Annotated in this window: 53 protein-coding genes (1 of these 53 running past the window's edge); 9 read left to right on the forward strand and 44 right to left on the reverse strand. The window is 66.3% G+C overall.

Translation table 11 applies throughout. The features are described from left to right. Window positions 1-1,977 precede the first annotated feature (1,977 nt). Entirely contained in the window at window positions 1,978-2,919 is a 942-nt protein-coding gene (locus tag ACFPPA_RS17055; RefSeq protein ID WP_377322087.1) for a hypothetical protein, read from the forward strand. Between the two features lie 165 nt (window positions 2,920-3,084). On the opposite strand, the gene ACFPPA_RS17060 is transcribed toward ACFPPA_RS17055, so the two are convergent. Together ACFPPA_RS17060 and ACFPPA_RS17065 are read right to left on the reverse strand one after the other, a co-directional pair. Next, on the reverse strand, window positions 3,085-4,053 hold the full coding sequence (locus ACFPPA_RS17060; RefSeq protein WP_377322089.1) for an SOS response-associated peptidase family protein: 969 nt from the start codon (window positions 4,051-4,053) through the stop codon (window positions 3,085-3,087). A gap of 695 nt (window positions 4,054-4,748) precedes the next feature. Then, window positions 4,749-5,138: a hypothetical protein gene (locus tag ACFPPA_RS17065; protein ID WP_377322091.1), complete on the reverse strand. Its 390-nt coding sequence runs from the start codon at window positions 5,136-5,138 to the stop codon at window positions 4,749-4,751. A gap of 230 nt (window positions 5,139-5,368) precedes the next feature. Between ACFPPA_RS17065 and ACFPPA_RS17070 the strand changes: the two genes are divergently transcribed. Both ACFPPA_RS17070 and ACFPPA_RS17075 read left to right on the forward strand, forming a co-directional pair. Continuing rightward, window positions 5,369-6,673, forward strand: coding sequence for an amidohydrolase (locus tag ACFPPA_RS17070; RefSeq protein WP_377322092.1), 1,305 nt, complete (start codon window positions 5,369-5,371; stop codon window positions 6,671-6,673). 7 nt (window positions 6,674-6,680) lie between these two features. Next, window positions 6,681-7,613, forward strand: a complete 933-nt coding sequence (locus tag ACFPPA_RS17075) for a type 1 glutamine amidotransferase domain-containing protein (RefSeq protein ID WP_377322094.1) — start codon at window positions 6,681-6,683, stop codon at window positions 7,611-7,613. Here ACFPPA_RS17075 and ACFPPA_RS17080 read toward each other — a convergent pair. From ACFPPA_RS17080 to gpmA, 3 genes are all read right to left on the reverse strand, one after another. Beyond that, on the reverse strand, window positions 7,549-8,109 hold the full coding sequence (locus tag ACFPPA_RS17080) for a CcdC protein domain-containing protein (RefSeq protein ID WP_377322095.1): 561 nt from the start codon (window positions 8,107-8,109) through the stop codon (window positions 7,549-7,551). The two genes, ACFPPA_RS17075 and ACFPPA_RS17080, sit on opposite strands and share 65 nt — an antisense overlap. Window positions 8,110-8,202: 93 nt before the next feature. Continuing rightward, complete coding sequence (locus tag ACFPPA_RS17085) at window positions 8,203-8,574, reverse strand: cupin domain-containing protein (RefSeq protein ID WP_377322097.1); 372 nt, start codon at window positions 8,572-8,574, stop codon at window positions 8,203-8,205. A gap of 12 nt (window positions 8,575-8,586) precedes the next feature. Further along, window positions 8,587-9,330: a 2,3-diphosphoglycerate-dependent phosphoglycerate mutase gene (gpmA, locus tag ACFPPA_RS17090; protein WP_377322098.1), complete on the reverse strand. Its 744-nt coding sequence runs from the start codon at window positions 9,328-9,330 to the stop codon at window positions 8,587-8,589. 144 nt (window positions 9,331-9,474) lie between these two features. On the opposite strand from gpmA, the gene ACFPPA_RS17095 reads away from it, so the two are divergent. After that, on the forward strand, window positions 9,475-10,134 hold the full coding sequence (locus ACFPPA_RS17095; RefSeq protein ID WP_377322100.1) for a DUF4097 family beta strand repeat-containing protein: 660 nt from the start codon (window positions 9,475-9,477) through the stop codon (window positions 10,132-10,134). 104 nt (window positions 10,135-10,238) lie between these two features. Here the strand turns inward: ACFPPA_RS17095 and hemF are convergent, their stop codons facing one another. The 3 genes from hemF to ACFPPA_RS17110 form a co-directional block, all read right to left on the reverse strand. After that, window positions 10,239-11,141, reverse strand: coding sequence for an oxygen-dependent coproporphyrinogen oxidase (gene hemF, locus ACFPPA_RS17100; protein WP_377322102.1), 903 nt, complete (start codon window positions 11,139-11,141; stop codon window positions 10,239-10,241). A gap of 123 nt (window positions 11,142-11,264) precedes the next feature. Continuing rightward, window positions 11,265-11,702: a hypothetical protein gene (locus tag ACFPPA_RS17105; protein WP_377322104.1), complete on the reverse strand. Its 438-nt coding sequence runs from the start codon at window positions 11,700-11,702 to the stop codon at window positions 11,265-11,267. An 83-nt stretch (window positions 11,703-11,785) separates the two neighbouring features. After that, a complete protein-coding gene (locus ACFPPA_RS17110) occupies window positions 11,786-12,490 on the reverse strand; it encodes a YdcF family protein (protein WP_377322106.1) in 705 nt (234 codons plus the stop codon). Between the two features lie 164 nt (window positions 12,491-12,654). Between ACFPPA_RS17110 and ACFPPA_RS17115 the strand changes: the two genes are divergently transcribed. Genes ACFPPA_RS17115 through ACFPPA_RS17130 form a run of 4 tightly spaced genes read left to right on the forward strand, consistent with a single transcriptional unit; the run spans window position 12,655 to window position 17,010 of the window. Continuing rightward, window positions 12,655-13,848, forward strand: a complete 1,194-nt coding sequence (locus tag ACFPPA_RS17115; RefSeq protein WP_377322246.1) for a beta-ketoacyl-[acyl-carrier-protein] synthase family protein — start codon at window positions 12,655-12,657, stop codon at window positions 13,846-13,848. Continuing rightward, entirely contained in the window at window positions 13,845-14,651 is an 807-nt protein-coding gene (locus ACFPPA_RS17120) for a beta-ketoacyl synthase chain length factor (protein ID WP_377322108.1), read from the forward strand. The genes ACFPPA_RS17115 and ACFPPA_RS17120 overlap by 4 nt, the downstream gene beginning before the upstream one ends. Then, complete coding sequence (locus ACFPPA_RS17125; protein ID WP_377322110.1) at window positions 14,648-15,436, forward strand: glycosyltransferase family 2 protein; 789 nt, start codon at window positions 14,648-14,650, stop codon at window positions 15,434-15,436. The genes ACFPPA_RS17120 and ACFPPA_RS17125 overlap by 4 nt, the downstream gene beginning before the upstream one ends. Next, the gene (locus tag ACFPPA_RS17130) at window positions 15,433-17,010 is read left to right on the forward strand and encodes an NAD(P)/FAD-dependent oxidoreductase (RefSeq protein WP_377322112.1); all 1,578 of its coding nucleotides are present in this window, start codon (window positions 15,433-15,435) and stop codon (window positions 17,008-17,010) included. Before ACFPPA_RS17125 ends, ACFPPA_RS17130 begins: the two co-directional genes overlap by 4 nt. A gap of 33 nt (window positions 17,011-17,043) precedes the next feature. Here ACFPPA_RS17130 and fabG read toward each other — a convergent pair whose 3' ends face one another. The 8 genes from fabG to ACFPPA_RS17170 form a co-directional block, all read right to left on the reverse strand. Further along, entirely contained in the window at window positions 17,044-17,781 is a 738-nt protein-coding gene (fabG, locus tag ACFPPA_RS17135) for a 3-oxoacyl-ACP reductase FabG (protein WP_377322114.1), read from the reverse strand. A gap of 15 nt (window positions 17,782-17,796) precedes the next feature. Continuing rightward, complete coding sequence (locus tag ACFPPA_RS17140; protein WP_377322247.1) at window positions 17,797-18,231, reverse strand: hotdog family protein; 435 nt, start codon at window positions 18,229-18,231, stop codon at window positions 17,797-17,799. Beyond that, complete coding sequence (locus ACFPPA_RS17145) at window positions 18,215-20,539, reverse strand: MMPL family transporter (RefSeq protein ID WP_377322249.1); 2,325 nt, start codon at window positions 20,537-20,539, stop codon at window positions 18,215-18,217. The genes ACFPPA_RS17140 and ACFPPA_RS17145 overlap by 17 nt, the downstream gene beginning before the upstream one ends. Window positions 20,540-20,541: 2 nt before the next feature. Then, window positions 20,542-21,216 carry a LolA-related protein gene (locus tag ACFPPA_RS17150; RefSeq protein WP_377322116.1) on the reverse strand — a complete coding sequence of 225 codons (675 nt, stop codon included), beginning with the start codon at window positions 21,214-21,216 and terminating at the stop codon, window positions 20,542-20,544. After that, window positions 21,140-22,099: an LpxL/LpxP family acyltransferase gene (locus ACFPPA_RS17155; RefSeq protein ID WP_377322117.1), complete on the reverse strand. Its 960-nt coding sequence runs from the start codon at window positions 22,097-22,099 to the stop codon at window positions 21,140-21,142. Before ACFPPA_RS17155 ends, ACFPPA_RS17150 begins: the two co-directional genes overlap by 77 nt. Next, on the reverse strand, window positions 22,096-22,392 hold the full coding sequence (locus tag ACFPPA_RS17160) for an ApeI family dehydratase (RefSeq protein WP_377322119.1): 297 nt from the start codon (window positions 22,390-22,392) through the stop codon (window positions 22,096-22,098). Before ACFPPA_RS17160 ends, ACFPPA_RS17155 begins: the two co-directional genes overlap by 4 nt. After that, window positions 22,389-23,108 (reverse strand): COG4648 family protein, encoded by a 720-nt coding sequence (locus ACFPPA_RS17165; protein ID WP_377322121.1) that lies wholly within the window; start codon window positions 23,106-23,108, stop codon window positions 22,389-22,391. Before ACFPPA_RS17165 ends, ACFPPA_RS17160 begins: the two co-directional genes overlap by 4 nt. A 100-nt stretch (window positions 23,109-23,208) precedes the next feature. Beyond that, the gene (locus ACFPPA_RS17170) at window positions 23,209-23,478 is read right to left on the reverse strand and encodes a phosphopantetheine-binding protein (RefSeq protein WP_377322123.1); all 270 of its coding nucleotides are present in this window, start codon (window positions 23,476-23,478) and stop codon (window positions 23,209-23,211) included. Window positions 23,479-23,570: 92 nt separating this feature from the next. Here ACFPPA_RS17170 and ACFPPA_RS17175 point away from each other — a divergent pair, with 92 nt between their 5' ends. Next, window positions 23,571-24,563, forward strand: coding sequence for a chorismate transformation FkbO/Hyg5 family protein (locus ACFPPA_RS17175; RefSeq protein WP_377322125.1), 993 nt, complete (start codon window positions 23,571-23,573; stop codon window positions 24,561-24,563). 83 nt (window positions 24,564-24,646) lie between these two features. On the opposite strand, the gene glmU is transcribed toward ACFPPA_RS17175, so the two are convergent. The 28 genes from glmU to ACFPPA_RS17315 all read right to left on the reverse strand — a co-directional run. After that, a complete protein-coding gene (gene glmU, locus ACFPPA_RS17180) occupies window positions 24,647-26,017 on the reverse strand; it encodes a bifunctional UDP-N-acetylglucosamine diphosphorylase/glucosamine-1-phosphate N-acetyltransferase GlmU (protein WP_377322127.1) in 1,371 nt (456 codons plus the stop codon). A 73-nt stretch (window positions 26,018-26,090) separates the two neighbouring features. Beyond that, window positions 26,091-26,627, reverse strand: a complete 537-nt coding sequence (locus ACFPPA_RS17185) for a hypothetical protein (protein ID WP_377322128.1) — start codon at window positions 26,625-26,627, stop codon at window positions 26,091-26,093. A gap of 107 nt (window positions 26,628-26,734) precedes the next feature. Further along, the gene (locus tag ACFPPA_RS17190) at window positions 26,735-27,160 is read right to left on the reverse strand and encodes a F0F1 ATP synthase subunit epsilon (protein ID WP_377322130.1); all 426 of its coding nucleotides are present in this window, start codon (window positions 27,158-27,160) and stop codon (window positions 26,735-26,737) included. A gap of 55 nt (window positions 27,161-27,215) precedes the next feature. Continuing rightward, window positions 27,216-28,628, reverse strand: coding sequence for a F0F1 ATP synthase subunit beta (gene atpD / locus ACFPPA_RS17195; RefSeq protein WP_377322132.1), 1,413 nt, complete (start codon window positions 28,626-28,628; stop codon window positions 27,216-27,218). A gap of 80 nt (window positions 28,629-28,708) precedes the next feature. Further along, complete coding sequence (atpG, locus tag ACFPPA_RS17200; RefSeq protein WP_377322133.1) at window positions 28,709-29,626, reverse strand: F0F1 ATP synthase subunit gamma; 918 nt, start codon at window positions 29,624-29,626, stop codon at window positions 28,709-28,711. A 100-nt stretch (window positions 29,627-29,726) separates the two neighbouring features. Next, a complete protein-coding gene (gene atpA / locus ACFPPA_RS17205) occupies window positions 29,727-31,277 on the reverse strand; it encodes a F0F1 ATP synthase subunit alpha (RefSeq protein WP_377322135.1) in 1,551 nt (516 codons plus the stop codon). 90 nt (window positions 31,278-31,367) lie between these two features. After that, window positions 31,368-31,901: a F0F1 ATP synthase subunit delta gene (locus ACFPPA_RS17210; RefSeq protein WP_377322137.1), complete on the reverse strand. Its 534-nt coding sequence runs from the start codon at window positions 31,899-31,901 to the stop codon at window positions 31,368-31,370. Window positions 31,902-31,904: 3 nt separating this feature from the next. Further along, entirely contained in the window at window positions 31,905-32,375 is a 471-nt protein-coding gene (locus ACFPPA_RS17215; RefSeq protein ID WP_377322139.1) for a F0F1 ATP synthase subunit B, read from the reverse strand. A 93-nt stretch (window positions 32,376-32,468) separates the two neighbouring features. Beyond that, a complete protein-coding gene (atpE, locus tag ACFPPA_RS17220; RefSeq protein WP_077440243.1) occupies window positions 32,469-32,747 on the reverse strand; it encodes a F0F1 ATP synthase subunit C in 279 nt (92 codons plus the stop codon). Window positions 32,748-32,813: 66 nt separating this feature from the next. Further along, window positions 32,814-33,632: a F0F1 ATP synthase subunit A gene (gene atpB, locus ACFPPA_RS17225; protein WP_377322142.1), complete on the reverse strand. Its 819-nt coding sequence runs from the start codon at window positions 33,630-33,632 to the stop codon at window positions 32,814-32,816. Between the two features lie 3 nt (window positions 33,633-33,635). Beyond that, window positions 33,636-34,001 carry a hypothetical protein gene (locus tag ACFPPA_RS17230; protein ID WP_377322144.1) on the reverse strand — a complete coding sequence of 122 codons (366 nt, stop codon included), beginning with the start codon at window positions 33,999-34,001 and terminating at the stop codon, window positions 33,636-33,638. Window positions 34,002-34,266: 265 nt separating this feature from the next. Further along, on the reverse strand, window positions 34,267-34,656 hold the full coding sequence (locus ACFPPA_RS17235; protein WP_377322146.1) for a phasin family protein: 390 nt from the start codon (window positions 34,654-34,656) through the stop codon (window positions 34,267-34,269). A gap of 365 nt (window positions 34,657-35,021) precedes the next feature. Further along, window positions 35,022-35,378 (reverse strand): 6-carboxytetrahydropterin synthase QueD, encoded by a 357-nt coding sequence (gene queD / locus ACFPPA_RS17240; protein WP_377322148.1) that lies wholly within the window; start codon window positions 35,376-35,378, stop codon window positions 35,022-35,024. 193 nt (window positions 35,379-35,571) lie between these two features. Next, window positions 35,572-35,934 (reverse strand): glycosyl hydrolase family 95 catalytic domain-containing protein, encoded by a 363-nt coding sequence (locus ACFPPA_RS17245; protein WP_377322250.1) that lies wholly within the window; start codon window positions 35,932-35,934, stop codon window positions 35,572-35,574. Further along, complete coding sequence (locus ACFPPA_RS17250) at window positions 35,880-38,348, reverse strand: glycoside hydrolase family 31 protein (RefSeq protein WP_377322150.1); 2,469 nt, start codon at window positions 38,346-38,348, stop codon at window positions 35,880-35,882. Before ACFPPA_RS17250 ends, ACFPPA_RS17245 begins: the two co-directional genes overlap by 55 nt. Before the next feature lie 265 nt (window positions 38,349-38,613). After that, the gene (locus tag ACFPPA_RS17255) at window positions 38,614-39,987 is read right to left on the reverse strand and encodes a glycoside hydrolase family 27 protein (protein WP_377322151.1); all 1,374 of its coding nucleotides are present in this window, start codon (window positions 39,985-39,987) and stop codon (window positions 38,614-38,616) included. Between the two features lie 549 nt (window positions 39,988-40,536). Beyond that, window positions 40,537-41,502, reverse strand: coding sequence for an alpha/beta hydrolase (locus tag ACFPPA_RS17260; RefSeq protein ID WP_377322153.1), 966 nt, complete (start codon window positions 41,500-41,502; stop codon window positions 40,537-40,539). A gap of 210 nt (window positions 41,503-41,712) precedes the next feature. Next, window positions 41,713-43,356, reverse strand: coding sequence for an alpha-L-fucosidase (locus ACFPPA_RS17265; RefSeq protein ID WP_377322155.1), 1,644 nt, complete (start codon window positions 43,354-43,356; stop codon window positions 41,713-41,715). Between the two features lie 137 nt (window positions 43,357-43,493). Then, window positions 43,494-44,885 carry a sugar porter family MFS transporter gene (locus ACFPPA_RS17270; protein ID WP_377322157.1) on the reverse strand — a complete coding sequence of 464 codons (1,392 nt, stop codon included), beginning with the start codon at window positions 44,883-44,885 and terminating at the stop codon, window positions 43,494-43,496. An 88-nt stretch (window positions 44,886-44,973) separates the two neighbouring features. Continuing rightward, window positions 44,974-45,900, reverse strand: coding sequence for an SMP-30/gluconolactonase/LRE family protein (locus ACFPPA_RS17275; protein WP_377322158.1), 927 nt, complete (start codon window positions 45,898-45,900; stop codon window positions 44,974-44,976). 8 nt (window positions 45,901-45,908) lie between these two features. Next, window positions 45,909-46,685 carry an SDR family NAD(P)-dependent oxidoreductase gene (locus ACFPPA_RS17280; RefSeq protein WP_377322160.1) on the reverse strand — a complete coding sequence of 259 codons (777 nt, stop codon included), beginning with the start codon at window positions 46,683-46,685 and terminating at the stop codon, window positions 45,909-45,911. Between the two features lie 5 nt (window positions 46,686-46,690). Then, window positions 46,691-47,839, reverse strand: coding sequence for a galactonate dehydratase (gene dgoD, locus ACFPPA_RS17285; protein ID WP_377322161.1), 1,149 nt, complete (start codon window positions 47,837-47,839; stop codon window positions 46,691-46,693). Then, window positions 47,836-48,471 carry a 2-dehydro-3-deoxy-6-phosphogalactonate aldolase gene (locus ACFPPA_RS17290; protein WP_377322163.1) on the reverse strand — a complete coding sequence of 212 codons (636 nt, stop codon included), beginning with the start codon at window positions 48,469-48,471 and terminating at the stop codon, window positions 47,836-47,838. Before ACFPPA_RS17290 ends, dgoD begins: the two co-directional genes overlap by 4 nt. After that, window positions 48,468-49,430, reverse strand: a complete 963-nt coding sequence (locus tag ACFPPA_RS17295) for a 2-dehydro-3-deoxygalactonokinase (protein WP_377322165.1) — start codon at window positions 49,428-49,430, stop codon at window positions 48,468-48,470. The genes ACFPPA_RS17290 and ACFPPA_RS17295 overlap by 4 nt, the downstream gene beginning before the upstream one ends. Further along, window positions 49,427-52,330 carry a TIM-barrel domain-containing protein gene (locus ACFPPA_RS17300; RefSeq protein WP_377322166.1) on the reverse strand — a complete coding sequence of 968 codons (2,904 nt, stop codon included), beginning with the start codon at window positions 52,328-52,330 and terminating at the stop codon, window positions 49,427-49,429. Before ACFPPA_RS17300 ends, ACFPPA_RS17295 begins: the two co-directional genes overlap by 4 nt. A 3-nt stretch (window positions 52,331-52,333) precedes the next feature. Beyond that, entirely contained in the window at window positions 52,334-54,868 is a 2,535-nt protein-coding gene (locus ACFPPA_RS17305) for a glycoside hydrolase family 3 C-terminal domain-containing protein (protein WP_377322168.1), read from the reverse strand. Window positions 54,869-54,881: 13 nt separating this feature from the next. Beyond that, window positions 54,882-56,501, reverse strand: a complete 1,620-nt coding sequence (locus tag ACFPPA_RS17310) for a DUF5597 domain-containing protein (protein WP_377322170.1) — start codon at window positions 56,499-56,501, stop codon at window positions 54,882-54,884. 5 nt (window positions 56,502-56,506) lie between these two features. Continuing rightward, window positions 56,507-56,717 carry the end of a sialate O-acetylesterase gene (locus ACFPPA_RS17315; RefSeq protein WP_377322171.1) on the reverse strand. It continues 1,736 nt past the right edge of the window, so only the last 211 of its 1,947 coding nucleotides appear in the window; its start codon lies beyond the right edge, outside the window; its stop codon occupies window positions 56,507-56,509.

Consider the following 56,717-nt stretch of genomic DNA (forward strand, 5'->3'; position numbering starts at 1 on the left):
AGGTGCGCTGCGGCGTCCGATCCGATGGAACACCGTTTTGGACATGGCCACTCTCCAAGCGGATGGAGACCATCAACCGTGCCTAGACCACATCATAGAAAAGCGGGTAGCCGATAACAGCTCTTGCGCGCTCGATGACGCGCGGGCAGTCTCGGCGGGCAGAGATCGACCCCATAGCAGACATGAGCAACAAGGAATCCGTTGAGTAGGAAACCTAGGTAATGGATCAAGCCACCCGAACCTCTTGGAAGACGTTGCCACCGCCTGATAAGCGGGAGCCCCTTATGGTGCCAGAGATATTTACTGATGCCACAGGTGATCGGATGAGAGGTGGTCATGTCCCAACGGATATGGACGATAGGTGGTTTATCTATTTCGAAGGTGGCTGGCTGCACTTCCATCGTAGTTGGACGGGAGCACACATCTTCGCCTTGCTATTGGACGGCTGCCCTGCGGGTGTTCGGATCATCGACGGTTGGGCTAATCGGAATCCTGCACAATATCGACCCCAGGGCATCGAGCAGGACCGGCAGATGGTTGTGAGGCTCATTCACAGTTACTTCGGTCAATAGTCGACAGGTCCGCTTGCGACCCATAGCGGACGATTCGAGAGCCGTATGCAGTGTTAGTACGGGTGTGAATTCGATCCGCCGCGGAATTTCGAGTAAGTGCTGGCGGAAAAGGCCGATGCCGTCTCCTTCCAATCCTGCTTTGGCACCATGAATTCATGAGGTTTCAGTGATTGCCGCCCTGGCCATGTGCTTCAGTGATTAGCAGGAGCAGCTTGCGTCCAGCATAGCGCTGAATCGACCTATTTCCGACCGGCCTCGTGCCAAGCTACTGATGCTGCTAGTCTAAATCCGCCAACCGGACTCGGCAGAGGGGAAGCGGATGATCAGGCAAGGCAGCATCAGAGGATTGGGTACTCACGTGAGGGCGCATCGCGCGGGTTCACGTCTTGTGGCCGCATCACGTATAACTGGGGCAATGGTTGCTCGGCTGGTGGAGGCCGGCTTTGCTGAACCTATAGATGAAGGTCAATCTGTATTGCCTTCGTCTCACTTGGGTCGAACCGCAGCCTTCAATGCAGAAGGACGTGACGAAGTCCATCGAGACGAGCCGATGGAAACTGTCTACAGGCATGTTGAATGGACTCATGATCAGTGGAACGGTCCTTACACGGAAACGGTGACTGAAGTCATTGAGCGACCATATAAACGGTACCCGCGGACTTTCATCCAGCCGCCGTCAGTCGAATTGACGACGCGCATGTCGGCCACTGGTCAGTTGTTTGTGTGTGGGCCAGGGCGCACGCTTGGGCGACACGACGACGCCCTTGTGCACGATGTAAATCTCGTCTTGGATGTGTGTCAGGAGTGCGAAATACTGTCCGACGATCTAGTATCGCCCATCAATGGCAACCTTAGACGGCTTAACTGGAGTGTTCTTCCCCAGGGTCATTATCCGTGGGACGTTCTTCAATCACACATGAGACCAGTGATTGATCGTTTAGCTGATCAGGCAAGACCGGTGATCGAACACCGATTGAAAACCGTCTCCCAATATCCGCACCGATTCGTCGCAATTGGAAATGCAGGTTTCTCTGGGTACGTAATATTTGGCTATCCTCAGCTAGGTATCTTTGTGCTTGAGTGCACGCATGAGGGAAATGCCACATACGTTTTTGGACAGGATTGGGAAGAGCTATCTCAAATGACCAAAGCGGAAATTCTTCGTGGCGACCTCCAGTTGCATCGTCTTATCCATGTGCAAGGATGGCGTCACCAACTCGCCAGCGTTATGCGCCAGCATGGTTACCGATCAGCTTAGTCCTGGCGTCATGCAGCAGCCCAGCGAAAGGAAGCCTCAGCCCTTCTGGCTGGAACGCTTTCGGCCCCGGGATTTACGCAAATAACATGTCCGCTTCCGACCCATTTCATATGGTTTGCACAGTTGATTCGTTGGGACAAGTTGTCAATGGAAAAATCCAATTCGATGGCATCAAATCCGAAGGACCGAGCCTTCTCATTTTCGCGCAAACGCGGCGTCGTGTGGGTTTGCGATCTCGTCGGGTCGTCGCGCTATCTCAACGATGATGACTCGGCGCAAGAATTGGAGGAGTTCCTACCCCGTCTCTACCGTACATCCGCCATCATGGTCGAGGCAGCTGGCGGCGTATTCGTAAAGTGGACTGGCGATGGCTTCTTGGCATGGTTCGAGACGCCGCTTCATAGGGACGTGGGGCGGATCGGTTCTAAAGTATTTGAGGCAGCGTTTTATCTTACCGTCTTAGTTAACCTGACGCAGTTGGGGGCCGCGCCTAAGAAGAAATTCAGGCTAAGGCACGGCGTAACCTATGAGAAAGATGCTCTCGTAACACTAATTGAACAGGAAAACGGAGTGCAATCAATCGACCTTATAGGTCGGGATGTAGTGCTTGCATTTCGCCTCTCGGGAATCCAGTGCGACTTTCCTTGCATTGTGACGCAGGGTGATCTTGCGGAAGCTCATAAAAGCTATCGGCCATCGCATATAAAGTTCAGTCGGTGGAAGCCGAGTCCAGAAGACCGCCTGAAATTCTTCAAGGGCGAATCACGTGGAACGTCTTCCATCTTCGTGTCAGGAGGCAGAAAGAAGCGAAACATTTCTGCTGGCACAGCGTTAAAAGAGGCGAGACAAGCTATAGCCGCAGCCGAAGGTAAGCGCGAACCAAAATATTCTTTTGAAGATGTATGGGAGAGATTTGACCCAGTTTTTCTCAGTGGTCCACCATGGTGTAGTGAGGTAATGGCAGAGTTTCTCCGCTTTACCATGGAGGATCTGTTGCTGCCGCTGAAGCAAATTGTCGCTCGCATTGAGCAATCTGAAATTAGCGATAAATCGATTCCGAAGAAGGAAGCTGAGACTAGTAAGATTTAATTCAAGCAGGTACCTTTTTCACCTAGGATGAATTTGCGTGTTGGATTCCAGTTCTTGGCCGATCTGGGTCATTTCAGACATGCCAAACGTGGCAATCAGATCCATCTTCCTGGACCGTGGCACCAGTTACTACACGGCACACCTGGCCGCATCGTTTTCGCCAGATCACGCCGCCAGCCGATGCTCGTAATACGGCCGCGCGCGGTCGTCCAGGATCGCGTACAACGCGGCGAGATTGCCGGGATCCGGACTGAGCCACGCATCGACGTGCTCCGGCTTGATCGGAATGATGCATCGGTCATGACCCGCGGCTGCAACCTCAGGGGGTGGTTCGTCGGTGATCGCCGCGAAAGAGAACAGGTCCGCGCCGCCATTGTCTCCCTTGGAGATGTTCCAGAGACACGCCACCAGCATCTCCTGTGGTGGCTGAGGATCGAATTCGAGTATGACGTTCTCCTCCTTCTCCCCGGCGGCCAGCTCTCTTCCCTCCATCTTGTGGCGGGAGACGTTCTCGTAGAACCGGGTCACGATCATGATGGCGTGACGGTGGCCGAACAGCTTGCCCCACGACTCCTCCAGCTTGTCGCGGCGCGCGTTGTAGGTGCCGGGATATTTCCTCTCGGTCACTTCATTCCAGCCCGGCAGGCGACATTGATAGCGCATGGGCACCACGATCCGCTTACCTTCCTTCTCGATCATGACCGGGGCATAGCTTCCCGGAAATATGCGCGAGTCCCGATCCACCAGCTCCACACGTTGCAGGTCGTCGAGATTGCGTTGGGCGGCCTTGATCTTGTTCGTGGCGATGCGCTGATCGTCAGCGGCCTTTTTGGTCGGCCTGGAACCTGCCAGCACCGCCTCGGCCTTTTCCAGTCGCGCGGTTTGCGTGCTCAGCTCGGACTTATACCGCTCTGCCTGCTCGCGATCGGCTTCCGCTACCAGCTTGGCCAGTTCGAAACCATCTTCGTCTTCCGGCTTGCGGAAGGCCTCGCGCATGGCCTTGGGGATCTTTGTCCACTGACCGTCCTTGCGCTTCTCCCAGAACAGCTCGACGAAGCGCTTGATGCTGATAATCGCGCCCCATTCGCGTACGAAGTGGCGGTAGTCAGCCTTGACCTGAGCTGAGTAGCACATGGCGGCACCATTGGCTGGTCAGAGTGCTGAACTTACACCGAGCAAGGATGAACGGTAGCCGTTGCAGGTTTGATAACGCCCGTGCCCGCTGCGGCGGGCAAATGTAACGTTCGGAAACTTTGCTTGCAGGACGCCTCCGTGTCGCCCGTTTTCTAAGTCGGTAACGTTGCATGTTGATCGCCCGTTTCTAGCCTAACTCAGACACCCGCAACCTTGGAAAGTCCCGCTCGTAGCGGGACTTTTTGCTCTTGGCTCCTAGGCTCTCGTCGCCGCGCAGCGGTGGCGCACCGAGTGCGCGCCACGATGGCGCGCTGCTCTACCCGGGGCCCCTGTGCGGCGGTGAGGTGGGGACGATAGGCCCGCAGGGGAGTCGACAGGGATGTCGGCTCCTTTTCGCCCGGACAGGAGTCCGGTCGAAAAGCCCGGCCCCGCCTCACGGACTTGCCGGGCATGGATGCCCGGCAAGCGCCAAGTGGGGTGTCGTTTTCTCTTGGTTACTTCTCTTTTGGACAAGCAAAAGAGAAGTAACTCGGGCCGCGCAGCGGGTCGAAACGCTCTTGCTTTCTGGCTCTGCAAGACGCCGGAAACCACGGAGCTACCGCCATGCCAAGCCCAGCGACGAAAGGTCACCGCGCCAGCGAACAGGCTTCGCGTGCCGGTAGCCATGCCCGCAGGATGTGCCCCTCAGCCGGCCGTCAGGCGACGGCGGATGCCGATTCCGTCGAACGCGGCGCACTCGACCCGGCGCTTCTCCGGGACCCAGTCTCCGAGCCCCGCCTCGGCAAAGGCAAGTGACGCGCAGCGGCATAAGCCTGCGAAAAACGACCCAGGAAACTGCCTTCGGGCGCCACCGGTCGGGCTGGCGTGCCGTCCTCCACCACGGCGGCGACGGGCGGGCGCGTGCCGGCGGCAGCTTGGCGGGTGGTCGCCGTGTCGAGCGCCCGTGTCTCTGCCGCAAGCTGCGCACAGGCGTTTTCCACCTTGATGGTCAGCGCCCTCTGGCACTGGGCATGCCGCAGCAGGAAGCGGATCGCCGACTCCTGCGGCGAGTGTGTGGCGGTGATCGGTTCGATGACTTCTTCCATGGCGACTTCCCGATAGCGAGCCACCCGGTGCGGCTCACGGGGGCGTGAGCAGGTTTCGTGCCAAATCGCGGATCGTCGGAGTGGACGCACGGAGGCCGGCACCCGCCGCCGCCCCGCCGATCGGCCGGGCCGCACGCGCGATCGCGAGGCATCGAGCCGGTGGCCATGCCCTGCCCGCCCGCCGCGGCACACGCGCTACCATCGGACCCTTCTACCGAAGGGGATCGCTCATGCACCGTACTGCCATCATGCTGGCGCTTGCCGCCGCAGCCATCGCCCCGCTGCATGCGGCCAGCGTCGAGACGGCGCCGCAACTGGCGCAACAGGAAGTGGCGCAGGTCACCGCGTGGCGGCGCGACATCCACCAGCATCCGGAGCTGAGCAATCGCGAGGTGCGCACCGCGGCGCTGGTCGCCGCCGAATTGCGCAAGCTGGGGCTGGAAGTGCATACCGGCATCGCGCATACCGGCGTGGTGGGCCTGCTCAAGGGCGACCTGCCCGGACCGCGGCTGGCGATCCGCGCGGACATGGACGCGCTGCCGGTGACCGAGGAAGTGAACCTGCCGTTCGCCTCGAAGGCGACCGGCGAGTACCGCGGCAAGCCCACCGGCGTGATGCATGCCTGCGGCCACGACGCGCATACCGCGATGCTGCTGGGCATGGCGCAGGCCCTGGCCGGGATGAAGAAGCAGCTGCACGGCTCGGTGCTGTTCGTGTTCCAGCCGGCCGAGGAAGGCGCGCCCGCCGGCGAGCAGGGCGGTGCCTCGCTGATGCTGAAGGAAGGCCTGTTCCGCGACTTCAAGCCCGATGCGATCTTCGGCATGCACGTGGTCAGTTCGCTCAACGTGGGCACGGTGGCGGTGCGCCCGGGACCCACGATGGCCGGCTCGGACTGGTTCCGGATGGTGGTGCACGGGCGCCAGACGCACGGCGCGATGCCGTGGAACGGGGTCGACCCGATCGTCACCGCGGCCGAGATCATCAGCGCCGCGCAGACCATCGTCAGCCGCAAGCTGGACATCAGCGCGCAGCCGGCGGTACTCAGCTTCGGCATCGTCGAGGGCGGCTCGCGCTACAACATCGTGCCGGACCAGGTCGAGCTGCAGGGCACGCTGCGCACGTTCGACGCCGGCATGCGCCAGCAGGCGATCGACAATCTCAAGAGCATCGCCGGGCACATCGCCGCCGCCAACGGCGCCACGGTGGAAGAGCAGATCCCGGTCGGCGACAGCAACCCGATCCTGATCAACAATCCCGCGCTCGCCGCGCGGGTCCGGGCCAGCATCGGCAAGGCGATCGGCAGCGAGCACGTGATCGAGGCGAAGCCGTGGATGGCCTCGGAGGACTTCGCCTATTTCGCACAGGCGGTGCCCGGCGTGTACTTCTTCGTCGGCTCTACTCCGCAAGGGCAGGATGCCTCGAAGGCACCGTCCAACCATTCGCCGAAATTCTTCCTCGACGAGGGCGCGCTGAAGATCGGCATGGAGGCGATGCTGCAGGCCAGCCTGGATTATCTCGACACGCCGGCGTCGTGAGCGGCGCGTGGCGCGCATCCTGATCCCGCTGCCGCGCCGCGACTTCGATCCGTCCGAGGTCGCGGTGAGCTGGCGCACGCTGCATCGCGACGGCCACGGCGTGGTGTTCGCCACGCCGGATGGAATGCCAGCGGAAGCCGACGAGCTGATGCTCAGCGGCGTCGGGCTCGATCCATGGGGCTGGTTGCCGGGGCTGAAGCGGCTGCGCGTGGTCGGCCTGTTGCTGCGGGCGAACGCCGATGCGCGGCGCGCCCACACGGCCCTGCTGCAGGATGCCGCGTTCCGCGCGCCGATGCGCTGGGACGCGCTGGAGGCCGCGGCATTCGACGGCCTGCTGCTGCCCGGCGGGCATCGGGCGCGCGGCATGCGCGAATACCTGGAGAGTCCGACGCTGCAGGCGCTGGTCGCGGCGTTCTTCGCCGCCGACAAACCGGTCGCGGCGATCTGCCACGGCGTGCTGCTGGCGGCGCGCAGCCGGGCGGCGAACGGGCAGTCGGTGCTGCACGGCCGGCGCACCACCGCGCTGACCTGGGCGCTGGAGCGCAGGGCCTGGGTCACCGCGCGAATCAGCCGCTTCTGGGATCCGCACTACTACCGCACCTATCGCGAATCGCCGGATCAGCCGGACGGCTACCTGTCGGTGCAGCAGGAAGTGAGCCGTGCGCTGGCGGCGCCGGACGACTTTCTCGACGTGCCGCGGGATGCGCCCGACTACCGGCGCAAGACGAACGGACTGGCCCGCGACAGCGACGCCGATGCGGCGCCCGCCTTCGTGGTGCGCGACGGCAACTATCTTTCGGCGCGCTGGCCCGGCGACGTGCACCGATTCGCACGGGAGTTCTCGGCGCTGTTTGCCGCGGCGGCGTCGCCGGGAATCACATCGCCGCCGCGCTCTGCTGCGCCTGCTGGAAGCGCCGGTGATGGATCAGCAGGCCGCTGAAGTAGACGATGTAGTAGCCCACCAGCAGGCCGATCACCAGCATGGTCAGCGGACTGGACGCGTAGCCCATCGGCGGCATCGGCGCTGCGGATCCCCCGGTCGCCGCCAGCGCCGACGCCTGCTGCATCCCGGGCCACAGCACCAGCAGGCGCCAGCCCAGCCGGCCCAGCAGCAACACGGTCAGCAGCGCACCGATCCAGGGGTTCGGCAGGTAGCAGTCGCCCTTGACCGGGTCGGCCGCAAAGCGGGTCAGGCGCAGGCCGAGCAGGCCCAGCACGCCGCCGAGCAACACGCCGCCGAACAGGCCCTCGGCCAGCGCGATCTGGTGGAACCCGCCGAGCGCGAGCACGCCGCCGATGATCGAGAACATCACGATGCGGAAGATCATCCGCTTGCGCTGGATCGGCTGCCGGCCGAACGAGCGGCTGACCCGTCGCCAGATGATCCAGGCCAGCAGCGGCAGCATGATCAGGTAGTTGGTCAAATGGGCGGGCATGGGCGTAATCACCTCGATGAATTGCGGTCAGCTTAGTCGAGTACGCCGCCACTGACGACTGACGTTAGTCACCCGTCAGCCGCTCGCCGGTCGTCAGTCCTCGCCCAGCTGCTGCGCCAGCGTGCGGGTGCGCTCGGTGACGAGGTTGCCGGTGTGCAGGGTCGACTTGCGCTCGATCAGCATCAGGCAGCATTCCTGCTCGGCCACCGGATTGTGCCGGACCCCCTTGGGCACGACGAACATCTCGCCTTCGGCGAGTTCGACCGCGCCGGTCTCCAGCTCGATGCGCAGGCAGCCGCTGAGGATCAGGAACAGCTCGTCCTCGTCGTCGTGGCTGTGCCAGCCGAACGTGCCCAGCACCTTGGCGACCTTGACGTAGCTGTCCTCGAGTTCATCCACCACCCGCGGCGACCAGTACTCGGTCAGCGCCGCGGCGAGGGCTTTCGGTGAGCTGACCTTCGGCATGCCGACTCCGTGCTACTTCGCCTTGCCCTGGTTCGCCACCGCGGCCATCTTCGCCGCGATCTCCTCCGCATTGCCGAGGTAGTAGTGGCGCAGCGGCCGCAGTTCGTCGTCGAATTCGTACACCAGCGGCACGCCGTTGGGGATGTTCAGCTCGACGATCGCCTCGTCGGAGATGCCGTCCAGGTACTTCACCAGCGCGCGCAGCGAATTGCCGTGCGCGGCCACCAGCACGCGCTGGCCGGCCCGGATCGCCGGGGCCAGCACCTCGTGCCAGTACGGCAGCACGCGGGCGACGGTGTCCTTCAGGCATTCGGTGTCGGGGATGTCCTTCGGATCGAGCGTGGCGTAACGCGGATCGTGCACCGACTCGTTGGCCTCGCGCGCCAGCGGCGGCGGCGGGATGTCGTAGCTGCGGCGCCAGATCTTGACCTGGTCCTCGCCGTACTTCGCCGCCGTCTCGGCCTTGTTGAGGCCGGTCAGCGCGCCGTAGTGGCGCTCGTTGAGACGCCAGTCGGTGAGCACGGGCAGCCACATCAGGTCCATCGTGTCCTGCACGCCCCACAGCGTGCGCACCGCGCGCTTGAGCACCGAGGTATGCGCCACGTCGAAGCTGAACCCCTCGGCCTGCAGCAGCCGCCCGGCCTCCTGCGCCTCGGCCATGCCCTGCGCGGTGAGGTCGACATCGGCCCAGCCGCTGAACCGGTTGTCGAGGTTCCACTGGGACTGGCCGTGGCGGATCAGGACGAGCTTGTGCATGGTGACGTTCATCGGCATGGGACAGACCGCGAATGGTGATGGCCGGCCCCGCCAGCGTCAAATGCCGCCCCTGCCACAGGTCACGCTAAACCGAACTCCCGCACGGTGCATCCTATGCACTACCCATCACTCACGGAGCCTGCCATGCGTCGACTCACGACGATTCTCATCCTCGCCACGCTGGCGCTCGGCCTGCCGCTGCTGGCAGCCGCGCACGATGGCGACATCGACAAGGTCAACGGCTCGGTGCGGGTCGAGGCCGGCCAGCAGGCGGGCGACGTCAGCACGGTCAACGGCGCCGTGCACGTGGAGAACGGCGCCAGCGTGCACAAGGCCAGCACGGTGAATGGCGCGGTCGATCTGGGCGACAAGGCGCAGGCCACCGAGCTGGGCACCGTCAACGGTGCGATCAGCCTGGGCAGCGGCAGCCGGGTCAGCGGTGAAGTGAGCGCGGTCAACGGCAGCATCCACCTGGATCGCGGTGCCGATGTCGGCGGCAAGCTCGGCAACGTCAACGGCGCGATCGTGCTCGACGACGCCCATGTCGCCGGCGGCATCCAGACCGTCGGCGGCGACATCACGGTCGGCGCGAACTCGCGCGTCGAGGGCGGTATCCTGGTCGACAAGTCCAGCGGCTGGTTCCACTTCAACAGCCACACGCCGCTGGTGGTGATCGGCCCGCACGCGGTGGTCCAGGGCACCCTGGAATTCAGGCGCGAGGTGGTGCTGAAGGTCAGCGACAGCGCGCAGATCGGACCGGTGAAAGGTGCCACCGTGGTGAAGTTCAGCGGCGCGAACCCGTAAGGCCCGGATACCTTGTGGGAGCGGCTTCAGCCGCGATGCTCCTGCTTTTGGATAGTCCGGAGCAGGAGCATCGCGACTGAAGTCGCTCCCACACGATTCAACATCTACAGCCAGTCGCGCGGCTTCAGATACGCGGCCAGCTTCGCTTCGGCCGAGCCGGCTTCGGGGGTGTACGCATACTCGAAACGCACCCGCGGCGGCAGGCTCATCAGGATCGATTCGGTGCGTCCGCCGGACTGCAGGCCGAACAGCGTGCCGCGGTCGTAGACCAGGTTGAACTCCACGTAGCGGCCGCGCCGGTACAGCTGGAACTCGCGCTCGCGCTCGCCGTACGGCGTGTCCTTGCGCCGCTCGACGATCGGCAGGTAGGCCTCGAGGAAACCTTCGCCGACCGCCCGGGTGAACGCGAAACAGCGCTCGAAACCGCCCTCGTTGAGGTCGTCGTAGAACAGGCCGCCCACACCGCGGGTCTCCTCGCGATGCTTCAGGTAGAAATACTCGTCGCACCATTGCTTGTAGCGCGGATAGACATCCGCGCCATACGGCTCGCACAGGTCGCGGGCCACCGTGTGCCAGTGCCGCACATCCTCATCCACCGGATAGAACGGGGTGAGGTCGAAGCCGCCACCGAACCACCACACCGGTTCCACGCCTTCCTTGCTGGCCTCGAAATAACGCACGTTGGCGTGGCTCGTGGGCACGTGCGGATTCTTCGGGTGCAACACCAGCGACACGCCGGTGGCGATGAAGCTTCCGCCGGCCAGTTCGGGCCGGTGCGCGGTGGCGCTGGGCGGCAACTGGTGGCCGGACACGCGCGAGAAGTTCACCCCGGCCTGCTCGAACACCGCGCCGTCGCGCAGCACGCGGGTACGCCCGCCGCCGCCGGCCGCGCGTTGCCAGGCGTCCTCCTCGAAACGCGCGCCGCCGTCGGCCTGCTCGATCGCGGCGCAGATGCGGTCCTGCAAGCCGCGCAGGAAGGTTTCGGCAAGATCGGCTTGCTGGCTCATCGTGTCACCCGTCGATTCAATGCGGTGAGCTTAGCAAGCCGTCCCCCACGGCGAATGCGGCGGGACGCCGCAACCGCTTCACCGCGCCGGCAGCTGCCGGCGCGGTGACTGCAACGGATGCCTTCAGCCAGCCGCGGCGGCGCTCGGCGGCGGCGCGGCGGCGGAAACCAGCTCGAGGTCGCGGCCGATGTCGCCGCTCAGGTAACGCATCCACCCCATGTAGTTGACGTGGATCAGGCGCTCGCCGTCCCTCTTCACCTTGTACTTGAGGTTGGTGCTGTCGACGTAGCTGATCTTGACCTGCTGCGTGTCGAAAGCGACGTGGATGCTGGCGGTGTAGTCGTTGCCGGTCAGCCTGGCATCGACGCCATCGGCCTGTTCGGCGGTCACCGCCCAGCCACGACCGACCAACGCGGCCTTGACCGCCTTGTTCACCTGGATCGCGCTCATGCCGGCGGGCACCTTGATCGGCGGCGGGTCGATCAGCGGGGTCTGGCGAAACGCCATGGTCAGCAGAAGCAGGGGCAGCAGCAACACCAGCAGCCATCGTGAGCGGGGCATGGTCTTCATCCTGAATACGCCGGCGACGCGCACGGCGCGGCGAAGTGTGCCGTGCCCGCGGGCGAGGCACAACCCGCAGGCGTTCAGCTGATGCGCGCGACCATGCGCCGGTGCCCGATCAGGCCTGCCCAGCGCAGACCGAGGTCGATCCACATCAGATAGCTGGCCTCGAGCAGCAGCCGGCCGAGATAGCGCCGGTCGCGCGGCAACACCGGCTCGGCCGCGACGGGCACCCCGGTGAAGCCGAGTCGGCGCGCCAGCAGCAGGCACCGGGCCAGGTGATAGCGGCTGGTCACCAGCGCCACCGGCGGCAGCCCGGCGCCGCCGGTCTGCGCCTGCAGCAGACCGCGTGCGTGGCGCAGGTTCTCCAGCGAATCGACCGAATCCTGTTCCAGCTCCACCCGCACGCCGGCGGACAGATCATGCTGCTGCAGCCAGTCGTGGCCCGCGGCCGCCTCGCTGCGCCGGCTGCCGCTGCAGCCACCGAGCAACAGCAGGTGCCCGGTCTGGCCGGACCGGGTCAGGCTCAGCGCGCGCTGCAGCCGCTGCCGGTACTCGTGCTCCGGGGCATCGTGTTCGAGCCGGCGACCGAACACCAGCGCGATCATCCGCCGCGGCGGCACCAGCGGACTGCGGGCGGCGACCCGGCAGACATGGATCAGATAGGCGAGCCAGACCAGGCCGCCGCTGAGCAGCAGCGCCAGCACGGTGACCAGCGCCGCGTGCAGCACGTCGCGATCGCGCAGGTAGCGCCATTGGCGGGAGGGGAGGGACGGGTTCGACGGCACGACGCAATGAATCGCAGGGAGATGCACCAGCTTACCCGGCTCACGCCCTGTTCGCGGCACCTTCATGCCGCGCTGGCGACGATGTCCTCCCGCCTGCCGGAAACCCCGGCCGCAGGCTAGGCAAGCTGCAGCGCGACCGTTAGGCTTTCGAGATGCCCATGTTGATGACACCCCTCGCGGTCACCGCGTACACCGCCACGTCCGCGATGGGTAGCGGTCTGGCAGCCCAGATCGATGCCCTGCGGCACACCCGCAGCGGACTGCGCCCGAACGACATCAGCAGCGCGCCGCTGGACTGCTGGATCGGCCGTGTCGAGGGCGTGGAAGCCGTTGCCCTGCCCGCCGCGCTGGCCGACTGGGCCTGCCGCAACAACCAGCTGGCCTGGCTCGGGCTGAACCAGGACGGCTTTCTCGACCGCGTGGCCGCCGCGCGCGCACGCTATGGCGCCGGACGCGTCGCGCTGCTGCTGGGCACGTCCACCGCCAGCATCGGCGCCACCGAGGAAGCCTATCGACGGCTCGATGCCGAGGGCCGCTTTCCCGACGACCTGCGGCGCCCGGCGATCCACGCGCCGCATTCGCTGGCCGCCTTCGTCGCGGCCGCACTCGAACTGACCGGCCCGTGCCTGACCCTGTCGACCGCCTGTTCGTCCAGCGCGAAGGTGTTTGCCAGCGCCGAGCGGATGATCCGGCTCGGCCTAGTCGACGCGGCGGTGGTCGGCGGCGTCGACACGCTGTGCGACAGCGTGCTGTTCGGTTTCAATGCGCTGGAACTGGTCTCCTCCGGCCCCTGCCGCCCGTTCGATGCAGCGCGCGACGGCATCTCGATCGGCGAGGCCGCCGGCTTCGCCCTGCTCGAGCGCGCCGCGATGGCGGCGGACGCGCCGCAGCTGCTCGGTTATGGCGAAGCCAGCGATGCGCATCACATGTCCACGCCCCATCCGGAGGGCCTCGGCGCCGAGCTGGCGCTGCGCGACGCGCTGGACCGTGCCGGCCTGGACGCGGCGCAGGTCGACTACATCAACCTGCACGGCACCGCCAGCCTGAAGAACGACGAGGTCGAGGCGGCCCTGGTCAACCGCACGTTTCGGGCCCGCACGCGGGCCAGTTCGACCAAGGGGTTCACCGGTCACACGCTCGGTGCCGCCGGCATCGTCGAGGCGGTGATCGCGTTGCAGGCGATCGAACACGGCCTGATTCCCGGCAACCTCGGTGGCGACTCGCCCGATCCGGGCTGCGGTGCGCCGTTCGCCTGGCACAACGAACAGCGCCAGGTCGACGTGGCGCTCAGCAACTCGTTCGGCTTCGGCGGCAACAACGCCTGCCTTGCATTCGCCCGCGCGGGGTTTGTCGCGTGAGTACGCTGCGCGTCTACGTCGAAGGCGTCGGCCTGTGGTCGCCGCAGCTGGCCGGCCTTGCCGCGCTGCAGGCGGTGCTGGCCGGCACCACGCCGGAACCGCCGGCGCCACGACCGGCCGCGGCACTGCTGCCGCCGAACGAACGCCGGCGCGCGCCGGTGAGCGTGCTGCTGGCGATCGAGGTGGCCGGCCAGGCCGTGGCGATGAGCGGCCAGGACGCCGCCACGCTGGCCTGCGTGTTCGCCTCCTCGCACGGTGACCAGCCGATCACCGACTACATGTGCGCCACGCTGGCGCAGGCGCCCACCGAGCTGTCGCCGATCCGCTTCCACAACTCGGTGCACAACGCACCGGTCGGCTACTGGACCATCGCCACCGACTGCCACGCGCCCTCCACCGCGGTGGCGGCGCAGCGGGCCAGCTTCGGTGCCGGGCTGCTGGAGGCGGTGAGCCAGGTGCTGGCCGAGCAGCGAAGCGTACTGCTGGTATGCAGCGACACCGATGGCAGCGGACCGCTGCGCCAGATCACCGGCTGCAGCCAGGCATTCGGCTGTGCGCTGGTGCTGGCACCGCAACCGGGTCCGTCGACGCTGGCCCGACTCGACCTGCACATGGGCGCCGATTGCGCCGATACTCCGTTGCAGGAGCCGCTGGCGAGCTGGCGCCTTGGCAACCCCTCGGCCGCCAGCCTGCCCCTGCTGGCCCTGCTGGCCGGGACCGATGGCCATTGCGCGCTGGCCGCCGCCGACACACTGGGATTGCAGATCGACGTGGCACGCATCGACAGGGAGCAAGTCATTTGAACACCGCCGCCGCACGCTGGTGCGTGCTGATCCCCTGCCTCAACGAAGAGGCCGCGATCCAGTCCGTGATCGAATCCGTGCTGGCGCTCGGTGCGCCCGTCATCGTGATCGACGATGGCTCGGACGACCGTACGCCGGAGATCGTCGCCGCCTTGCCGGTCACCCTGCTGCGCCACGACGAACGGCAGGGCAAGGGCGAGGCCCTGCGCCGGGGATTTCGCGAAGCCGTGCGCCAGGGTTACGACGCGGTGCTGACGATGGACGGCGACGGCCAGCACCTGGCCAGCGACATCCCGCGCATCGTGGCCGCGGCGATGCAGTATCCCGGCCATATCGTGATCGGCGCGCGCCTGCTCGATCGTGCGCAGCAGCCGAAAGGTCGCCGACGTGCCAACGCGATCGCCGACTGGGGCATCTCGTGGGCCTGCGCGCAGCCGATCGCCGATACCCAGAGCGGCCAGCGCTGGTATCCGCGCGCGGCGCTGGACCTGGTCGACCTGCCGGCCGAGAACTTCGTGTTCGAAGCGGCGATCCTGATCGCCGCTTCGCGCGAGAAGCACCTGGGTGTGGTCTCGGTGCCGATCGCCTCGCGCTATCACGGCGACTTCCGGCTCAGCCATTTCAATCCGGTCGGCGACGTCACCCGCATCACCCTCTACACGATCGGCCGGGTCATCCACTACGGCCGGATCATCGCCAGCTACCGACGCTCGCGTGCCGCGCCGATCATCGTCGACGGACACGACCAGACCGCCGAACCGGGGATGACACCCGACCCGTCGTGAACATGCCCACGCATGAGGTCGTGATCCTCGGCGGCGGCCTGGCGGGCCTGTGCCTGGCGCTGCAATTGCGCGGCGAGTTCCCGGACATGGATATCCTGGTGCTGGAGCGGCTCCGCCATCCGCTGCCCGCGGCCGCGCACAAGGTCGGCGAATCGACGGTGGAGATCGCCGCGGATTACTTCGACAACACGCTGGGCCTGCGCGACCACATGGATACGGCGCACATCCGCAAGTTCGGCCTGCGCTACTTCTTTTCCGACGGGCGCGACGACATCGCGAACGTCACCGAGCTGGGCGTGAGCCGGATCCTTCCGATACCCAGTTACCAGATCGACCGCGGCGTGTTCGAGACCTTCCTGGGCGCCGAGGCGCGCCGCCGCGGCATCGGCTTCCGTGACGGCGCCACGGTCAAGACCTTCAGCGTCGGCACGCACGGCGCGGCGCACGAGGTGAGCTATGTCGATGACGCGGGCGAGCATCGGGTCAGTGCGCGCTGGCTGCTGGATGCCTCCGGCCGCGCCGCCCTGCTGCGCCGGCGTTTCGAGCTGACCATCGACAACGGCCACCACGCCAACGCGGTGTGGTTTCGCATGGACACCCGGCTGGACATCGACCGCTGGAGCGACGATGCCGACTGGCACGCTCGCTGCACGCCACCCGAACGCTGGCGCTCGACCAACCACCTGATGGGGCCGGGCTACTGGGCCTGGCTGATCCCGCTGGGCTCGGGGGCACATTCGGTGGGCATCGTCGCGGATGCGGCGATGCACCCGCTGGACGGCATGCGCGATTTCGAACGCGCGCTGGGCTGGCTGCACGCGCACCAGCCGGCGATGGGCCGGGCGATCGCCGCCGAGCGCGACAGCCTGCTCGATTTTCGCTTCCTGCGCGACTACTCGCACAACAGCCGCCAGCTGTTTTCCGCCGACCGCTGGGCGCTGACCGGCGAAGCGGGCAGCTTCCTGGATCCGTTCTACTCGCCCGGCAGCGACTTCATCGCGATCGCCAACACCTACATCGTGGCGCTGATCGGACATGACCGGGCCGGCCGCAGCATCGCCCCGTACGCGCACTTCTACGAGAAGCTGTACTTCTCGTTCTACGAGAACACGCTGGCGCTGTTCCGCGATCAGTACCCGCTGTTCGGCAACGCCGAGGTCTTGCCGGCCAAGGTCACCTGGGACTACGCCTTCTACTGGGGCGTGCTGTGCCAGCTGATGTTCCAGCGACGGCTGACCGATCTGGACCTGCTCGGCGAGATGCGCGCCGAGCTGGAGCGCGCGCAGGTACTCAACACGCGCATGCAGCAGCTGTTCCGCCACTGGCATGCTGCCAGCGCCGGCACCAGCCGCCGCGAAATGCTCGATCAGACGGCACTGGCCTGGTTCGCCGAGCTCAACCGGGGCCTGCACGACCGCCTGGACGATGCCGGCATCCGCCTGCGCCTGCGCGACAACCTGCGCCTGCTGGAAGGCCTGGCCGACGCGCTGACGTTGCAGGCCACCGGAGCCGACGCGCGCCTGCAGGCGCCATGCTCCGGTCAGCGGCAACCGCCGCTGTTCCGCGCGGCTTGAGCCTCCGGGCCGTGCGGCGCGGCGACGCGTGGGTCAGGCCATGCCGCCGTTGACGCCGATCACCTGGCCGTTGATGTAAGCCGCCGCATCGCTGCACAGGAACGCGACCAGTGCGGCCACCTCCTCCGGCTTGCCGGCGCGTTGCGCGGGGACGATCTCGCGGATGCGCTCGGGCGGGAAATCCTCGCCGACCATCTTGCCCTCGATGATCCCCGGCGCCACCACGTTCACACTGATGCCGCGCGAGGCCATTTCGCGTGCCAGCGACTTGCTGGCGCCGTGCAACGCGGCCTTGGCCGCGGCGTAATTGGTCTGCCCACGGTTGCCGACCACCGCCGCCACCGAACTGATCGACACGATGCGGCCGAAGCGCGCGCGCGCCATCGGCAGCAGCAGCGGCTGGGTGACGTGGAAGAAGCCGTGCAGCGACACGTCGATCACCCGATGCCAGGCCGCCTCGGACATGCCGGCCATCGGCATGTCCTCGTGCACGCCGGCATTGTTCACCACGGCGTGGATCGTGCCTTCGGCCAGCAGCGACTCGAGCGCGGCACGACTGGCGGCGGCATCGGCCACGTCGAACGCCACCGCCTGCGCGCTGCCACCCGCATCGCGGATCGCCGCCGCCACCGCCTCGGCGCGATCGAGCCCGCGATTGGCGTGCACGATCACGTGGTAGCCACCGTCGGCCAGGGCGCGGCAGATCGCACCGCCGAGATCACCGCTGCCGCCGGTAACCAGCGCGCGTCGTGCAGTTCGGGGTTCGGACATGGCGGACTCGCTCGATCAGCTGGCTGGATGGATGACCGCGGCACGCCCGCTGGCGAGCAGCCGGCCACGATGCTCGACGCGAAACGCATACTGCGCACCACTGTCGTCGGCGTAAAGGCACTCGGCATGGACGTCCAGATGGCCGTCCAGCCGGTCCACGTATTCCTCGAACAACTGCACGTCGCGCAGGCTGACCAGCCGGCCGGGGCGCATCGCCTCGCTACCGCCCGCGCGCGCCCGCAGGGCGCCATGCACGGCCATCGCCTGCGCGCCGTATTCGGCCAGGTGCACCGCGTGCAGGCCATCCGCGCCGCGCAGCGGGTGGTCGCTGCGGGCGTGGCCGGCGCTGGTCGCATGGATCGTGCGCTCGTCCCACGCCTGCACCGCATCGAGCAGGCACATCGTGCCCGCGTGCGGAATCAGGTGCGCCCAGTCAGTCTTCGGCAGCATGCGCATGCGGCGCCATCAGGATCGAGAGGCAGAAGTGGAACGCCACGCCCAGGCTCACGGTGAGACCGATCGCGCGCAGCACCGGGATCGTGGCCCAGGCCAGCATGCCGAACACCAGCAGGGCGGACAGCACGCACACGATGGTGGCGTGCAGGGTGCGCCGCTGTTCGGCCGGGTCGCCGGTATCGCGTTCGAAGAACAGGGCGTAATGCAGGCCGAGGCCGCCGGCGAGGATCAGCGCCACGAGGTGGAACAGCGAAATCTCGATCCCGGCCAGCCGCTCCACCGCCAGCACCAGGAAGGTCGCCAGGGTCATCGGCGCCAGCACGTGCCAGGCGCGGCGCGCGCTGCGCAGCGCGAACGTGATGGCCAGCACCAGCAGCAGGCTGGCGACCAGCAGCGCCTGCAGGATGCGCGTGCGGTATGCCGCCACCAGCGATTCGGAGGCCGCCTTCAGGTCGAGCAGGCGCACGTTGCCGCCGCTGTCCGCGCCCAGCGCCTGCAGCGCCGCCACGTCGTGCACGCCGCTGATCGTGCCCAGCCCGAGCCAGTGGCCTTCGCGCTTCACCAGCATCGCGGCGAGCCGCTGGCCCAGTGGCGTCTGCGCGTAGCGCTCGGGGGTCAGCGGCGGCAGGCTGCGGGCCGTCTGCACGTCGTCGAGGAACGGCTCAAACAGGTCGGCGCGGAATGGCAGGCCCTGCAATGCGGCATTCAGTTCGCGCTGCAAACTGGCGCGATCGGGCAGCTTGCGCTGGCGCGCCTGCTGCAGCGCCACTGACGGCAGGTAGCGCGACGGCAATTCCAGCGCATCGACCGCATGGCTTGCCACCAGTGCATCGACCCGCGGCTGCAGTTTTTCCGACAGCGCCAGCACGCCCTGCTCGGTCGGTGCCTGCAGCACCAGCAGGTAGCGCACATCCGGTGCGCCGAGTGCCTCGCGCAGGCGGGCGTCGTGTTGCAGCATGGCCGGCGGCAACGGGGTCAGCGCGGCCAGGTTGTTCTGCCAGAATGGGCCCGGCGCAAGCGCCAGCATCAGCACGATCGCCAGCGCCACCAGCAATGGAATCCAGCGCGGTCGCGGCAGCCGGTCGACGAATCCGCGCGCCTTGATCAGCCAGCGCATGTCGGCCACGTCCCGCACCCGCCGCGGCAGCAGGTGCGGCAGCAGGTAACGCGTGCTGAAGCCGGCCGCCAGCAGGCCGACGATGGTGAACACGGCCAGCTGTTTCAGCCCGTTGACGCCGGATGCGTAGAACGCCAGGTAGGCGATGCAGGCCGAGGCGATCGCGGTCAGCAGCAGCGGCCATAGGGCGCGCACGCTCTGCACCGCGTCCTCGCCGGCGCGACGATGGCTGAGCACCCGGATCGGATACTCCTGCGCCACCCCGAGCAGGGTGAAGCCGAATGCCAGTGTGATGCCGTGCACCTCGGGAAACGCCAGGGTCAGCGCGGCGATGCCGGCCAGCGCGGCACTGGCGATCGGCAGCGAGGACAGCAGCAGCGAACTGAAGCTGCGATACGCCAGCAGCAGCAGGGTGATGAAACCGACGGTGGAAATGCGCCCGATCCAGTCCGCCTGATGGCGCGTCTGCGCGCCGATCACCACGCTGAAGTAACCCGGCCCGCTGAGATCGAGAGTGGCGCCGGCACTGCCCGGCAGCGCATGAAAGGCCTGCCGGATGCCGTCGATCGCCAGTTGTTGCGCGCCCGGATCGAACCCGGCGGCCACCGTCTGCACCAGCAGCAGGGCCTCGTGTCGGGGGGTGAACCACACTCCGTCGTGCAACTCGGGCGACTTCGCCGGCGCCCAGTGCTCGGCCAGCTTCAGCATCTCCAGCGTGGGGTCGCGCGGCAGCAGGCCTTTCAGCAGGCTGGCCGCGGGCGAGGACAGGTCGTCCAGCCGCTGCTGCAGCTGGTCGCCGAGATAGGCCTCGTCCAGCGGTTGCGTGTCCAGCGTGGGCGAGAGCAGGTAGCGATACGGCAGCAGGTGGGAGTCGAGTGCGCCCAGGTCGAAACTGCCGTTGACTACCTGGCTGTAGCGCGGGTCGTGCTGCAACGCCTTGACCAGGCCCTGGCTCAGCGCCGCCAGCCGGGCATCGGGCTGGCCATTGATGGACAGCAGCAGCAGGCGCGAACCCGGCCCGTCGCCGACCTGTTCCATCAGCAGGCGCTGATCCGGCGTGGTCGGGGCCGGCATGAAGCTGCGCAGGTCGGTGCTGATCTTCAGGCGCTGGCTGACCATCCAGCCGAGTCCGGCCAGGGCCAGCAACCACAGGATCAGCAGCGCCGCCCGGCCGCCCCGCCGCATGGTCAGGGCGTGCCCTGGCACAGTGCCTGCAGGGCCTCGCGCGTGGGTTGTGCCGGCATCTTCGCGGCCAGCGGGCCGAGCAGGTCGACCGCCAGATCGCCGTCGGCCTCCTGCATGTGCATGCAGCGCGATTGCGCCGCATAACCATCGATGCTGATGCTGGCGACGGTCTTCGCCACGGTCGCGTCACGCGGCGTCAGGGTCAGCGTCCAGGCGCCGTGCTCGTCGCCGGTCTGGCGGATCTCGAACGCCTGCTGCAATCGGGCGGCATCGCCGCTGAGCAGTGCCACGAAACTGTCCAGCAACACCTGCAGCTGCGGCGCGCGCTTCAGCGAGAAGTGGCGCGGACGCTTGCCGTCGCGTTGCTGGGTCACCTCGCCATCGGCGATGGTGGCGGTCTCGTGCTGCGGATGATCGACGCGGCGCTGCAACTGGTTGCCGCCCAGCCACGACAACTCGCCGGACACCACCAGTGGGCGATCGAGCACCTGCAGGAAGCGCGCTTCGGCAAAGGCGGTATGCGCCGGTGCCGGCTGGCCCAGCGCATCGATGAGGTTCTGCCCGACCGCGGTGGACGCGATGGCCGGTGCCGCGGACGGCTCAGGCGCTGACGCGATCGCCCACAACGGCAGCAACAGCAGGGCCAGCCACAGCAGGCGTGTCTTGCCAGAAATCATAGAAGTTGAACCAGTTGTAGGGAGCGACATGGATGTAGTGTTCCAGGCGTTGCGCGTAACGGGCGATCAACGCGTCCAGTGCCGGACCACGGTTGTCTCGCGGGATCTCGACCCGATCGCTCATCGGCTCGAAGACCAGCCGATAGCGATTGCCGCCCAGATACAGGCCAAAGCACAGTACCACCGGCGCCTGCAGCACATGCGCCAGCAGCCACGGGCTGATCGGGAACGGTGCCGGCGAGCCGAGGAATTCGGTGCGGCGCAGGACTTCGTGGCCGCGCCCGCGGTCGGCCAGCATCGCCACCACCGCGCCGCTGCGGCAGGCCTCGGCCATCGCCAGCGCGATGGTGGTGCCGTCCTGCGCGGCGTCGATCACGCAGTTGCCGATCTCCGGCGCCAGCGCCTCCAGCAATTCGGTCATCGCCGGGGTTTTCTGCTTGTCCAGCACCACCCGCAACGGCATCTCCGGACGGCGCGCGCCGATCGCCCGCAGCGCCTCGAAACTGCCCTGGTGCGAGCCGAACAGCAGCACCCCGCGCCCCAGCGCGACGCGCTGCTCGAGCAGTTCCAGCCCCTGCGTCTCGATCTCGAAAGGCCTTTCCCCATGCGCCAGCAGGAAGATCCGGTCCAGGATCGTGGCGGCGAAACAGTGGATGTGACGGATCACCTGCCAGGGCGTTCCCGGCCGGCCGAACACGCGCTGCAGGTACTGCCTCGAGGCCAGCCGCTCCGGCCCGCGGCGCAGATAGAAATACAGCGTGATCGGGTACAGGCAGAGTCGACCCAGCCGGCGCCCGCCGTACAGCGCGATCGTGCGGATCAGCCAGATCGCGAAACGTCCACCACCCTCGGGGCGGCTTTGCCAGTGCTCGTGGTTGCTCATGCCGTTCCCTCGACCGTGCCGCGCGCCAGCAACAGGCCGTCGCGCTGGATCTCGAAGCGGATGCGCGCGGCACCGGCCTCGCGCAATTGCAGCAATGCCCGCTGATCCGGCAACAGCGGCGCCATGAATTTCGCCTCCAGCACGCGCCCGAGCCGCTGGCCGCGCCAGGCGCGCAGGCCCAGTGCCACCTGCTCCAGCAGGATTACGCCCGGCACCAGCGGCTGACCCGGAAAATGACCGGGCAGGGCGGGATGTCCCGACTCGATGCACACCGTCCGCTCGAAACCGCTCATGACGCCACCGCTCCGTTGCCGCGCACCAGCTGCGGCCAGTGCAGCGCCAGTCGCAGCAGCATCTCGCGCAGGCCGGGATGATCCAGGTGCCGCAACCGCCAGCGGCGGTAGCCATACTCGAGCAGAAACGCGACGCCCAGTAGCACGTAACAGCCCAGCCGCAGCCAAGCCGCGGCCCAGCGCTCGGGCACCCGAACCGGTGCGGCGAAACCGAAACGCGCGAGCAGGCCGCTGTGGTCGGCGCACAGCAGCAACACCAGCAGCAGCAGCGCCTGCGCTGCCAGCAACAGCGTCCAGAACCAGGTCAGCTGGCGAGCGTAACGGGCCACGCCGGGCAACTGCAGGCGCCCGGCGCCCTCGATCGCCACGATGAAGCGCGCCACCAGCGGCTCGGACGTGCCCAGCGTGCGACCGAACCAGCACGCCAGCACGGCATTGACCAGCACCGGCACGGCTTCCAGCAACAGGCCGGCCAGGCCATGCAGCGACAGCAGCAGCAAGCCGGACAGGCTCGCCAGCCAGACCGCCCAGGGCAGCGGCCGGCGCGCCGCCAGACGCGGCAGCAGCAATACCGTCAGCAGCAGGGCCAGCGCCAGTAGGGCGAAGATCTGTCGATGTGTCACGGCGCCGGCAATCGCCAGCAACGGATAAGCCAGCAAGAGCAGCAGGGCAGAACGCCGGGCCGCAAGCTCATGCGCTTGGGAAAGGGATGTCATGCCGGCTCCCGCCAGGGCTCCGCCGAAATCGCGAGTTTGCCACCGGCGACGGAACATGGCGTGACGAAAACGGGATGCGCGCGACGCTGCACCGACAACCTCAGCTGGCGCGATTCTGCTCGACGTGCTCGGACAGGGTGCGCAGGCTGGTGAAGATCTGCCGGTTGTCCGGGTTGTCCGAGCGCAACTGGAAGCCGTAGTGCTTGGACACGGCCAGTGCGATTTCCAGCGCATCGATCGAATCCAGCCCCAGCTCGCCGCCGAACAGCGGTGCATCGGGCTCGATCTGATCTGCCGTAACGGTCTCGAGATTGAGGCACTCCACCACCAGGGTGGCCAATTCGTGCTGTGCCGCTGTCTGTTCTGCCATGCTCGATTCCGTACGCTGAATTCATTGCCTCCCCCCGGTGGCAGTGGTCGCGGAGTGTAACATAGCGGCCTTGTCGTTCCCGGTTACAGGCAATGATTCAGGGATGTGAAAACCAGCAAATCCAGGCACTGGCACGTCGTGCGCCCCGGGTCGCCTACCGCGTGGCGAACGCGGTGGCGGCACTGGCCGAACCCGGCACGCTGGCCTTGTTCGGCTTCGGCGCGGGCAGCGCGCGACCGGACGATCCGCGCTGCGTTCAGGTAGCGCTGGAAAGTTTCGATGCGCCCGCTCCGATGGAGCAGTGGCAGGTCGACGCGCCGGTGGACTATGGTACCGACGGCGCCCTGCGCTGGTCGGCCGGTGGCGGTTGGCTGTTTGCGGCGATCGAGCTGGATGAGCGCGACCACGGCGGCACCACCGCCACGGCGAAGTCGGCCTACGAGCAGTTGCACCACTTCGTGGCGGCCCGCGGTGCGCAGCACGTGCTGCGGGTGTGGAACTATCTTGGCGCGATCAACCGCGGCGAAGGAGATGCCGAGCGCTACAAGCACTTCTGCGATGGTCGCGCCGCCGGCATGGGTGATTTTTTCGCCGAGGGGTTCCCCGCCGCCACCGCGATCGGCCATCACGGCGACGTCCATCGGCTGCAGGTCTACCTGCTGGCCTGCGACCAGCCCGGCTGCCGGGTGGAAAACCCGCGCCAGATCAGCGCATGGCGCTATCCGCGCCAGTACGGCCGCACCCCGCCCAGCTTCGCCCGTGCGATGGTATTGCCCGCACAGGATGCGCTGGCGATCTCCGGTACCGCGGCCGTGGTCGGCCATGCCTCGGCACACCTGGACGACCTGGATGCGCAGCTGCACGAGACCCTGACCAACCTCGAGGCGCTGCTGGCCAGCGCCGGCATGGCCGCCGGCTTCGACACCCAGTCACCGCTGAAGGCCTACGTCCGCCATGCCGCCGACGCCGCTTACGTGCGCGAATTCCTGCAGCATCGCCTGCCCGGCGTGCCGGTGCTGCTGCTGCACGGCGACATCTGCCGCAGCGAACTGCTGGTGGAGATCGACGGCTGGCGCTATGCCTGAGGGCGAGGAACGAGTGGAGAGGAGTGAGAAACGAGGGGGAGCATGAGCTGGATCGCCTTCCCTCTTTTCTCGCTCCTCTCCACTCACTTCTGCTTCAAGGGTCGCTTCCAGCCGGGGAAGGTCTGCTGCCGACCGCGCGCCACGGTGAGTTCGCCCGGCGGGGCATCGTGGGTGATCACGGAGCCGGCGCCGATGGTGGCCTGGGCACCGACCGTCACCGGCGCCACCAGCGCGCTGTTGGAGCCGATGAACGCGCCGTCGCCGATGCGGGTGACGAACTTGTTGATGCCGTCGTAGTTGCAGGTGATGGTTCCGGCGCCGATGTTGACGCCGCGACCGATCTCGCTGTCGCCCAGGTAACTCAGGTGATTGGCCTTGCTGCCTTCGCCGAGGTGCGCCTTCTTGATCTCGACGAAATTGCCCACGTGCACGCCACCATCGAGTTCGGTGCCCGGGCGCAGCCGCGCGAACGGACCGATGCTGCAGGGGCCGTGGGTGACCACCCCGTCGATGTCGCAGTGCGCATGCACCACCGTGCCGGAGGCCAGCTGCACGTCTTTCAGCCGGGTGAACGGGCCGATGCGCACGTCGTCGCCGAGCACCACCCGGCCTTCGAGGATCACGTCGATATCGAGCTCGACATCGCGCCCGGTCTCGACGCTGCCGCGCACCTCGATGCGCGAGGGATCGACCAGTCGCACGCCGTCGGACAGCAGCGCATGGGCGGCGCGGCGCCGCCAGGCTGCCTCCAGCTCGGCCAGCTGCAACGGGCTGTTCGCCCCCGCGGCTTCCACCGGATCGGCGCATTCGACGCTCCGGGCCGGGCGCTGTTCCCGCGCGGCCATGTTGAAGATGTCGGTGAGGTAGTACTCGCCCTGCGCGTTGTTGCGGTCGAGTCGGCCGATCCAGCCGCGCAGCGCGCCGGCCTCGGCCACCAGGATGCCGGTATTGACCAGCTTGACGGCCCGCTGCGCCTCGTCGGCATCCTTCTCCTCGACCACCGCCTGGACCTTGTCGTCGCCGTCGCACAGCACGCGGCCGTAGCCGTGCGGATCGGGCAGCCGGGTGGTCAGCAGGCTGACGCCGCCTTCGGCCGCGAGCAGTTGCTGCAGGGTGGTCACCCGGGTCAGCGGCACGTCGCCGTAGAGCACCAGCACCCGCGTGCCGTCGGGAATGGCCTTGAGCGCCTGCTCCACCGCGTGGCCGGTACCCAGGCGTTCGGCCTGCTCGACCCAGCGCAGATCCGACTGCCCGGCAAACGCCGCCTGCACCTGTTCGCCGCCATGGCCGTGAACGACATGGATGGCCTGCGGCTGCAGCGCGCGCGCCGCGGCAATCACGTGCGCGAGCAGCGGGCGACCGGCCAGTGGCATCAGTACCTTGGCCCGGTTCGATTTCATGCGCGTGCCGGCGCCGGCGGCGAGGATGACGACGTGGAGGGAGGTCTGGTTCATGGGTATCGGCCTTGGCGCGTCGCGATGAAAAAGCATACCAGTCCGTTCGGCGCACACGGTGGCGGAATAGGGCTCAGGACTTCGCGGCCGCGGCGGAAACCGTGGCCTTCCCGGCATGGCACTCGAAGCGGAACACATAGGCCAGGCTGAAGGGCCTCGTCTCGCTGTCCACCACATGGCTGTTGCCTTCGGCATCGGCGGCCCAGCGGCTGATCAGCAGCGGACTGAATCGCCACTGCAACGCCGCCGCGCTCACCGCCGCAACGAAGCGGTGCCGCGCGGTTCCCGCCTGCGCTTCATCCGTCACGCGGACCTCGCGGACCCCACCGGACTTGTCCACGATCAGCAGCGCCTGGATGTTCACCGGTGGCGGGCATGCGGAGAGCTGGTCCGCGGGATAGACCGGCCTCACCCGATCCGCCAGCACGGGACCGCTGGACACTTCACCCAGGGCCAGCCGATAGCGCCGGGTGCCGGGTGGCACGACCGCATGCCAGCTTGCATCACCGCTCGCGGCGGGAGGCAGTGGGCGTGGCGGCGTGGCGGCACAGCCGGTCAGCAGCAGCACGGCGATCATCGGCCGGCACCGGCGTGCTCGTTGCGTCGTCATCAGCGCTCATCCCGAAGCCTTCCTGATGGCTGCATCCTGCCCACGCAAAAATGCCGGCGCAAGGCCGGCATCTTCTTCGGTTCCCGCGAGCGTCCGCGAGAAAGCCGTCAGTGCTTGAGGTTCTTGCGCATGCGCTCCAGCGCCTGCAGCTGCGCCATCGCCTCGGCCAGCTTGGCCTGCGCTTCGGCGATCTCCATCGCATCGGTGCGATTGGCGAGCGCCTCTTCCGCTTCCTTCTTGGCGCGCTGGGCCGAGGCCTCGTCCAGGTCGGCCGCGCGGGCCGCGGTGTCGGCCAGCACGGTGATCACCTGCGGCTGCACTTCCAGGATGCCGCCGGAGACGTAGAACTGCTGCCGCTCGCCATTGGCCAGCAGCACGTCGACGTGGCCCGGCTTGAGCCGGGTGATCAGCGGCGCGTGGCGTGGGGTGATGCCCAGCTCGCCCAGCTCGCCGGTGGCAACGACCATCGTCGCGTCGCCCGAGAAGATCTCGGCTTCGGCACTGACGATGTCGACGCGTATGGTTTGGGTCATGACTCAGGTTCCGGATTCGTGGGGCGACGGGCGGACGCGATGTCCGCCCGCAGGATCAGGCCGCCTTCTTGGCGCCCATGTCCTCGGCTTTCTTGATCGCCTCGTCGATGCCGCCGACCATGTAGAACGCCTGCTCCGGCAGGTGATCCACATCGCCGTCGACGATCATCTTGAAGCCGCGGACGGTCTCCTTCAGCGGCACGTACTTGCCGGGCGAACCGGTGAACACTTCGGCCACATGGAACGGCTGCGAGAAGAAGCGCTCGATCTTGCGCGCCCGCGACACGGCCTGCTTGTCTTCCTCGGACAGCTCGTCCATGCCGAGGATCGCGATGATGTCCTTCAGCTCCTTGTAGCGCTGCAGCGTGCCCTGCACGCGGCGGGCCACGTCGTAGTGCTCCTGGCCGATCACCAGCGGATCGAGCTGGCGGCTGGTGGAATCCAGCGGATCCACCGCCGGATAGATGCCCAGCGACGCGATGTTGCGGCTCAGCGTCACGGTCGCGTCCAGATGCGCGAACGTGGTCGCCGGCGACGGATCGGTCAAGTCATCGGCCGGCACGTAGACGGCCTGGATCGAGGTGATCGAGCCGGTCTTGGTCGAGGTGATGCGCTCCTGCAGCACGCCCATTTCCTCGGCCAGGGTCGGCTGGTAGCCCACCGCGGACGGCATGCGGCCGAGCAGCGCGGACACTTCGGTACCGGCCAGCGTGTAGCGATAGATGTTGTCCACGAAGAACAGCACGTCACGACCCTTGCCGTGCTCGTCCTTCTCGTCGCGGAAGTACTCGGCCATGGTCAGGCCAGTCAGCGCCACGCGCAGGCGGTTGCCCGGCGGCTCGTTCATCTGGCCGTACACCATCGCGACCTTGTCGAGCACGTTGGAGTCTTTCATCTCGTGGTAGAAGTCGTTGCCCTCGCGGGTACGCTCGCCCACGCCGGCGAACACCGACAGGCCTTCGTGCGCCTTGGCGATGTTGTTGATCAGTTCCATCATGTTGACGGTCTTGCCGACGCCGGCGCCGCCGAACAGGCCGACCTTGCCGCCCTTGGCGAACGGGCAGATCAGGTCGATCACCTTGATGCCGGTTTCCAGCAGGTCGTTCGCGGCAGCCTGGTCGGCATAGCTCGGCGCCTCGCGATGGATCACCCACTGCTCCTGCTCGCCGATCGGGCCGGCTTCGTCGATCGGCCGACCCAGCACGTCCATGATCCGGCCCAGGGTCTGCTTGCCGACCGGCACCTTGATGCCTTCGCCGGTATTGCGTGCCTCGAGGCCGCGCTTCAGGCCCTCGGTGGAACCGAGCGCGATCGTGCGCACGACGCCGTCACCGAGCTGCTGCTGCACTTCCAGCGTGATCTCGGTACCGTCGATTTTCAGCGCGTCGTACACCTGCGGTACCTGATCGCGCGGGAATTCCACGTCGACGACCGCGCCGATGATCTGAACAACTTTGCCCTGGCTCATGCTGATAGCTCCGGATGAATCTCTTTAGGTTTGTTGCGGCGCCGCTACGCGTCGCCATGATTTGTTTGTCAAAGCGCCGATCAAACCGCCGCGGCGCCGCCGACGATTTCCGAAATTTCCTGGGTGATCGCGGCCTGACGCGCCTTGTTGTAGATCAGCGTCAGTTCGTCGATGACCTTGTTCGCATTGTCCGACGCGCTCTTCATCGCGACCATCCGCGCCGCGTGCTCGCTGGCCAGATTCTCCAGCGCCGCCTGGTACACCACCGACTCGATGTAACGACCCAGCACGTGCTCCAGCACGGTCTGCGCATCCGGCTCGTAGATGTAGTCCCAGTCGTGCGTCTGTTCCAGCTTGACGCCGGCGTAGGCCGACTCGCCCGCCGCCTGGTGCGCTTCCATTTCCGCCGCCACCAGCGGCAGCGGCAGCAGCGCATCGACGGACGGCTTCTGCGTCATGGTGTTGACGAAGTCGTTGTAGGCCAGGAACACGCGATCCAGCCCGTTGGACGAGTAGGCGTCCATCATCACCTTGATCACGCCGATCAGCTGCTCGAGCTTCGGCTTCTCGCCCAGATGGCTGACGCTGCCGATCAGGTTGACGCCGTTGAGCCGACGGAAGAACGAGATCGCCTTCTGCCCGATCGCCACCACGTCGACCTGCACGCCCTGCTTCTGCCATTCGGCGATGGCCGGCAGCAGGCGACGGAACAGGTTGGAGTTGAGGCCGCCGCACAGGCCGCGATCGGTCGACACCACGATGTAGCCGACCCGCGCCACGTTGTCGCGCTGGGTCAGGAACGGATGGCTGAAGTCGGTGCTGGCCTGGGCCACGTGCGCGATCACCTTGCGCATCGAGCGCGCGTACGGACGCGAGGCCTTCATCAGGTCCTGCGCACGACGGATCTTCGCGGCAGAGACCATTTCGAGCGCGCGCGTGACCTTGCGCATGTTCTGCGTGCTCTTGATCTTGGTTTTGATTTCGCGTCCGCTGGCCATGCTCTATCCGCTCGTTATGCTCGCTGGTGGGAAGATCGCATCGTCGCCGATGCGCGCCCTTCCGATTCGCCTGCTCTTTCGATCAATCCCGCCCCGGCGATTACCAGCTGCCGGTCTTCTTGTACTCGTCCAGCGACGCCTTGAAGGTGGCCTCGATGTCGTTGTTCCAGTCGCCGCTGACCACGATCTGCTTCATCAGCTCGGCATGGTTCTGGTGCATGAACGCGTGCAGGCCCTTCTCGAACGGCAGCACCTTGTTCACCGGCAGGTCGTCCAGGTAACCCTTCTCGGCCGCGTACACCGACAGCGCCAGCTCGGCGATCGACAGCGGCGAGTACTGGCCCTGCTTCATCAGCTCGGTCACGCGCTGACCGCGGTCGAGCTGGGCGCGGGTGGCCGGGTCCAGATCCGAGGCGAACTGCGCGAACGCAGCCAGCTCGCGGAACTGCGCCAGCGCGAGCTTCACGCCGCCGGACAGCTTCTTGACGATCTTGGTCTGCGCGGCACCGCCGACGCGGGACACCGAGATACCGGCGTTCACGGCCGGACGGATGCCGGCGTTGAACAGGTCGGTCTCGAGGAATATCTGGCCGTCGGTGATCGAGATCACGTTGGTCGGCACGAACGCCGAGACGTCGCCGCCCTGGGTCTCGATGATCGGCAGCGCGGTCAGCGAGCCGGTCTTGCCCTTCACCGCGCCGTTGGTGAACTTCTCGACGTACTCCTCGGACACGCGCGAAGCGCGCTCGAGCAGACGCGAATGGAGATAGAACACGTCGCCCGGATACGCTTCGCGACCCGGCGGGCGCTTCAGCAGCAGCGAGATCTGGCGGTAGGCCACGGCCTGCTTGGACAGATCGTCGTACACGATCAGCGCGTCTTCGCCGCGGTCGCGGAAATACTCGCCCATCGCGCAACCGGAATACGGCGCGACGTACTGCAGCGCGGCCGACTCGGACGCCGAGGCGACCACGATGATGGTGTGCGCCAGCGCGCCGTGCGCTTCCAGCTTGCGCACCACGTTGGCGATCGACGAACGCTTCTGGCCGATCGCGACGTAGATGCACTTAACGCCGGAATTCTTCTGCGCGATGATCGCGTCGATCGCCAGCGCGGTCTTGCCGGTCTGGCGGTCGCCGATGATCAGCTCGCGCTGGCCGCGACCGACCGGGATCATCGCGTCGACCGACTTGTAACCGGTCTGCAGCGGCTGGTCGACCGACTTGCGCCAGATCACGCCCGGCGCGACCTTCTCGATCGCCGAGCTCAGCTTGGCTTCGATCGGACCCTTGCCGTCGATCGGGTTGCCCAGCGCGTCGACGACGCGGCCGAGCAATTCCGGGCCGACCGGCACTTCGAGGATGCGGCCGGTGGTCTTGGCCGTATCGCCTTCGCGCAGGTGCTGGTATTCACCCAGCACCACCGCGCCGACCGAGTCGCGCTCGAGATTGAGCGCCAGTGCAAACGCGTTGCCCGGCAGCTCGATCATTTCACCCTGCATCACATCGGCCAGGCCGTGGATGCGCACGATGCCGTCGGACACGCTGATGATCGTGCCTTCGTTGCGTGCCTCCGCGCCGAGCTTGAACTGCTCGATGCGGCTCTTGATCAGTTCGCTGATCTCGGACGGATTCAGTGTAGTGCTGGACATGATTGTCTATCCCGGAATTGAATTCTTTTTTGAAAAGTCCGGCCATGGATGGCCGGTCCTTTCTCTTCGCGAAACGGACTTCGCGTGAAACTAACTGATCAGGGCGCTGGCCAGCTTGGCCAGGCGTCCACGGGCGGAGCCATCAATCACTTCACTGCCGGTGTCGATCACCGCGCCTGCCAGCAGCGAGGCATCGACCCGGGTCTCCAGTTCGATCTCGCGCTTGAAGCGACGCTTCAACGACGCCTTGAGCTGCTCGGCCTGCGCCGCGTCCAGCGCCATCGCGCTGGTCACCTTGACCAGCAGCTGCGACTCGGACTCGCGCTTGTAGGCTTCGTACAGCTCGGCCACTTCCGGCAGCAACGCCATGCGGCGCTGCTCGGCCAGTTCGACCAGGAACTGCCCGAACGGCGCATCCGCCGCGATGCCTTCCGGCAGGTGCAATGCCACCAGCTGTGCCGGCGGCACCCGCGGATCGTTGCCGAAACCGGCCACCTGCGGATCGGCGGCCACCGCGGCGGCAAACGCCAACGCCTGCGACCACGCATCCAGCGTACCGGCCGCATGCGCCACTTCGAAGGCGGCGCGGGCGTAGGGACGGGCGAGGGTGATTGCCTGGGCCATGGATCAGATCTCGGCCGCGAGCTGGTCGAGCAAGGCCTTGTGCGTCGAGGCATCGACCTCGCGCTGCACGATCTTGCTGGCACCCTGCACCGCCAGCGCGCCGACCTGCTCGCGCAGCTGGTCACGGGCACGCTGCGCCATCGAGGCGATATCGTCCTGCGCGGTGGCCTTCAGCCGGTTGATTTCGCTGATCGCTTCGCCGCGGGCCTTGTCGATGATCTGATTGGCCTGCTGCTGCGCACGGTCGATGATCTCGGTGGCCTGCTGACGGGCCACCTTGATCTCGGCCGCCACTTTCACGTCGGCGCTCTTCAGCTCCGCGTGCGCGCGCTCGGCGGCATTCAGACCCTCGGCAATCTTGACCTGCCGCTCTTCGATGGCCTTGTTGAGATGCGGCCAGATGAAGTGGACGCAGAACCAGATCAGGATGGCGAACGAAATCATTTCGCCAATCAAGGTCGCGTTGAAATCCATCGCTGCGTTACCTGTAAATACGGGATGAAACGGACACGGACATCAGTACATCCGTGCCGGAGAGGCGGTGGCGCCGAAGCGCCACCAGCGGGCTCAGCCTGCCACCAGCTTCGAGAGCAGCGGGTTCGCCACGGCGAAGTACATCGCCAGCGCCACGCCGATCAGGAACGCGGCGTCGATCAGGCCGGCGAGCAGGAACATGCGGCCCTGCAGCAGCGGCACCAGCTCCGGCTGACGGGCAGCGGCTTCAAGGAACTTCGAACCCATGACGCCGATACCGATACAGGCACCGAGGGCACCGAGGCCGATGATCAGGCCCAGCGCGATGGCGGTGAAGGACTGCACTTGAGCAATGTGAGCGATGAGTTCCACGACGGTCTCCTGAGAAATTGAAACTGGATAGTTGAATGGGTTGAAACAGGTGCTGCGAAACGGGAATCAGTGGTGATCGTGCGCCATCGAGATGTACACGATCGTCAGCACCATGAAGATGAAGGCCTGGATCGAGATGATCAGGATGTGGAACAGACCCCACACCGTGTAGCCGATGATGCCGGCACCATACAGTGCCCAGCCGGCCACGCCGGCGCCGGCGCTGAACAGGCCCGCGATCAGCATGAACACCAACTCGCCGGCATACATGTTGCCGAACAGTCGCATCGCCAGGCTGACCGGCTTGGACAGCAGCTCGACCACGTTGAGCAGGAAATTCGGAATCCACAACGCCGGATGCTTGCCGAACGGTGCGGTGAACAGCTCGTGCATGTAGCCGCTGAAGCCCTTCGCCTTGAAGCTGTAGAAGATGATCAGCACGAACACCGTCAACGACATCGCGAACGTCATGTTGATGTCGGCGGTCGGCACGGCGCGGAAATGACCCACGCCGAATTTCTCGGTGATCCACGGCAGCAGGTCGACCGGCAGCAGATCCATCGCATTCATCAGGAACACCCAGATGAACACGGTCAGCGCCAGCGGACCGAGCACGCGGCGATCGCCATGGAACACGTCCTTGACCTGGCCGTCGACGAACTCCAGCACGATCTCGACGAAGGCCTGACCCCGCCCGGGCACGCCTGCGGTGGCCTTGCGTGCCTTCAGCCAGAACCACAGGCAGAACAGCACGCCCAGCACCAGCGACACGGTGATGGAGTCCATGTGCACGGCCCAGAAACCACTCTTGCTCGCATGCGGCGTGAGATGGGTCAGGTGGTGCTGAATGTATTCGGTGAGTCCGCCATGTGGCTCGCTTGCCATGTCTCAACCCTTGAATCTGAACGCCAGCAGATAAACCGCGTAGGCAGCCACCAGCCCCGTGATGGCGGCCAGCGGCGGCAACTTGTAGTGAAACAGGATCACGACCAATCCCCCGACGATCACGATCCATTTCAGGATCATTCCCGTCAGCAGCCGGCTCAATGCCCAGCCCGCGCCGCCGATGCCGCTGAAAAACCGCGCCGAGAACAGCGCGGTACCCAGCGCCACAATCGCCGCACCAGCAGCAGCCGACACCGCCTCCCGACCTCCCAGCGTCAGGAATGCGAGGCCGGCCAACACTGCCGCAGCAAGCTGCAGCAGCATGATGCGCAGGGCGAGACGTCGACCAGAGGCTAGACTATTGAGCAAGTAACGTCTCCGCGCGGCCTGCACCAGGCGGCACCGACACAGTCACCGGCCACGATCCAATCCGCAAAAGTATATCAGTGCGCCACTTCCAGCGACAAGCCGTGTGGCCTGCAGGATCGTGTCCTGCCGCACGAAAAGTCAGCGCGCGGTCAGGCCGGGCAACGCCTCCGGACCCTCGCATGATTTTGCGAGAGCGCACGCAAGCAGGGCCGAACACCTGGTTCGGCCCTGCCTGTTCGCGATGGAACGCGAGGATACCGCTGAGTTACTTGGCGGCAGCCTTCTTGGCGGAAGCCACCGGCGCCGCAACGGCGTCGTTGGCAGCCGCGGCCTGCTCCTGCACGAGCGCATTCAGCGACTCGGCCGTCTTCTGGGTGATCGCGAGGACTTCCTGCGACACGGCAACCGCACGCTCGGCGTTGTCGCGGCTCAGGCTGCTGCCCTTCTCCCACAGGCTGCGCAGACCGTTGATGTCGCGCGCTTCCATCGCTTCGGCGACGAATTCGGCGGACACCTTGCTCTGCTGCTCGAACGCCTTGAGCTGCAGCTCGGCGACCGTCTCCAGACCCTTCAGTGCCAGCGAATGTGCCTTGAAGGCGCTATCGGTGAACTGCTTGGTGAAAGCGAAAAGCTGATTGTTGAGTTGCTGATTCATGACGTTGTCCTCGTTGAGGATGGGGTAGTGGGATGCACTCTAACAGCATTTTTGGTGCAGTGCAATATATTTTGCAACGAGACGATCCGTGTTCAACACAAGTTCATTGAAAACACATGTTTATGACATGCGTATGAATTGTGGCGGCGCGTCAAAGACGGCGTCGACCGACGCGATCCGGCATCCGCCCGGCCCGGATCGCCGGCGCGTCCGCCCCTGGCGGACGGTGCGCCGATCGCGCCCACGTCGCTGCAGCCCCGGCCGGCACGGTGCGGCTGGGCCAATGGAAATCACCGGGAAACGGGCAGGGATTCGGCGAGGCCAGTCGCGCGTCGGCCGCCCTCATCAACCGGGCAAGACGGTGGCTAGGCGCCGCGGTAACGGCATCCGGAAGTACAGGTCTCGTGCACGACCACCTCCGACAACAGCGGCAGCCGCGGCTTGAGCCGATCCCATATCCAGATCGACAGCCGTTCGCTGGTCGGATTCTCCAGGCCCTCGATCTCGTTGAGATAGTGGTGATCGAGTTGGTCGTACAGCGGCTGGAATGCCGTCTTCACGTCGGAAAAATCCATCACCCAACCACTCTCCGCGCCGAGCTCGCCACGCAGGTGGATCTCCACCCGGAACGAATGCCCGTGCAGACGGGCGCACTTGTGCCCCTCGGGTACGTGCGGCAGCCGATGCGCCGCCTCGAGCGTGAAGACCTTGAATATATCCATGGCGGCATTGTACAGCCGGGGTTCCACTGCCGCGGTTCAACGGACCTCTTTCAGGTCCGGGCCCAGCCGATGGACCTTCCCGGCCGGATGCGCAGGCTCACCCGGTGGTGCTTGCCGTAGCGCACGACGCAGGGGCCGCCGCGTACCGAGCGCAAGCCAACCTCGACCAGCCGATGCGCGTTCCAGCGCATGCTCAACCGAAAGCCCCGCGTGCGTGCAGTCCACTCGCCTCGCCTTGCGACCAGGCCGCCGGCAGCGACGCGGTCAGCGCAAACAGCGGCTGCACCAGCTCGCCCAGGCCAGTGGCCTCGGCCGGCCAGTAGTTCATCTCGGTGTAGACGTTGGTGTGGTGGTCGCCGTTCCACGGCGTACCGGCGCCCTCGGCCCACAGGCAGTTCGCCGGCGGGCCGCCCCGGCGCGAGGAGGAGATCAGCAGGTAGCAATTGCAGCCAGGAGCCTGCCGGACTTTGACGGCCCGGCCTGCGGACCCGTCTGCCCGGTCTACAATCCGGTGCCATCCATCACGGAAACGACAGCCGAATCCGGTCCACTCCAGGCCGGCGCTCCCTGATGTTTCAGTTGATGGGCGGCATCATCCCAGATCAGCTTGGTGAGCGAGTAGTTGCCCTGCTCGTAGCCGTAGGACTTCCCGTCATCCCGGAAGAGCGTAAAGCCGCCATCCGCGCCCGGATATACCTTTACCGACACGATCCGCTGCGTTTGCTGGGCGCTGCCGTCGTCCTGCCCCAGCGGCACGACGCTTCCCGCCTTGACAAACAGCGGCAGCGTATCGATGGGCGCATCCACCTCGACCGTCTGCCCGCCGTGCAGTCGCTGGTTCGTCCAGTAGTTGTACCAATCGCAGCCTGTTGGCAGATACACGCTTCGACGGGTGGCGCCCTGCTCCGTGACCGGAGCGACCAGAAAAGCTGGCCCGTACATGTATTCGTCGGGGATATCCGCAACTTTTGGATCATCCGGAAAATCCATGAATAGCGCTCGCATGTACGGCGCGCCGGTCCGGTAGCTGCGATAGGCCACCGAATACGTGTACGGCAACAGCTGGTAGCGGAGCTTCAGGTATTTCGCCAGGATCGGTTCGGCTTGCTTGCCGTAAGACCATATTTCGTTGTGATTCCTTTCCCCGTGTGCACGCATCACCGGCTGAAACACGCCCCATTCAAACCAGCGGACGAACAGTTCGGGATAGTCCTCGTAGTTTCCGATCGTATCGCGCGCGTCGGAACCGGCGATCAAAGGCATATGCGCCGCATGGTAGTCGGCTGGGATGATCGGCGAAAAAAAACCCCCGATATCGGTGTCCCAGTAGGGCAAGCCCGTCGCGGTAAAGTTGAGCCCTGCCGGAATGGATCGCTTGAGCATGTCCCAGGTCGCGAAAATATCGCTCGACCAGAAGACGGTGCCGTTGCGTTGCGCCCCAAGGTAGGCCGCGCGCGCCAGGATCATCGCCCTTCGGCCATTCCCGAAATCGCGCCGGAATCCTTCGTACACCGAGGCGGTATGAAACAACGGATACACGTTGTAGAAGCGTGTGCCCGAGCCGATCCAGAACATGTCGTTCGACGGATCGATGTCGGGCTCCGTTTCGTCGAGCCACACATAATCGAAGCCGTACCGCTTTATGTAGCGGTCGTGGATCTCCCGCCAGAACCACCTCGCCGCATCGGGATTCGTCGTGTCTATATTCGGTCCGATGACCGCCTTGAAGCCCCCCGAGTCCGGTCCGCCGTTCCGCGTATGCACCAGCCAGCCTTTGCGTGCGAGCATGTCATAGAACAGCGATCCCTTTGAAAAGTGCGGCCACACGCTGAGCAGCGTGTCCACCCCCATCGCATGCAACCGGCGATTCATGCCGGCGGGATCCGGCCAGCGCTTTGGGTCCAGATCCAGATTTCCTTGCCTGGTCATGTTGAGAAAATCGACCACCATCACACCCAGCGGCAGATTCTTCCGGTGGTACTCATCGGCAACGGCCTGGATCTGCGCCTGCGTCGAGTAGATCGCCTTGCTCTGGATATAACCGTAGGCCTTCCTGGGCAGCAGGTGGGTCACCCCCGTCAGCAGGCGGTAACCTTCGTAAATCTCGTCGGCGCTGTCTCCTGCAATGACGAAATAGGAGACCCGATCGCCCACTTCCGATGACCAGGCGTTCTGGCCGTTGAAGCCGAGTTGTATGGTTGTTTTCGATGGGTTGTCCCAAACCAGGCCGTAGCCAAAGCTGGACACCATGAAGGGAACGCAGACGTTTTCGCCGCCCAGCGCGGAATAATCGTGCCAGCAACGAATCTCATGGTCGCGCAGGTCCATCCATCCCTTCTGCTGCTGTCCGAGCCCATAGTAGTGCTCGTCGGCAGGCGAATCGAACGTGGCGGCAACGCGAAAACCCCTTGCGCCAGCGTCCGCCTGCGCCACCTCCGGCTGTTCGGGTGCCATGGTCCACGTGCGCATGCGCAACAGCGTCTTGCCCTCGGCATTGGTGACCCGCAGCGCGTCGTTGAACGTACCTCGATCATTCCATCCTCCGAAGTACTTTTCGCGCAGTTGCTGGTTAAGCGTGTCCAGGGGCATGCGCTGCGGGAGTTCGTCATGCGCAAGGTCGCCGGACGCCACTCGCACGACCATTTTCGCCGAACGGAAAACGTCGCCGCCGGCCGCATCGCGCGTATGCGTCCATCCGTGGGCCGAGGGTTTGGCCTCAAACCCGTATCCGGGCGGACTCACCACGGCCGCCCGATCTACACCCAGCGTTACCCGCAAGATGTTCGGCGCATAGGGTTCGAGTGAGATGGTTCTTCCGTTCCTCTGCAGTACGAAAGGGGCATCCCGGGCAACCGCAGTGCCGTTCAGCGACACGCTCAAGAGCAACGCGCAGAGTCCGCCCGAGAGTGGTTTCCTCATCATGCAATATCCCACCCCGATCATTCGGCCGATGCCGTTTTGAAAATCCATCACGCTTGAGCTTCGCACCGCGGCTTTACCTCCGATGTTCTTCTCCCGTACCCCACGGGAATGCGCTGAACCGTTGCCGTGCACTTGAAATCGACCAGGGTGTCCGACACGGCCTGCCGTTCCAGGACACCTGTGACGTGATGGCAGAGCACGATTTCATCGCGCCGCCGAGAGCTTCGGCCCAGGACGTTCGGTGTCGAACGGATCAAGCGCGCAACGCATAGTCGGCATGTGGCACGGGCACGCACCAACACCTGGCGATGCCTCACCGCACCGGTCTCATGGACAGGAGCGCGCACCCGTGCGCCGGCAAGTCGAGGGACAGGCGTGCGGATACCTTCCGCGGCTGGCCGCTCCAGAGGTCGCGGGCGTCGTAGCTGCCGGAAGCCAGGCCAAGCTCGCCCCATGCTGCATGCAGCGAAACGGGCTTGTCGTCCAGATTGAAGATCGCCAGGTAGCGCTCGCCATCGTTCCGGCCCGACGCCACCCAGACGCGCACGTGATCGAATCCTTTCGGCAGGCGGGTGACTGGATGATTGTCGCGGCTGCTCTGGTCTACGGCGATCACGTCCTTGTTGGTGATCAGCGCGCGCGTGGCGGCGTCCAATCGGGTCAGGTTGGCGCCGAGGATAAGCGGTGAGCGCGCGATCGCCTGCAAGGTCAGCAGTGTGCGCTGCTCGTCCGTGGTCAGGCGCGAAGGGCGCGCCGGGCCGAAGCCTGGATGCGGCGCGAGCGTGCCGATCGGCAGCATGTCCGCATCCGGCCAGTGGCCGTCGCGAGCCCGGCCTGCCCATGGCGGCAGGCGATCGAAGAGGTTGCTGATGCCTGACGGGAAGGTATCGGTGGGGTGGTCATGCACGAACGACCAGCCGTCCCAGACATCGTTGGTAATGCGCCACATCTGACCGTACCGGCGAATCTCCGCGGCGTGCGACAACTGCGTCGGGCCGGGCGACAGGCTGAGCACGATCGGCCGGCCGGTCTTGCGGATCGCCGCGGCAATCTGGCGGATCTCGCTGATCTTGTAAGGGTGGTCGGCAATGCAATCGACCTTGAGGAAGTCCACGCCCCAACGCGCATACATGGCGAGCATGGCGTCGTAGTAGGCCTGGCCGGCGGGCGTGTCGCGCACGCCGTAGTTGCTGTCGTCCCAGGGGCAGGTATCTGCGGTGTCGGCGAACTCCTTTGCGTGGAAGGCGGAGCCGGCGACAGGCAGGTCCGCCGCCACGGCCTGCCTGGGCACGCCGCGCACGATATGGATGCCGAACTTCAATCCTTGCGCATGTACCCAATCGGCCAGCGGCTTGAAGCCTTGCCCATCGGCAGCGGAGGGAAAGCGGTTGAGCGCGGGAACCAGCAGGCCGTGTGCATCGATGGCGTAGTCGCGGGTCGGCAACTTGTCGGCGAATGGATTGCGCATGTACCAGCCCTGGTCGATGACGACGTAGGTCCAGCCGTAACCGTGCAATCCGGCGAGAACGCTGGCGTTCGCCTTGAAATCAGCCTCGTCGATAGTGAACCCGAACGAGTCCCAGCTGTTCCAGCCCATGGGCGGGGTAGGGCTGACTTCTTTCGCCGCCGCCATGCTGGCCATGGCCAGCATCAGGATCAGCAGCACGGATCGCGTGCGTTTGGGCATCGGGCTTGCTCCAAGTAGGCATCTCGCTCCTTCACGTGCGCAAAGGAGCCGGGCGTTGCGGCATGACGCCCGGGCGTCAGTTGGTGGACGTTCCGCAGATGATCCCGCGGCCGCTGTTCGTGCCCGGGTACACCGTGCCGAAGCTGCGCGGGCCGCCGGCCGCGCGCGACACGATTGCATGGCGCTGGCACATGACCCGGAGCATCAATCGCCCTCCCTCGGAGAACTCTATACGCGATGCCCGGTACCCGGTATTGCGAAAAACGTCAGCCCCGATTGCGAAAATTGAAACTGCGCCGCGGCGATCGTCACGTGGCTGACAAGTCGGTGATGACCGTCACACGGCGTGCGTGGGGATGGTCCCCCTCGGGACCGTCGTTGTGGGTCTTGTCGTCGCTGCACGGCAGCCCTGCTCACCCTGGCTTCGAGGTCGGCCCATGCTTCCTTTCGGTTTTTCGCAAAGACCGGGGCCAGCCAGCAAATCACCCGCTTTTCGTTTTACCAGTGAGTGATTGGTGGTCCTGGAAGGCGCTCTCCCCATCTGGCTCATCATCCCCGCGGCCGGGTCGAGGCCGTCGGTCGGGGCTGGATATGCTTGAAGTCCATCAGCCCCATGCCGGCCATCCATCGCGCCAGCAGCGCAGGCCAGATGCTCAGCAACCGATCGTGTTGGCCAAGGCCGGTGCCATGACCGCCTTCGCGAAAGATATGCAATTCAGCCGGCACATGGTGTCGATGCAACGCCAGGTAATAATCGACACTGTTTTCCGGTGGCACGGCGGTGTCCGCATCGGTCGCATAGATGAAAGCCGGCGGGGTCTGGTCCGTGACCTGCGTCTCGTTGGAGAGAAGCTCGACCATCGCCCTTGGCGGATGCCGGCCGAGCAGATTTTCGCGCGACCCCATGTGGGTGAGATCCTTCCTCATCGTCACCACCGGATAGGCGAGAATGGTGAAGTCCGGTCGCGCCGAGACTTGGGCGATGGCATCGTTGCCCAGCGCCGTACCCGGCCCAAAATGCGTCGACACGGTCGAGGCCACGTGGCCGCCCGCCGAGAAGCCCATGATGCCGATGCGGTCCTTGACCAGATGGTAAGTATCGGCGTGATCCCGCACCCAGCGCATCGCGCGCCGCCCGTCGTCGATGGGCTGCGGATAGCCATGATCCACACCATGCCGGTACTGCAGCACGAAGGCGGCCACGTGATGCTGATTGAACCATTGCGCGACCAGGGTGCCCTCCCAATCCACCGCCAGATTTTCATAGCCGCCGCCCGGACAGATCACGACGGCGGTGCCGGTGGGATTGGAGGCCGGAACGTAGACCGTCAGCAACGGCAACTGTTGTTGACGCACCCCATCAGGCGGTGATGTTCCCGACCACAAAGATACGGTGGTGGTGTTCGCGTGCCCCATCGAAGCGATCGACAACAGCGCACCCAACGCGCTCAGTTTCGCCCGCAGCGACAAGCCGCTCGCCTTGTTGTTGGCCGCATGTGGTTTACGCAATGACATGATGGAAACCTGAAAAGATGGCGGGCGTCGAACCCGATGATGGTGGCGATTGCGCCGGCGGCCAGTCACGACGAATCGGCATCGGGGGATGGCGGACTCGATGGTGAGGCGCAACGCGTTTGATGGAATGGTCGAACACGTCTTGTGGCGCCATGTGGTCCAGCCGGCTTCCCGAAACTCCCCGGGAACCTGTCGGCGAGCGGAATCGTTTCATGGCTGACCCGTGCGGTTGGAGTGAAGGCCGGGCATGACGATCCGCAACACATAAGCCGCGGCGCCGGCCGGCCGTTCGGGCAGGCGCACATGCAGGCCGTCGGCCTGCTGGCTCGCCTCGACGGCCTTGCCGTCGGCCAGCAAAGCCACCCCGCCGACGTGATCGGAAGGCTTGATCGAATGGATCACCGCCTCACCCCTCGCGGGCCAGCCCAGTTCGATCGCGTAGAGCACGCCCGGACGCGTGGTGAAACGAAAATCATCGGCGGTGTAGGGCCTGGTCTTGGTGTCCTGGAATGAGCCGGTCGCCACCGCGGTCGGCCCCTCGCCAAACACCCGCCACGGCGTGGTGTCGTAGATCGCCGTGCCGTTGAGTTTCAGCCATTGGCCGACGGCGAGCAGCACGGCACTCTCGGCTTTCGGAATGGTGCCGTCCGAACGCGGGCCGATGTTGAGCATCAGGTTGCCGTTCTTGCTGACCACATCGGACAGCAGGTGGATGATGGCGGTCGGCGTCTTGTACGTGTCGCCCTTCACGTAACCCCACGACTTGTCGCTGAGCGAGGTGTCGGTCTGCCAATGCCGCGCCTGGATTCCAGCGAGCTGACCGCGCTCGATGTCGAGCACGCCGGAACCCGTGGGGAAGTCGCCGAGCTTGTAGTTCACCACCACGCCAGCGCGTGTCGCGCCCTCGTTGTAGTAGTACGCCAGCATCTTCGGCAGCGTGTTGCGAAAGGCCGGCTGACCTATCCACCAGTCGAAGTAGACCAGATCCGGATGATATCGATCCATCAGCTCGGCAGTGCGTGCCAGCCAGTCGTCCAGAAACGCCTGCGAGACGCAGGTCCAGTCGCCGGCCAGATCATCGTCGCGGCCGCTGGGCAATACCCGCTGCTCGGCGGGCCCATAGAGACCGGCATAGCGCGGGTCGTTGACGTCTGACGCGAACTGCCGCCCGCCGCCGAAGAACCAGTCGTGCTCGGCGCGGTGCGACGATACGCCGAAGCGCAGCCCCTGCGCGCGCACTGCCTCGGCGAGCAGCCCGATGATGTCCTTGTGCGGTCCCATCTTGACCGCCGTCCAGTCCGACAGCTGCGAGTCGTACATCGCGAAACCGTCGTGATGCTCGGCCACCGGCACCACGTAGCGGGCGCCGGCCGCCTTGAACAATTTTGCCCACACGTTCGGATCAAAACGCTCGGCCTTGAACATCGGGATGAAGTCCTTGTAGCCGAACTTCGACTGCGGGCCATAGGTGGAAATGTGATGCTTGTATTCAGCGCTGCCCTGCTGATACATGAGGCGCGAATACCACTCGCTGCCGAACGCCGGCACCGAGTACACGCCCCAGTGGATGAAAATGCCGAACTTCGCGCTGTCGTACCAGGCAGGTGAGCGGTAGCGCATCAGCGACGTCCAGTCGGGGCGAAAAGGTCCGTGGTTCATGCCCACGGCCACCCTGGCCAACAGGGCGTTCCGCGCCGGTTCGAATTTCGCCGTGGCTTGCTGCCACGCCAAATCGGCGGCTTCCGGCGACAGTGTGGCGGCAGTAGGTGCCGTCGACGACGGCGCCTGTGCGGCATGCCCGGGCACCAGGATCGCGGCGAGCAACACACCACAGAAAATCAGCGATCGCTTCATGATTGACCTCCTTCGATTCGCGAAGACAGCGTGCGCTGCGGAAATAATCCACAGTGCCCCCTGGTCGGCGACGCTGTACCGCAACGCACCACCAGGGCGCACCGGCGCATCGTCGTCGTGCCGGGCATGTCCGTTACCTAACGACCGATCTCGCGCAGTGGCTTGCCCGCCATCAGGTTGCGCTCGATCTGTTCCAGGGTGACGTTGCGGGTTTCCGGGATCAGCGCGAAGGTGATCAGCAGGAACACCAGGTTGAGTGCGGCATACAGCCAGAACGTGGCGGCGTTGCCGATGCCGTTGAGCAGGGTCAGGAAGGTGGCGCCGACGATCATGTTGGCGACCCAGTTGGTGAAGGTCGAGCAGCCGATGCCGAAATCGCGGCCCTTGAGCGGCTGCACTTCCGAGCAAAGCGTCCAGATCAACGGGCCGGCGGACATCGCGAAGCCCACGATGAAGGTCAGCAGCATGACGACCGTGAACACCTGCTCGGCGTGCGTGGCGATACCCAGATGCATCATTGCGCCGACCACGCCCAGGCCCGTCGCCATCGCACCGAAGCCGGTGTACAGGATCGGCTTGCGGCCCCAGCGATCGACCAGGCCGATCGCGATGAAGGTCGCCAGCACGTTGGTCAGGCCGACCACCGCGGTGAACCACATCTGCGCGCTGGTGGCGTAGCCCATGTCCTGGAATATCCGCGGGGCGTAGTACATCACCACGTTCATGCCGGTGAATTGCTGCATCACCTGCAGCAGGATGCCCAGCCCGACCGAGCGGCGAAAATTGCGGTTCTCCCGGAACAGGTGCCAGCCCTTCTGCGGCGTCCGCAGCTGCTCCTCGATGTCGGCCACCTCGCGCGCCACCTGGTCGCTGTCGCCGCGCAACCGCTGCAGCACGTCGGCAGCCTCCTGCCGGCGACCGCGCATCATCAGCCAGCGCGGGCTGTCCGGCAGCACGAACAGCCCGAGCAGGAACAGCATGCCGGGGATCGCGATGATGCCGAGCATCCAGCGCCAGTTGCCGCTGTAGCTGAATGCGGTATCGGACAGGAACGCGACCAGGATGCCGATCGTGATCATCAGCTGGTACAGCGAGATCATCGCGCCGCGGATGTATTCCGGCGCAACCTCGGCCAGGTACAGCGGCGCGGTGAACGTGGCGATGCCGATCGCCAGGCCCAGCACCAGTCGCGCCGCGACCAGCGTCTCCGGCGACCAGGCCAAGCCGCTCAGCAGCGAGCCCAGCACGAACAGCACCCCGCCGAGGATCAGCGAGCGCTTGCGGCCCAGCGCGGCGGACATCCAGCCCGCGCCGAGCGCACCGATGGCGGCGCCCAGCATCATCGAGCTGACGATCCATTCGATCATGTGATCGGAGATCTGGAATTCCCTCTGGATGAACTGGGTGGCGCCGGAAATCACGCCGATGTCCAGGCCGAACATCAACCCGGCCAGCGCGGCCAGCCCACAGGTGAACACGATCGTCGTCTTCTGCTGCACGGCGATCGGCGTTTCGGCAATGGCGTTCATTGGATCTCTCCGGATTCGGCATCGGCTCGGCAGGACGACCGTCCGCACGGGTGGGCGGTCGTTGCATGGGATGGAGGCGCGACGGCGATCACGGCGACGGCGCCGACGGGGTTTGCGGCACGCGCCCGGGAGCGCCGGCAAACCGCGCTTCACCGACGCCGCATACACCGACGTCGACCGCGAACAGCGCGCCGGCCAGCGGCTCCGCGCGCAGGCCGTCGGCGGACAGGCCATCGCGGGCACTGGTGATGTAGAGCGTGTCCAGCGCCGGGCCGCCGAACGCCGCGCGGGTGGGTTGCCGGGTAGGCAGGTGCACGATGCTGTCTTCGCTGCCATCGCGGCGATAGCGGACCACGCGCGACATGCCCCACTGCGCGTTCCACAGGCCGCCGTCGGCATCGACCGTCGAGCCGTCGGGCTCGCCCTCGATGCCGGCCAGATCCACGAACGTGCGCGCGGGCCCCAGGCTGCCGTCGGCGCGGTAATCGCAGCAATGGATCCGTCGCGTGGGCGAGTCGCAGAAGTACAGGGTCGCGCTGTCGGGACTGAAGGCGAGGCTGTTGCTGATCGCCACCGCAGGCAGCGGCAGCCGCTCCAGCACGAGGTCCGCATTGAGCCGGTAGAAGCCACCGATCGGCAGCCGCGATTCACCGTCCGGCGGTTCGTGCAGGGTGCCGAACACGAAACGGCCCTGGCGATCGCAGACGCCGTCGTTGAGCCGGGTCGGCAGATCGGCCTCCACCGCGACGATCGGTTGCAGTTCGCCGCGTTCCGGATGGAAGAACGCCAGGCGTGACGCCAGCCCCAGCAGCAGCCAGCCGTTGGTTTCGCACAGCGCGAAGGAGGCCAGCCGTTCGGGCAGGGGCCACTGGCGGGTGCCGCCGTCGTGCGGTGTATACCGCCACAGCGTGGCCGCGTGGATATCGGTCCAGTACAGCGCCTGTTCCCGGGGACACCACAGCACGCCCTCGCCCAGCTGATTGCCCGCCGCGAGCACGGGCCGGGCCTGCAGCATCGCGCCGCTCACACCCAGCCCCCGTCGACGATGAAATCCCTGGCGGTGATCATGCGGCTGTCGTCGGCCGCCAGGAACAGCGCGGCGCGTGCCAGATCGTCGGCCATCACGTGGCCGGGCAGGCATTGCGAGCGAGCGATCTCGGCCTCGCCTTCGGCATCCAGCCACAGACGCCGTTGTTTCTCGGTAATCACCCAGCCGGGCACCAGGCAGTTGATGCGGATGTACTGCCGCCCCAGCTCGCGCGCCAGCCCGGCAACCAGGCCGTGAATGGCAGCCTTGGCCATCGTGTACATCGGGTAGCCGCCGTTCTTGATCATCCAGCTGATGGAACCCAGGCAGATCACCGAACCGCCACCGAGCGCCTGCATGTCCTCGCGCACGGCCTGGATCGCGAAATAGTGATGGCGCAGGTTGACCGCCACGTTGGCGTCGAAGTCGGCCGGCGTGGTCTGCGCAAACTCGTGGCGCAGGTCATTGGCGGCATTGCTGAGCAGCACCGCGATCGGCCCGATCGCGGCCCGCACCCGCGCGACCGCCTGGCCCAGCGCCTCGAGATCGGTCAGGTCGCAGGCGACGAACAGCGGGCGGTGAACGACGTCGGCAAGACCCTCGAGCAATGCCTGCGCCGCGTCAGCGTCGACATCGAGAAACGCCACCCGCGCGCCCTGTCGCGCGAAGTGCTCGACGAAGCCGGCCCCGATCCCGCTGGCACCACCGGTGACCAGCACCGTGCGATCGGCCAGGCTGGGATAGCGGGCGTACGCGGTGGCCTGCATCGTCATCGCGCTCACCACTCCGCCACGCTGCCGTCGTCATGGCGCCACAACGGATTGCGCCAGCGGTGACCGACAGCGGCGCGCTCGTCGACGTAATCCTGGTTGACCGCGATGCCCAGGCCCGGGCCGTCGGGGATGCGCACGAAGCCCTGCTCGTAGGCGAACACGCTGCGATCGTCGAGGTAGTCGAGCAGGTCGTTGTCGGCGTTGTAGTGGATGCCCAGGCTCTGTTCCTGGATGAACGCGTTGTGGCACACCGCGTCCAGCTGCAGGTTCGCCGCCAGCGCGATCGGCCCGAGCGGGCAATGCAGCGCCAGCGCCACGTCGTAAGCCTCGGCCATCGCCGCGATCTTGCGCGTCTCGGTGATTCCGCCGGCATGCGAGGGATCGGGCTGGATGATGTCGACCCCGCCCATCTGCAGCACCCGCTTGAAGTCGTAGCGCGAATACAGCCGTTCGCCCAGCGCGATCGGCGCGGGCGAGATCGCGGCCAGCTCGGGCAGCGCCTCGAGGTGATCGGACAGCACCGGCTCCTCGATGAACATCAGCTTGTACGGCGCCAGCTCGCGCATCAGCACCTTGGCCATCGGCTTGTGCACGCGGCCGTGGAAATCCAGGCCCAGGCCGATGTCCGGGCCGACCGCCTCGCGCACCGCCTGCACGTTGGCCAGCATCCGCTCGACCTTGGCGTGGCTGTCGACGTATTGCAGCTCCTCGGTGGCATTCATCTTGACCGCGGTGAAGCCGCGCGCCACCGCCTCGCTGGCGGCACGCGCCGTGTCCGCCGGGCGGTCGCCGCCGATCCACGAATAGACCCGGATGCGATCGCGCACCGGTCCGCCCAGCAGCGCATGCACCGGGACGTCGAGATCCTTGCCCTTGATGTCCCACAGCGCCTGGTCGATGCCGGCGATCGCGCTCATCAGGACCGGCCCGCCGCGGTAGAAGCCGCCGCGATACATCACGTTCCAGTGATCCTCGACGTGGCGCGGGTCCTTGCCGATCAGGTAGTCCGACAGCTCGTCGACCGCGGCCGCCACCGTGTGTGCGCGGCCCTCGAGCACCGGCTCGCCCCAGCCGCTGATGCCGGCATCGGTGTCGATGCGCAGGAACAGCCAGCGCGGCGGAACGGCGAAGGTGGTCAGGCGGGTGATCTTCATGGCGTGGCGCCGTGCGGCAGTGACGCCCACGTCCGCACGAACGCCTGCGCCCGACGACCGACCTCGACGGCGTCGCGGCCGGGCGCGTACAACGCCGAGCCGAGGCCGAAGCCGCTGGCGCCGGCGGCGACCCACGGCCCCATCGTGTCCGGCGAAATGCCGCCCACCGGCAGCACCGGCAGCTCCGGCGGCAGCACCGCGCGCCAGGCCTTGAGCACGTTCGGCGAGGCCTGCTCGGCGGGAAACAGCTTCAGCGCGTCCGCGCCCGCAGCGATGGCGGCAAACGCCTCGGTCGGCGTGGCGACCCCCGGCACGCAGAGCAGGCCGGCGGCCTTCGCCGCGCGTATCACCGCGGTGTCGGCGTGGGGCATCACGATCAGGCGACCGCCGGCGGCCGCCACCTCATCGACCTGGCCCGGCGTCATCACGGTGCCGGCGCCGATCAGGCAGTCGCTGCCCAGCGCATCGACCAGGCGGCGGATGCCGAGCAGCGCTTGCGGCGAATTGAGCGGCACTTCCAGCACGCGGAAACCTTCCGCTGCGATCGCCTCGCCGATGGCCGGCGCTTCGGCCGGAGTCAGCCCGCGCAGGATCGCGATCAGCGGCAGCGGCCGCAGCCAGGGCGCGATCATGGACGGGCTCCGGCGGCGTGGTGGGGCGACAACGAAGTCAGGCCGGCGGCGCGCCCGATCTGCCACAGGCCCCGCGCGGCGGCGGCCTGCGGCGGCAGCGCCATGCCCAGTTCGAAACAGCTCGCGGCGGCCGCGTAACGTCGGCACAGCGCGGCGTTGCCGATCAGCTGCAACGGCGTGGCGCGGTCGATGCGACCGGCGGCCAGGGCACTGCGCAGCTCCTCGCCGATCAGCAGGCCGGACAGATAGTCCGGTACCGCCAGCGCTTCGAGGGTCCCCGCCAGCACCAGCGCACGGGCGGAAAACAGCCGGCTCAGCGCGCCGGCCGCACCGCTGTCGCGCGCGGCCTGAACCCCGCGCCGGAACGCGTCCTGATCGGACGGCGGATCTTCCCCGGGCAGGCCCGCGGCCAGGATCGTGTGATGGCGCAACGCGGCGTACAGCTCGCCGGTCATCGCCGTGGCGAAATCCACCACGCAACCGTCGCGCACCGTCACCCACTTGCTGTGGGTCCCCGGCAGCAGCAGCGCCGAGCTCGCCGCCAGCACCGGCTGCAGCGCCAGCGCGCCGAAGATCTCGGTCTCCTCCCCGCGCATCACGTCGGCGGTCACGGTGTTGCGCAGCCCCGGCACCAGATGCACGCGTCGCCCGGCGGCGCTGTCCACGAAGCTCAAGGCGCCGGCCACCGCGGCGAGATGGGCGGGCAGGTCGACATACGGCACTTCGCGCCAGCCGCCCCGGCTGCCGACCATGCCCGAGGCCAGCACCGGACACGCCGGCCAACCGGCCAGCACGTCGTCCAGCGCCGCATCGAAGCCGCCGGCCGGCAGCTGGCGGATCCCCCAGTCGCGGCTGCGCAGCTCCAGCACCCGACCGCTCTCATCCAGCAGATAGGCGCGCAGGCTGGTCGTGCCCCAGTCCAGGCCGATCAATTCCGCTCGCGGCAAGCAGACGTTCATTGCGCTGGCGGCTTCCTGTGGACGCTGATCGCCGCGCCGCGGTAGTCGACGTCCTGGGTCGCCGGCGCATCGAAATCCACTGCCGTGGGCGTGGGGCCGGAGATCCAGCGGATGTTGAAGTGACGTTGCGCCGGCATGCCGGGATAGCTGCCCTCGCGCGGGCCGATGTGCAGCGTGCCGCTGGCCTCGTCGTAGCTGAGGGGTATGCGCGAGTACGCCCCGTGCTCGTAGTCGTAGGTGGTGCCCTGATCCTGGTACAGCGAGAACGAGCCGTCGGCGCCGGTGTAGATGGTCAGGGTGATCGGCGCGTCGGGCTTCTCGTGGGTGTACTGGATCGCCGGGCCGGTCGGCACGATCGCGCCGGCGCGCACGAACAGCGGCATCCGCGCCAGCGGTGCATCGGCCTCGATCGTGACGCCACCGTCGTAGCGCTTGCCGGTGTAGAAGTCGTGCCAGGCGCTGCCGGCCGGCAGGTAGACCTCGCGGCTGCGCGCCTGGTATGCGGTGACCGGCGCGACCAGGAAGGCCGGTCCGAACATGTACTCGTCGTTGATGTCGCGCACCTTGATGTCGTGCGGGAAGTCCATCACCAGCCCGCGCATGATCGTGCCATCGCGAAAGTAGGTGTCGCCGGCCAGCGTGTAGATGTACGGCATCAGGCGATAGCGCAGCCGGTCGTACCAGGCCAGCGCGTCGTAGACCTCGGAGCCGACCGGCGCGAGGTTGAAGATCTCGCGGTACACGCCCTGCCCGTGCGAGCGGAACAGCGGCATGAAGCTGCCGAACTGGAACCAGCGCAGGTTGAGCTCGCGCCATTCCTGCAGGTTCTTCGCGTCGGGCTTCTCGTAACGTGCCTCCAGCGCATAGCCGCCGATGTCGGTGGTCCAGTTCGGCACGCCCGACAGCGAGAAGTTGATGCCCGCCGAGATCTGGTCGCGCAGGTTGCTCCAGCGCGCCACCACGTCGCCGCTCCAGCCCGCCGCCGCGTTGCGCTGCTCGCCGGCGAACATGGAGCGGGTGAGGATGAACACGCGCTTGTCCGGGTAGCTGTCACGGCTGCCCTGGTAGACCGCGCTGGTCGTCATCAGCGAATAGGAATTGAAGAACGCCGCACCCGGCCCTTGCGCGGTCGGTCCCATCAGCAGCTTGCGCTCGGCGATGCTGGTGTTGGAGGTGATGTCCGGCTCGGTGGCGTCCATCCACCACGCGTCGATGCCGAGGTCGCCCAGGTTCTCGCGGATCTGCCGCCAGTAGATCTGGCGTCCCTCGGCCGAATACGGATCGTAGAAGGAGTTGAGGTAGCCCGGGCCGACCCAGTCCCTGGTGCCGAGCTCGACATTGCGCCGGTACATCGCGCCCTTCGCGTCGAGCTCCTGGTAATTCTTCGTGGTCGGATAGAACTTCGGCCACACCGAGATCATCAGGTTCGCGTGCTCGGCATGCACCTGGTCGATCATCGCTTTCGGATCGGGGTAGCGCGACTCGTCGAACCGGTGCGAACCCCAGGCGTCGTCCTTCCAGTAGCGCCAGTCCTGCACGATGTTGTCCAGCGGCAGCTTGAGCTCGCGGTAGCGCTTCAGCACGCCGAGCAACTGCGCCTGCGTTTCATAGTGGTCGCGGCTCTGCCAGAAACCGTAGGCCCAGCGCGGCAGCATCACCGACTTGCCGGTGACGTCGCGATAGCCGGCGATCACATCGTCCAGGTTGTTGCCGTCGATGAAGTAGTAGTCGACCGCATGGCCCAGTTCGGAGGACAGCGACAGTTCGTTCTGCTCGGCAGCGGGCAGCGGGTCCTGGTGATCGAGCGCGATGTAGCCCGACTGCGGTGTCCAGTCGATGCGGATCGCATGCTTCTCGCCGGGTTTCATCTGCACGAAGAAGTTGCGGTACCACGGGTTCCAGTTCTGGCGCCAGTCATCCAGCACCAGCTTGCCGTCGACATACAGCTTGAAATAGCCGCTCGCATACAACCGGAACTTGTGCAGGCCGGCGACGTCGGATGCCACTTCGCCCTTCCATTCCACCGTCTGACCCGGACCGCCGGTGATGCCCTTGGCGTCGATGAGCTCGGCGGGCCAGCGCTTGAGATCCTTGATGTACTCGTAATTGACCGCGGATTCGTCGCGGCTGAGCTTGAGCTTGCCGTCGACGTAGTAGTTCGCGGTGAAGCCGCCGGGCTTGCCGTCGGCGTCGAACAGCTTCAGCTGCTGGTCGAGCATCTGGTACGGACGCGGATCGCCGAAGCGGGTGATCGAGTTGTTGTCCCACAGCAGGCCGTAGTTGCGGCTGGAGACCACGAACGGAATGCCGATGTCCATGTTGTGCTGGGCCAGCTCGACGTCCTTGCCCTTGTAGTTCATCGTGCCCTTCTGGTGCTGGCCCAGGCCGTAGAACGCCTCGTCGTCGGGCGAGGCAAACTGCTGGCGCACGGCGTAGAACGACTGGCCCTGCACGGTTTCCGGGGTGAAGCTGCGCCCCTTCGGCTGCTCGGCGAGAATCAGCTTGCCGTCCTTGCCGAAAAAGGTGACGGCGCCGGTCGCGGTCGCCACATCGGCGGTCAGCTCGGCCGTCTTCAGGCGTACGTGGCCGGTCTCGCTGCTGGCAGTGAAGTGCGGGTCGCCACCGGTCTTCACCGCCATCAGGCTCTTCGGCAGATCGAACGACCCAGCCGGGATCGCGGTCACGTGGATGATCTTGTCGCTGACCACCTGCAGGCGCACCTGCTTCGCGGCGCCGCCGACACCGACTATCACCCCGTCGGCGATTTTCTGGAATGTGGCCTGCGGTGTGGCGGCATTGGCCGGCGCCTGGGCGCCTGTCGGATCGGCATGGCTGCTGCAGCCCGAGATCAACGCGACGGTCAGCGCAGCGGCCAGCATGGGGATGGAAAGGCGATGCATGATTCAGTCTCCCAGGGTCAGGCTGGCTGACAGCGGTGTGTGGTTGGAGGCGTCGCCGACGTAAACGGTGAAACGACCCGGATCGACCTGCCAGCCATGCTTGCCGACGTCGTAGTAGGCAAACGAACGTCGGTCCAGAGTCAGGCTGACGTGGGTGGTCTGTCCCGGTTTCAACTGCACCTTGCGGAATGCCTTCAGCTCGCGTGCGGGCCGCGCCAGCTTCGCCGACGGATCGCCCACGTAGACCTGGGCCACCTCGGCGCCATCGCGCAAACCGGTGTTGGTGACGTCGAACGAGACGGTGACCGTATCGCCGACCTTCGCCGATGCCGGCGACACGCTGAGCTTGCCGAACGCGAAGCTCGTGTACGAGAGTCCGTAGCCGAATGCGAACAGCGGCTGCGGCTTGTCCGGATACGTCGCATACCAGCGATACCCGAGGAACACGCCCTCGCCGTATGTCACCCCGGGATTCGTGCCGGCGGGATGCGCCGGTGCATCGTAGAAATCATGGGTGGGATTGTCCTTCCACTCGCGACCGAAGCTGATCGGCAACTTGCCTTCCGGCGTATGCGCACCGAACAGCACCTCGGCGATCGCGCGACCGCCTTCCTGGCCCGGATACCAGCTCTGCAGCAAGGCCGGCACCTTGTCCAGCCAGCCGTCGGTGGCATACGCGTCGCCGGAGTTCACGGTCACGATGGTCTTCTTGTTCACCGCGGCCACCGCCTCGATCAGGGCGTCCTGGCCCCACGGCAACTGGAACGTGCGATCGAACGCCTCGCTCTCGGAAGTGGGATCGAAACCGACCGCGACCACCGCCGCGTCCGCCATCGCCGCCATCTTGCGCGCGTCCGGCGAGATCAAATCGTCCAGCGCGATCACGCCCAGGCCCATGCGGCTGTAACTCACGTCGGGCCGGTAGTCGAGACGGATCGTCACTGGCTTGCCGGCCGTCAGATCGAGCGTGGCGTACAGCGGCGCCTGGCCTTCGCGCTGCGGCTGGCTGATCACCGGCTTGCCATCTACCAACAAGCGGTAGGAATCCAGGCTGGCCGCCGCGGTGAGAAACAGATACCTGCCGCTGTGGGTGGGCACGAAGCTGCCGCTCCAGCGAATGCTCTGGCGCTCGGTGGCCGGGGTGGTCCACAGCTCCGGCTTCCACTGGTCGACGTGCTCGTCCGTCGCGGTCGCGCCGGGCTTGCCCCGGAAATCGGCGTTGGCGAACGTCTGCCGCTGCAGGCCCTTGCCGCCGTCCGGGCTGACGAAGCTCGACTGCTTGAAGACCTCGTCCGGCGAGGGCAACCCGCGGCTGTACAGCACGCGCACCTTGTCGCCGAGCTGATGGGTGATCCCGCTGAGCACGCTCTGCGCCTCGAACGTATCGACGTGCGAACTGCCGCCGGCGCTGCTGATCGCGGGGAAGGCATTCGGACCGATCACCGCAATGGTCCTGATTTTCGAGGCATCGAGCGGCAGCGCGTGATGCGCGTTCTTCAGCAGCACCAGCCCCTCGCGCGCGGACTGCAGCGCCACCGCGTCGCTGACGAGGCTGAACAGCGGTTGCGACAACTCCTTCTGCGGGCGGTCGAGAAAACCGAAGCGCAGCGCGGTGCGCAGGATCCGGCGCACCTTGTCGTCGAGTACGGCACGCGACAGCTTGCCGTCCTTCAGCAGCGGCAACAGCCGTTGCGGCGACATCGCCTCGGCCGAGGGCATCTCCAGGTCGAGCCCGGCGTCGAACGACTTGATGCCGTCGTGGGCGGCGCCCCAGTCGGACATGAAGATGCCGTCGAAGCCCCAGTCCTGCTTCAGGATGTCCTCGCTGATCGCATGGTTCTCGCTGAGATAGTCGCCATTGACCAGGTTGTAGCTGCTCATCACCGCGCCGACGTGCGCCTGCTTCACCGCCATCTCGAACGCCGGCAGATAGATCTCGTGCAGGGTGCGTTCGTCGATGCGGGTGTCGAGGTGGCGGCGGTCGTATTCGGAATTGTTCGCCACGAAATGCTTGATCGTGGCCACCACGCCCTGGCTCTGGATGCCGTCGATGAAGCCGACCGCCATGCTGCCGGCGAGGAACGGATCCTCGCTGTAGTACTCCATGTTGCGGCCGTTCTGCGGTGCGCGATGGATGTTCGCGCCCGGGCCGAGGAAGAAGTTCACCCCGCGGGCGCGCGCATCGCGCCCCATCGCCTCGCCCACCCGCTGCGCCAGCGCCGGGTCCCACGAGGCGGCCAACCCCACGCCGGCCATGTAGGCCGTCGACGGACCCACCGAGCGCACACCGAACGGGCCATCCGACATCTGGAGACGGGGCAGTCCGATCGCCGGCTCGGCGCGGATGAACATGTTGTCCTCGCCCCCGATCAGCTCGACCTTCTGCGTCAGGCTCAGTTTCGCGAGCATCATATCGACGCGGTGCTCGATGGCCGGCGAGTCCGCGACCGGACCCGTCGGAGCGGGCGGGGCGGCCTGCACGGCGCCGCTCGTACCGAGGCAGAGCAGCAGGGTCAGGCAAAGTGGCTTCAAGCGCATGCGGTACATCCCTTCAGTACGTCGCCAGCGTGACCCGCAGGACCTGCGGCTGGCTGGTGAAATTGAGTCCGTAATCGGTCTGGTCGCCGTTCCACTCGCGCACGAACTGCCACTGGCCGTCGACGTCGTAATGGCCTTCCTCCACTCGTTCGAACAGGAAGTGCTCGCCGTCGTGACCCTTCGGCGGCAGGAAGTTGACCCGCGCGTGGTAGCCGGTGACCAGGTATGTGTTCTTGCCGAGTCGGGCGATCAACACGCCGCCCAGCGGCTGCGCGTTGCCCGTGGGCGCATCCATGCCGAACTGCGGCTGGCCGTAGCCGACGTGCACGCGCCAGTCGCCCAGGTCCAGCGTCTGCTCGTGGGTCTGCTCCGGTTCGGCCACGCCCCACACCTTGCCTTCGAAGCTCAGCCCGGCGATCAGGCTCTGCATCGGCGCGATCAAGGCGTAGTTGGCGGCGAACGGCTGGATCGTGTCCGCGTCGATCACCCGCGCACCCAGCGGCCAGTTCGAATACTTGGTGTAGTCGATGCCGAACGGCGAGAAGCCGATCGCCTGATGGCCCAGCGCGGCGAACAGGTAGCGCGCGTACGGCAGGTCGTTGCCGGTTTCGCCGACGAACAGCGGGTTGTCGGCGCGCGCGTAGCGGTCCAGCACGGTGGTGTATTTCGCGTACTCGCGCATGTAGATGTCCGGCGCCAGCAGGTCCAGCGACGGCGCCGCCGCGCGCCAGATGCCGAGCACGTTGTCGGTCGGCCCGCCGCTGGCGTAGCCGCCGGGCGGCCCCGGATGGAACGGGTCGCGCAGCGCCACGTTGGCGTACATCGGCAGGTCGTAGACGGCCTTGCCCGCGGCGGCGACCTGATTGATGTAGTGCGCGACCGCCCAGGCGTAGGAGAACTCCGCCGCGTCCTTGCCGTAGACCTGCTGCCAGCTGCCCGCCGGCTTGCCGGTCTTGTTCCGCACGGCCGCCGGTACCGGCGACTGCAGCAGGCGGTCGCCGGCTGCCGAATGATCGCGGTCGCTGCCGTAAGTGCCCGACTCGTTCTCCACCTGCAGCATGATCACGGTGTGGCGATCGCCGTCGAGCTGGCGCAGATGCGTCATCAGCGCCACGAAGGCGGCGCGATCGGCGGCCAGCGTGTTCGCGCCGAACGGCGACAGCGAATTGAGCGAGCTGCCGTCCTTCTTCAGCACCCGTGGAAAGCGCCGGTTGTCCAGCTTGACCCAGGCCGGAGCGTAATTCGGGCCGTTGTTCTTCCAGCTGGCGAACCACAGCAGCACCAGCCGCACGTCGTGTTCGCGCGCCTGGGTCACCAGCGTATCCAGGAAGCTGAAATCGAACCTGCCCTCGACCGGCTCGATCTGCTCCCACGCGATCGGCACCTGCACCGTGTTCGCGTGGATCGCCTCGATCGCCGGCCACACCTTGGGCAGCATCGCCGGCCAGGCGCTGGAGTTGTTGACCTGGGCCGACAGCATCAGGAACGGCTTGCCGTCGACCAGCAGCTCGTGGCGACCGTGCGCGCTGACGATCTTCGGCGGCGGCGTGGCAGCATGGGCGAGGCCACTGCCGGCGAGGACGACGGCAAGCAGCGCGGACGACAGGCCGCGGCGAAAGAGGGACGTTGGCATCGGGATCACCACGAGTCGGTGCGGAATGGCGAGGCCGGCAGGCCGGCGGCGTTGACGAGGTTGGCGTCGACCGGGTTCTCGCTCCAGCCGTAGCGCACCGCGACGGGTGCGCCGACGTCGGCAGCCTGCACCACCACATCGTCGCCCTCGATGCGTGCCCGCGCCGGATGGAAATGCCGGTCGGCGCCGGCGATGGTGAAGCCCGCCAGCGCCTCG

The organism is Rhodanobacter ginsengisoli, from assembly GCF_042657065.1.
Lineage (GTDB): Bacteria > Pseudomonadota > Gammaproteobacteria > Xanthomonadales > Rhodanobacteraceae > Rhodanobacter > Rhodanobacter ginsengisoli.

Excerpts from the sequence above, each read along its gene's own strand:
- ACFPPA_RS17055 (WP_377322087.1), top strand. The coding sequence starts at position 1,978 with ATGGAAAAATCCAATTCGATGGCATCAAATCCGAAGGACCGAGCCTTC.
- ACFPPA_RS17060 (WP_377322089.1), bottom strand. The coding sequence starts at position 4,053 with ATGTGCTACTCAGCTCAGGTCAAGGCTGACTACCGCCACTTCGTACGC.
- ACFPPA_RS17065 (WP_377322091.1), bottom strand. The coding sequence starts at position 5,138 with ATGGAAGAAGTCATCGAACCGATCACCGCCACACACTCGCCGCAGGAG.
- ACFPPA_RS17070 (WP_377322092.1), top strand. The coding sequence starts at position 5,369 with ATGCACCGTACTGCCATCATGCTGGCGCTTGCCGCCGCAGCCATCGCC.
- ACFPPA_RS17080 (WP_377322095.1), bottom strand. The coding sequence starts at position 8,109 with ATGCCCGCCCATTTGACCAACTACCTGATCATGCTGCCGCTGCTGGCC.
- ACFPPA_RS17085 (WP_377322097.1), bottom strand. The coding sequence starts at position 8,574 with ATGCCGAAGGTCAGCTCACCGAAAGCCCTCGCCGCGGCGCTGACCGAG.
- gpmA (WP_377322098.1), bottom strand. The coding sequence starts at position 9,330 with ATGCACAAGCTCGTCCTGATCCGCCACGGCCAGTCCCAGTGGAACCTC.
- ACFPPA_RS17095 (WP_377322100.1), top strand. The coding sequence starts at position 9,475 with ATGCGTCGACTCACGACGATTCTCATCCTCGCCACGCTGGCGCTCGGC.
- hemF (WP_377322102.1), bottom strand. The coding sequence starts at position 11,141 with ATGAGCCAGCAAGCCGATCTTGCCGAAACCTTCCTGCGCGGCTTGCAG.
- ACFPPA_RS17105 (WP_377322104.1), bottom strand. The coding sequence starts at position 11,702 with ATGCCCCGCTCACGATGGCTGCTGGTGTTGCTGCTGCCCCTGCTTCTG.
- ACFPPA_RS17115 (WP_377322246.1), top strand. The coding sequence starts at position 12,655 with ATGACACCCCTCGCGGTCACCGCGTACACCGCCACGTCCGCGATGGGT.
- fabG (WP_377322114.1), bottom strand. The coding sequence starts at position 17,781 with ATGTCCGAACCCCGAACTGCACGACGCGCGCTGGTTACCGGCGGCAGC.
- ACFPPA_RS17140 (WP_377322247.1), bottom strand. The coding sequence starts at position 18,231 with ATGCTGCCGAAGACTGACTGGGCGCACCTGATTCCGCACGCGGGCACG.
- ACFPPA_RS17145 (WP_377322249.1), bottom strand. The coding sequence starts at position 20,539 with ATGCGGCGGGGCGGCCGGGCGGCGCTGCTGATCCTGTGGTTGCTGGCC.
- ACFPPA_RS17150 (WP_377322116.1), bottom strand. The coding sequence starts at position 21,216 with ATGATTTCTGGCAAGACACGCCTGCTGTGGCTGGCCCTGCTGTTGCTG.
- ACFPPA_RS17155 (WP_377322117.1), bottom strand. The coding sequence starts at position 22,099 with ATGAGCAACCACGAGCACTGGCAAAGCCGCCCCGAGGGTGGTGGACGT.
- ACFPPA_RS17160 (WP_377322119.1), bottom strand. The coding sequence starts at position 22,392 with ATGAGCGGTTTCGAGCGGACGGTGTGCATCGAGTCGGGACATCCCGCC.
- ACFPPA_RS17165 (WP_377322121.1), bottom strand. The coding sequence starts at position 23,108 with ATGACATCCCTTTCCCAAGCGCATGAGCTTGCGGCCCGGCGTTCTGCC.
- ACFPPA_RS17170 (WP_377322123.1), bottom strand. The coding sequence starts at position 23,478 with ATGGCAGAACAGACAGCGGCACAGCACGAATTGGCCACCCTGGTGGTG.
- ACFPPA_RS17175 (WP_377322125.1), top strand. The coding sequence starts at position 23,571 with ATGATTCAGGGATGTGAAAACCAGCAAATCCAGGCACTGGCACGTCGT.
- glmU (WP_377322127.1), bottom strand. The coding sequence starts at position 26,017 with ATGAACCAGACCTCCCTCCACGTCGTCATCCTCGCCGCCGGCGCCGGC.
- ACFPPA_RS17185 (WP_377322128.1), bottom strand. The coding sequence starts at position 26,627 with ATGACGACGCAACGAGCACGCCGGTGCCGGCCGATGATCGCCGTGCTG.
- ACFPPA_RS17190 (WP_377322130.1), bottom strand. The coding sequence starts at position 27,160 with ATGACCCAAACCATACGCGTCGACATCGTCAGTGCCGAAGCCGAGATC.
- atpD (WP_377322132.1), bottom strand. The coding sequence starts at position 28,628 with ATGAGCCAGGGCAAAGTTGTTCAGATCATCGGCGCGGTCGTCGACGTG.
- atpG (WP_377322133.1), bottom strand. The coding sequence starts at position 29,626 with ATGGCCAGCGGACGCGAAATCAAAACCAAGATCAAGAGCACGCAGAAC.
- atpA (WP_377322135.1), bottom strand. The coding sequence starts at position 31,277 with ATGTCCAGCACTACACTGAATCCGTCCGAGATCAGCGAACTGATCAAG.
- ACFPPA_RS17210 (WP_377322137.1), bottom strand. The coding sequence starts at position 31,901 with ATGGCCCAGGCAATCACCCTCGCCCGTCCCTACGCCCGCGCCGCCTTC.
- ACFPPA_RS17215 (WP_377322139.1), bottom strand. The coding sequence starts at position 32,375 with ATGGATTTCAACGCGACCTTGATTGGCGAAATGATTTCGTTCGCCATC.
- atpB (WP_377322142.1), bottom strand. The coding sequence starts at position 33,632 with ATGGCAAGCGAGCCACATGGCGGACTCACCGAATACATTCAGCACCAC.
- ACFPPA_RS17235 (WP_377322146.1), bottom strand. The coding sequence starts at position 34,656 with ATGAATCAGCAACTCAACAATCAGCTTTTCGCTTTCACCAAGCAGTTC.
- queD (WP_377322148.1), bottom strand. The coding sequence starts at position 35,378 with ATGGATATATTCAAGGTCTTCACGCTCGAGGCGGCGCATCGGCTGCCG.
- ACFPPA_RS17250 (WP_377322150.1), bottom strand. The coding sequence starts at position 38,348 with ATGGATTTTCAAAACGGCATCGGCCGAATGATCGGGGTGGGATATTGC.
- ACFPPA_RS17255 (WP_377322151.1), bottom strand. The coding sequence starts at position 39,987 with ATGCCCAAACGCACGCGATCCGTGCTGCTGATCCTGATGCTGGCCATG.
- ACFPPA_RS17260 (WP_377322153.1), bottom strand. The coding sequence starts at position 41,502 with ATGTCATTGCGTAAACCACATGCGGCCAACAACAAGGCGAGCGGCTTG.
- ACFPPA_RS17265 (WP_377322155.1), bottom strand. The coding sequence starts at position 43,356 with ATGAAGCGATCGCTGATTTTCTGTGGTGTGTTGCTCGCCGCGATCCTG.
- ACFPPA_RS17270 (WP_377322157.1), bottom strand. The coding sequence starts at position 44,885 with ATGAACGCCATTGCCGAAACGCCGATCGCCGTGCAGCAGAAGACGACG.
- ACFPPA_RS17275 (WP_377322158.1), bottom strand. The coding sequence starts at position 45,900 with ATGCTGCAGGCCCGGCCCGTGCTCGCGGCGGGCAATCAGCTGGGCGAG.
- ACFPPA_RS17280 (WP_377322160.1), bottom strand. The coding sequence starts at position 46,685 with ATGACGATGCAGGCCACCGCGTACGCCCGCTATCCCAGCCTGGCCGAT.
- dgoD (WP_377322161.1), bottom strand. The coding sequence starts at position 47,839 with ATGAAGATCACCCGCCTGACCACCTTCGCCGTTCCGCCGCGCTGGCTG.
- ACFPPA_RS17290 (WP_377322163.1), bottom strand. The coding sequence starts at position 48,471 with ATGATCGCGCCCTGGCTGCGGCCGCTGCCGCTGATCGCGATCCTGCGC.
- ACFPPA_RS17295 (WP_377322165.1), bottom strand. The coding sequence starts at position 49,430 with ATGAACGTCTGCTTGCCGCGAGCGGAATTGATCGGCCTGGACTGGGGC.
- ACFPPA_RS17300 (WP_377322166.1), bottom strand. The coding sequence starts at position 52,330 with ATGCATCGCCTTTCCATCCCCATGCTGGCCGCTGCGCTGACCGTCGCG.
- ACFPPA_RS17305 (WP_377322168.1), bottom strand. The coding sequence starts at position 54,868 with ATGCGCTTGAAGCCACTTTGCCTGACCCTGCTGCTCTGCCTCGGTACG.
- ACFPPA_RS17310 (WP_377322170.1), bottom strand. The coding sequence starts at position 56,501 with ATGCCAACGTCCCTCTTTCGCCGCGGCCTGTCGTCCGCGCTGCTTGCC.